The sequence below is a fragment of the Bacillus sp. FSL K6-2431 genome (assembly GCF_038005165.1).
Lineage (GTDB): Bacteria > Bacillota > Bacilli > Bacillales > Bacillaceae > Bacillus > Bacillus pumilus.
The window spans coordinates 2,648,133-2,705,803 of sequence record NZ_JBBOSQ010000001.1 but is presented as its reverse complement, the minus strand read 5'-3'; the positions used below and the strand labels follow the sequence as shown (position 1 = coordinate 2,705,803).

53 protein-coding genes and 1 other annotated feature (2 of these 54 cut by a window edge) are annotated in these 57,671 nt (G+C 41.5%); of the genes, 14 read left to right on the top strand and 39 right to left on the bottom strand.

Features of this window, described 5'->3' with window-relative positions; all coding sequences use genetic code 11:
* The 11 genes from trxB to MHH40_RS13425 form a co-directional block, all read right to left on the bottom strand.
* On the bottom strand, positions 1–157 hold the 5' portion of the coding sequence (gene trxB / locus MHH40_RS13475; protein ID WP_034620189.1) for a thioredoxin-disulfide reductase. Its footprint begins 794 nt before the window's first position; 157 of the gene's 951 nt are visible here — the first part of the coding sequence; its start codon is at positions 155–157; its stop codon lies beyond the left edge, outside the window.
* 233 nt (positions 158–390) lie between these two features.
* The gene (locus MHH40_RS13470; protein ID WP_137054366.1) at positions 391–1,776 is read right to left on the bottom strand and encodes a C40 family peptidase; all 1,386 of its coding nucleotides are present in this window, start codon (positions 1,774–1,776) and stop codon (positions 391–393) included.
* A gap of 363 nt (positions 1,777–2,139) precedes the next feature.
* Positions 2,140–3,597, bottom strand: coding sequence for a tetratricopeptide repeat protein (locus MHH40_RS13465; protein WP_340901207.1), 1,458 nt, complete (start codon positions 3,595–3,597; stop codon positions 2,140–2,142).
* 131 nt (positions 3,598–3,728) lie between these two features.
* Positions 3,729–4,358, bottom strand: a complete 630-nt coding sequence (gene hisIE, locus MHH40_RS13460; protein WP_050944265.1) for a bifunctional phosphoribosyl-AMP cyclohydrolase/phosphoribosyl-ATP diphosphatase HisIE — start codon at positions 4,356–4,358, stop codon at positions 3,729–3,731.
* Entirely contained in the window at positions 4,355–5,113 is a 759-nt protein-coding gene (hisF, locus tag MHH40_RS13455) for an imidazole glycerol phosphate synthase subunit HisF (RefSeq protein WP_050944267.1), read from the bottom strand. The genes hisIE and hisF overlap by 4 nt, the downstream gene beginning before the upstream one ends.
* Entirely contained in the window at positions 5,110–5,847 is a 738-nt protein-coding gene (gene hisA, locus MHH40_RS13450) for a 1-(5-phosphoribosyl)-5-[(5-phosphoribosylamino)methylideneamino]imidazole-4-carboxamide isomerase (protein WP_050944269.1), read from the bottom strand. The genes hisF and hisA overlap by 4 nt, the downstream gene beginning before the upstream one ends.
* Positions 5,844–6,482: an imidazole glycerol phosphate synthase subunit HisH gene (hisH, locus tag MHH40_RS13445; RefSeq protein WP_309215987.1), complete on the bottom strand. Its 639-nt coding sequence runs from the start codon at positions 6,480–6,482 to the stop codon at positions 5,844–5,846. Before hisH ends, hisA begins: the two co-directional genes overlap by 4 nt.
* Positions 6,482–7,066 (bottom strand): imidazoleglycerol-phosphate dehydratase HisB, encoded by a 585-nt coding sequence (gene hisB / locus MHH40_RS13440; protein WP_340901202.1) that lies wholly within the window; start codon positions 7,064–7,066, stop codon positions 6,482–6,484. The genes hisH and hisB overlap by 1 nt, the downstream gene beginning before the upstream one ends.
* Positions 7,063–8,352 carry a histidinol dehydrogenase gene (hisD, locus tag MHH40_RS13435; RefSeq protein WP_340901200.1) on the bottom strand — a complete coding sequence of 430 codons (1,290 nt, stop codon included), beginning with the start codon at positions 8,350–8,352 and terminating at the stop codon, positions 7,063–7,065. The genes hisB and hisD overlap by 4 nt, the downstream gene beginning before the upstream one ends.
* Entirely contained in the window at positions 8,349–8,990 is a 642-nt protein-coding gene (gene hisG, locus MHH40_RS13430) for an ATP phosphoribosyltransferase (protein WP_003213329.1), read from the bottom strand. Before hisG ends, hisD begins: the two co-directional genes overlap by 4 nt.
* Positions 8,983–10,158, bottom strand: coding sequence for an ATP phosphoribosyltransferase regulatory subunit (locus MHH40_RS13425; RefSeq protein WP_340901198.1), 1,176 nt, complete (start codon positions 10,156–10,158; stop codon positions 8,983–8,985). Before MHH40_RS13425 ends, hisG begins: the two co-directional genes overlap by 8 nt.
* 233 nt (positions 10,159–10,391) lie before the next feature.
* On the opposite strand from MHH40_RS13425, the gene MHH40_RS13420 reads away from it, so the two are divergent.
* Complete coding sequence (locus MHH40_RS13420; protein ID WP_137054360.1) at positions 10,392–11,186, top strand: C39 family peptidase; 795 nt, start codon at positions 10,392–10,394, stop codon at positions 11,184–11,186.
* A 216-nt stretch (positions 11,187–11,402) separates the two neighbouring features.
* Here the strand turns inward: MHH40_RS13420 and MHH40_RS13415 are convergent, their stop codons facing one another.
* The 7 genes from MHH40_RS13415 to hprK form a co-directional block, all read right to left on the bottom strand.
* Entirely contained in the window at positions 11,403–12,044 is a 642-nt protein-coding gene (locus tag MHH40_RS13415; RefSeq protein WP_340901195.1) for an NAD(P)-dependent oxidoreductase, read from the bottom strand.
* 86 nt (positions 12,045–12,130) lie between these two features.
* A complete protein-coding gene (locus MHH40_RS13410) occupies positions 12,131–12,559 on the bottom strand; it encodes an Rrf2 family transcriptional regulator (RefSeq protein ID WP_003213266.1) in 429 nt (142 codons plus the stop codon).
* A gap of 69 nt (positions 12,560–12,628) precedes the next feature.
* On the bottom strand, positions 12,629–13,147 hold the full coding sequence (locus tag MHH40_RS13405; RefSeq protein ID WP_137054358.1) for an acyltransferase: 519 nt from the start codon (positions 13,145–13,147) through the stop codon (positions 12,629–12,631).
* 1 nt (position 13,148) lies between these two features.
* Entirely contained in the window at positions 13,149–13,799 is a 651-nt protein-coding gene (gene ppaX, locus MHH40_RS13400; protein WP_050944282.1) for a pyrophosphatase PpaX, read from the bottom strand.
* Complete coding sequence (locus MHH40_RS13395) at positions 13,796–14,740, bottom strand: nucleoside recognition domain-containing protein (RefSeq protein WP_050944284.1); 945 nt, start codon at positions 14,738–14,740, stop codon at positions 13,796–13,798. Before MHH40_RS13395 ends, ppaX begins: the two co-directional genes overlap by 4 nt.
* A 20-nt stretch (positions 14,741–14,760) precedes the next feature.
* Positions 14,761–15,585, bottom strand: a complete 825-nt coding sequence (lgt, locus tag MHH40_RS13390) for a prolipoprotein diacylglyceryl transferase (RefSeq protein ID WP_050944287.1) — start codon at positions 15,583–15,585, stop codon at positions 14,761–14,763.
* Positions 15,586–15,596: 11 nt separating this feature from the next.
* Positions 15,597–16,529, bottom strand: coding sequence for an HPr(Ser) kinase/phosphatase (gene hprK / locus MHH40_RS13385; RefSeq protein WP_003212943.1), 933 nt, complete (start codon positions 16,527–16,529; stop codon positions 15,597–15,599).
* A gap of 177 nt (positions 16,530–16,706) precedes the next feature.
* Between hprK and nagA the strand changes: the two genes are divergently transcribed.
* From nagA to MHH40_RS13370, 3 genes are read left to right on the top strand one after another with little or no spacing between them, the layout of a single operon-like run.
* Complete coding sequence (gene nagA / locus MHH40_RS13380) at positions 16,707–17,897, top strand: N-acetylglucosamine-6-phosphate deacetylase (protein ID WP_050944289.1); 1,191 nt, start codon at positions 16,707–16,709, stop codon at positions 17,895–17,897.
* Positions 17,897–18,622, top strand: coding sequence for a glucosamine-6-phosphate deaminase (gene nagB / locus MHH40_RS13375; protein WP_050944291.1), 726 nt, complete (start codon positions 17,897–17,899; stop codon positions 18,620–18,622). The genes nagA and nagB overlap by 1 nt, the downstream gene beginning before the upstream one ends.
* 24 nt (positions 18,623–18,646) lie before the next feature.
* Complete coding sequence (locus MHH40_RS13370) at positions 18,647–19,372, top strand: GntR family transcriptional regulator (RefSeq protein ID WP_050944292.1); 726 nt, start codon at positions 18,647–18,649, stop codon at positions 19,370–19,372.
* A 29-nt stretch (positions 19,373–19,401) separates the two neighbouring features.
* Here the strand turns inward: MHH40_RS13370 and MHH40_RS13365 are convergent, their stop codons facing one another.
* The 5 genes from MHH40_RS13365 to MHH40_RS13345 form a co-directional block, all read right to left on the bottom strand.
* On the bottom strand, positions 19,402–23,259 hold the full coding sequence (locus tag MHH40_RS13365) for a metallophosphoesterase (protein WP_050944295.1): 3,858 nt from the start codon (positions 23,257–23,259) through the stop codon (positions 19,402–19,404).
* Positions 23,260–23,354: 95 nt separating this feature from the next.
* Positions 23,355–23,741, bottom strand: a complete 387-nt coding sequence (locus tag MHH40_RS13360; protein WP_003213568.1) for a phage holin family protein — start codon at positions 23,739–23,741, stop codon at positions 23,355–23,357.
* Complete coding sequence (locus tag MHH40_RS13355) at positions 23,742–23,936, bottom strand: PspC domain-containing protein (RefSeq protein WP_003213763.1); 195 nt, start codon at positions 23,934–23,936, stop codon at positions 23,742–23,744.
* A 6-nt stretch (positions 23,937–23,942) separates the two neighbouring features.
* On the bottom strand, positions 23,943–25,034 hold the full coding sequence (locus MHH40_RS13350; protein WP_340901190.1) for a DUF4097 family beta strand repeat-containing protein: 1,092 nt from the start codon (positions 25,032–25,034) through the stop codon (positions 23,943–23,945).
* Positions 25,035–25,046: 12 nt separating this feature from the next.
* Complete coding sequence (locus tag MHH40_RS13345) at positions 25,047–25,382, bottom strand: hypothetical protein (RefSeq protein WP_012011387.1); 336 nt, start codon at positions 25,380–25,382, stop codon at positions 25,047–25,049.
* 197 nt (positions 25,383–25,579) lie between these two features.
* Between MHH40_RS13345 and MHH40_RS13340 the strand changes: the two genes are divergently transcribed.
* Complete coding sequence (locus MHH40_RS13340) at positions 25,580–25,810, top strand: hypothetical protein (protein WP_003213489.1); 231 nt, start codon at positions 25,580–25,582, stop codon at positions 25,808–25,810.
* A 29-nt stretch (positions 25,811–25,839) separates the two neighbouring features.
* Here MHH40_RS13340 and uvrA read toward each other — a convergent pair whose 3' ends face one another.
* The 3 genes from uvrA to MHH40_RS13325 all read right to left on the bottom strand — a co-directional run bounded on the left by uvrA (position 25,840) and on the right by MHH40_RS13325 (position 31,249).
* On the bottom strand, positions 25,840–28,716 hold the full coding sequence (uvrA, locus tag MHH40_RS13335; RefSeq protein WP_050944298.1) for an excinuclease ABC subunit UvrA: 2,877 nt from the start codon (positions 28,714–28,716) through the stop codon (positions 25,840–25,842).
* 7 nt (positions 28,717–28,723) lie between these two features.
* Positions 28,724–30,709, bottom strand: a complete 1,986-nt coding sequence (gene uvrB / locus MHH40_RS13330) for an excinuclease ABC subunit UvrB (protein ID WP_340901188.1) — start codon at positions 30,707–30,709, stop codon at positions 28,724–28,726.
* 294 nt (positions 30,710–31,003) lie between these two features.
* The gene (locus MHH40_RS13325) at positions 31,004–31,249 is read right to left on the bottom strand and encodes a CsbA family protein (RefSeq protein WP_003212837.1); all 246 of its coding nucleotides are present in this window, start codon (positions 31,247–31,249) and stop codon (positions 31,004–31,006) included.
* Positions 31,250–31,533: 284 nt separating this feature from the next.
* Between MHH40_RS13325 and MHH40_RS13320 the strand changes: the two genes are divergently transcribed.
* The 6 genes from MHH40_RS13320 to MHH40_RS13295 all read left to right on the top strand — a co-directional run bounded on the left by MHH40_RS13320 (position 31,534) and on the right by MHH40_RS13295 (position 39,458).
* A complete protein-coding gene (locus tag MHH40_RS13320; RefSeq protein ID WP_253622122.1) occupies positions 31,534–34,065 on the top strand; it encodes a PEP/pyruvate-binding domain-containing protein in 2,532 nt (843 codons plus the stop codon).
* Between the two features lie 90 nt (positions 34,066–34,155).
* Positions 34,156–34,728 carry a TetR/AcrR family transcriptional regulator gene (locus tag MHH40_RS13315; protein ID WP_050944304.1) on the top strand — a complete coding sequence of 191 codons (573 nt, stop codon included), beginning with the start codon at positions 34,156–34,158 and terminating at the stop codon, positions 34,726–34,728.
* Positions 34,729–34,768: 40 nt separating this feature from the next.
* Positions 34,769–36,103, top strand: coding sequence for an MFS transporter (locus MHH40_RS13310; RefSeq protein WP_050944306.1), 1,335 nt, complete (start codon positions 34,769–34,771; stop codon positions 36,101–36,103).
* A 276-nt stretch (positions 36,104–36,379) separates the two neighbouring features.
* Complete coding sequence (locus MHH40_RS13305) at positions 36,380–37,363, top strand: YncE family protein (RefSeq protein WP_050944309.1); 984 nt, start codon at positions 36,380–36,382, stop codon at positions 37,361–37,363.
* The gene (locus MHH40_RS13300) at positions 37,360–38,046 is read left to right on the top strand and encodes a response regulator transcription factor (protein WP_050944310.1); all 687 of its coding nucleotides are present in this window, start codon (positions 37,360–37,362) and stop codon (positions 38,044–38,046) included. Before MHH40_RS13305 ends, MHH40_RS13300 begins: the two co-directional genes overlap by 4 nt.
* On the top strand, positions 38,043–39,458 hold the full coding sequence (locus MHH40_RS13295; protein WP_106032161.1) for a HAMP domain-containing sensor histidine kinase: 1,416 nt from the start codon (positions 38,043–38,045) through the stop codon (positions 39,456–39,458). Before MHH40_RS13300 ends, MHH40_RS13295 begins: the two co-directional genes overlap by 4 nt.
* 211 nt (positions 39,459–39,669) lie before the next feature.
* Here MHH40_RS13295 and MHH40_RS13290 read toward each other — a convergent pair whose 3' ends face one another.
* Positions 39,670–41,019 carry an amino acid permease gene (locus tag MHH40_RS13290; protein WP_050944314.1) on the bottom strand — a complete coding sequence of 450 codons (1,350 nt, stop codon included), beginning with the start codon at positions 41,017–41,019 and terminating at the stop codon, positions 39,670–39,672.
* A 75-nt stretch (positions 41,020–41,094) separates the two neighbouring features.
* Positions 41,095–41,319: a binding site (T-box leader), on the bottom strand.
* Positions 41,320–41,409: 90 nt separating this feature from the next.
* Entirely contained in the window at positions 41,410–42,084 is a 675-nt protein-coding gene (locus tag MHH40_RS13285; RefSeq protein WP_340901185.1) for an NAD(P)H-dependent oxidoreductase, read from the bottom strand.
* A gap of 229 nt (positions 42,085–42,313) precedes the next feature.
* On the opposite strand from MHH40_RS13285, the gene MHH40_RS13280 reads away from it, so the two are divergent.
* The gene (locus MHH40_RS13280) at positions 42,314–42,679 is read left to right on the top strand and encodes a winged helix-turn-helix transcriptional regulator (protein WP_050944318.1); all 366 of its coding nucleotides are present in this window, start codon (positions 42,314–42,316) and stop codon (positions 42,677–42,679) included.
* Between the two features lie 10 nt (positions 42,680–42,689).
* Here the strand turns inward: MHH40_RS13280 and MHH40_RS13275 are convergent, their stop codons facing one another.
* The 3 genes from MHH40_RS13275 to ctpB all read right to left on the bottom strand — a co-directional run bounded on the left by MHH40_RS13275 (position 42,690) and on the right by ctpB (position 46,092).
* Complete coding sequence (locus MHH40_RS13275) at positions 42,690–43,877, bottom strand: PDZ domain-containing protein (RefSeq protein WP_050944320.1); 1,188 nt, start codon at positions 43,875–43,877, stop codon at positions 42,690–42,692.
* 68 nt (positions 43,878–43,945) lie between these two features.
* Entirely contained in the window at positions 43,946–44,299 is a 354-nt protein-coding gene (locus MHH40_RS13270; protein WP_007500014.1) for a swarming motility protein SwrAA, read from the bottom strand.
* Between the two features lie 344 nt (positions 44,300–44,643).
* The gene (ctpB, locus tag MHH40_RS13265) at positions 44,644–46,092 is read right to left on the bottom strand and encodes a carboxy-terminal processing protease CtpB (protein ID WP_050944323.1); all 1,449 of its coding nucleotides are present in this window, start codon (positions 46,090–46,092) and stop codon (positions 44,644–44,646) included.
* A gap of 153 nt (positions 46,093–46,245) precedes the next feature.
* On the opposite strand from ctpB, the gene MHH40_RS13260 reads away from it, so the two are divergent.
* Positions 46,246–46,986: a sulfite exporter TauE/SafE family protein gene (locus MHH40_RS13260; RefSeq protein ID WP_003213751.1), complete on the top strand. Its 741-nt coding sequence runs from the start codon at positions 46,246–46,248 to the stop codon at positions 46,984–46,986.
* A 50-nt stretch (positions 46,987–47,036) separates the two neighbouring features.
* On the opposite strand, the gene MHH40_RS13255 is transcribed toward MHH40_RS13260, so the two are convergent.
* The 5 genes from MHH40_RS13255 to MHH40_RS13235 form a co-directional block, all read right to left on the bottom strand.
* On the bottom strand, positions 47,037–48,302 hold the full coding sequence (locus MHH40_RS13255; RefSeq protein WP_050944327.1) for a murein hydrolase activator EnvC family protein: 1,266 nt from the start codon (positions 48,300–48,302) through the stop codon (positions 47,037–47,039).
* Positions 48,303–48,413: 111 nt separating this feature from the next.
* Positions 48,414–49,304: a permease-like cell division protein FtsX gene (gene ftsX, locus MHH40_RS13250; protein WP_034620145.1), complete on the bottom strand. Its 891-nt coding sequence runs from the start codon at positions 49,302–49,304 to the stop codon at positions 48,414–48,416.
* Positions 49,297–49,983: a cell division ATP-binding protein FtsE gene (ftsE, locus tag MHH40_RS13245; RefSeq protein ID WP_003213646.1), complete on the bottom strand. Its 687-nt coding sequence runs from the start codon at positions 49,981–49,983 to the stop codon at positions 49,297–49,299. The genes ftsX and ftsE overlap by 8 nt, the downstream gene beginning before the upstream one ends.
* A gap of 380 nt (positions 49,984–50,363) precedes the next feature.
* Complete coding sequence (gene cccB / locus MHH40_RS13240; RefSeq protein ID WP_003212771.1) at positions 50,364–50,699, bottom strand: cytochrome c551; 336 nt, start codon at positions 50,697–50,699, stop codon at positions 50,364–50,366.
* A 48-nt stretch (positions 50,700–50,747) separates the two neighbouring features.
* Positions 50,748–51,596, bottom strand: coding sequence for a YitT family protein (locus MHH40_RS13235; protein WP_003212797.1), 849 nt, complete (start codon positions 51,594–51,596; stop codon positions 50,748–50,750).
* Between the two features lie 189 nt (positions 51,597–51,785).
* On the opposite strand from MHH40_RS13235, the gene MHH40_RS13230 reads away from it, so the two are divergent.
* Positions 51,786–52,541, top strand: coding sequence for an alpha/beta family hydrolase (locus tag MHH40_RS13230; RefSeq protein ID WP_050944330.1), 756 nt, complete (start codon positions 51,786–51,788; stop codon positions 52,539–52,541).
* 58 nt (positions 52,542–52,599) lie between these two features.
* On the opposite strand, the gene MHH40_RS13225 is transcribed toward MHH40_RS13230, so the two are convergent.
* The 3 genes from MHH40_RS13225 to secA all read right to left on the bottom strand — a co-directional run.
* Entirely contained in the window at positions 52,600–54,393 is a 1,794-nt protein-coding gene (locus MHH40_RS13225) for a M3 family oligoendopeptidase (protein WP_050944333.1), read from the bottom strand.
* A 124-nt stretch (positions 54,394–54,517) separates the two neighbouring features.
* Positions 54,518–55,619, bottom strand: a protein-coding gene (prfB, locus tag MHH40_RS13220; protein ID WP_106030063.1) for a peptide chain release factor 2 whose coding sequence is annotated in 2 segments (ribosomal slippage) — positions 54,518–55,546 and positions 55,548–55,619 — 1,101 coding nt in all. Because the reading frame shifts where the segments join, the coding sequence is not laid out codon by codon here.
* Between the two features lie 64 nt (positions 55,620–55,683).
* Positions 55,684–57,671 carry the 3' portion of a preprotein translocase subunit SecA gene (gene secA, locus MHH40_RS13215; RefSeq protein ID WP_012011417.1) on the bottom strand. The gene runs 538 nt beyond the window's last position, so only the last 1,988 of its 2,526 coding nucleotides appear in the window; its start codon lies beyond the right edge, outside the window — the gene reads right to left on this strand; its stop codon occupies positions 55,684–55,686.

The window sequence follows — 57,671 nt, the reverse complement described above, 5'->3', positions numbered from 1 at the left end:
AGTTCTCGACATCTTCCGTATTAGCCATTTGACCGCCTGGAATCCCTCTTTCAATCATCAATGTTGAAAGATTTCCACGAGATGTATAAACAGCGGCTGTCATTCCGGCAGGTCCCGCTCCAATGATGATCGTATCGTAGATTTTTTCTTCTGACACAACTGTCACTCCCTCTTCAATTGCTGCTAGCATTTCTTATTAGAATGCCCTTGGGTGATGCTTCCATTCATGACAGAAAGCATCCATTCCACTCTTATTTTTATTCCTTACCCATATCCTATTAAATCTGCGGATAATAAGCGAATCATTTGCTCATATGTTCAAAAAAAGAAAAAGCTTCCTTAAACTGCTGTTTAAGGAAGCCTGTTTACGGTTATATAGTAAGTAATGATTTATTCAACGACTCTTCTTACAACGCCATTGAATGCTTTTTTCCAGTAAACATTGCTCATAGAGTCAACTGAAACACCGCGAGAGCTGTTATCGTTCAAGAATGTACCGTTTCCTAAGTAAATACCAACGTGTCCATTTACTTTATACGTATCAAAGAACACAAGGTCTCCGCGTTTCATGTCAGATGCACTTACAGCTCTTCCTTTACCTACAAGCGTATCTGTTGTTGTACCGCCAACTGGTCCAAGGTTGATGCCTGCTGATGCAAATGCCCAGCGAACGAATGAAGAACAGTCAAAACGACGTGCGTCAATATCAGCTTGTGATCTGCCACCAGCCCATTTATATGGAGATTGTCCAACAATGGAAGAACCTGTGCTGATTGCACCTTCGATTCCGCCTACGTTACTGCTGACAGGTGATCCACCGCCAGTAGATGGCTTCTTGCTTGGTGAACTGCTGTTGTTATTATTGTTGTTTGAAGATCCACTGTTACTGTTATTTGAAGACGAGCTGCTGTCGTTCGTTGAGCTGTTGTCTTCTGCTTGAACACTAGCTTGACGCTGCTGTTGTCTTTGTACTTTTTCTTCTTTTGCTTTTTGAGCTGCTTCTCTTGCTTCTTTTTCAGCTTGTTTTTGAGCAGTGATTGTTGCGTCTTTTTCAGATGCAATGCTGTTAGCCTCACTGTTTAACTCGCTAATTTGAGAAGAAGCACTTCCTTTTTGCTTTTTCACTTGCTTGAATAGCTTGTCTTTTTCATCAAGCTGTTTATTCAAGTCTGTTTGAAGTGTTTCAAGCTTTGTAAGTGTCTTTTGAACATCTTCAAGCTTTGTGTTTAATTCGTTTTCAGACTTTTGGAGCTCAGCTTTGTCTTTTTCTTGCTCTTTAATGATTTCGCTGTCTGCGTTGATGAGTGTAGATACTGCACCTGCACGGCTGATGAAATCGCTAAAGCTTTTCGCTCCTAGTAATACATCTATGTATTTCGTAGAACCGCCGCTTTCTTGAAGCGCACGTACACGCTTTTTCAAGAATTTGTTTCGATCTTCAATACGTTTTTCAGTATCAGCAATGTCTTTTTTCAGTGCATTGATTTCTTTTTTCGTTTGTTCATTTTCTTTTTGTTTTTCTTCGATTTGATCACTTGTTTTTAAAGCTTTCTCGTCAATTTCTTTTAGCTTTAGTGCAAGTGCCTCTTGTTTTGCTTCAAGCTTTGAAAGCTCATCTTTTTTCTTTTGAAGGTTTTTGTTGACCTCAGATTGCTTACTGTCCAGCTCTTGTTTCTTTTGTTCAAAGTTCTGTGCGTTTGCTTCATGAGTAAATGGGATAAATAAACTGCTCGCTCCGATGACCGAAGCTAAACCGAAAGTAATAAACTTTTTCACGAATAGTTCCTCCTTTGACAATTTCCAAGCGACATGAGAAAGCAGCAAATTCTCTGCGACCAATCTGTGCTATCTATGTCTTTCTTCCTGATTGATCAGTCAGATGTTGACCAGATTGTTTCTATCACTAGGTGTTTCATTATGTATAGTAAAATATCTAAATATATGTCTTTGTTTTAATCCACGATTTTCATTATACATGAGACATCGACAAAATGAGCTAATATTTTTATTACATTTATGTTTCAAAAACATGTCGTGATTGTCATACTTCGCCAAATCCTTGCAAATCACACCTTTTTATCCAAGAAAAAAGCATGACCTTTTCGGCCATGCTGCAATCTTCTAAATCTATTTACCTATTTAATCAATTAATATACAAATGACTTGTTCATATTTAGACAGTGTTTGAACACTGATTTGAAAAGAGGCTGCAATCTCTTTTTTGCTCATAGATTCTTCTTGCTCCTGCATCCATAAATAATAAGATGCTGCTGCCCATGCAGGCGCATTTTTCTTATCTACGCCAGAAGCACGTGCCTGCTGAATAATATGGAATAACCAAAAATAAGGCATATGGCTGTCAGGCTGAACAGCTTCTTCCAAGCTGGATGCCGCCTGTTTTGCGAAAACCGCATCTTCTGAAAAAGACCGTTCTTCCATTTCATCTTCGTATAAGAGCAGTTCAATGAATTGCTGTTCAAAAGCTGTTTTCGCTGCGCGTGCATCAAGGACAGATTGAAGAACGTCACGTTCCCCTTTTTGTTTGCTTACATAGTACGCCGTCAGCCGCTCCTCAATGGAGACCATTGGCTCAGTCTCCTCAGGTTTATCCTGCCACGGCTTGATTTCATCTGCATCGATATCTTCTTCGACCATCTTATCCCAAACCGTCTGTGCAAGCGTTTTGTGACCTGTATAATAAGCTGCGCTTGCGAGCCAGTATAAAAATGTACTATCTCCTTGAAAGCCTGTTTTGTACAAAGAATAAAGCCATTTAAAGGCCCATTCAAATTCTCCAACTAGGGCAAATGTTGCGCCAAGCTTATAACGCTGTTCACTTAATATTGGATACACGTGCGTTAATTGCTTTGCTAACGTATTGACCTTCTCTTCTTCTTTTTCATAATGATAGAAGACTAGCTGGTTGCAAAGGGCATGCAGATTACCCGGATTTTCATGTAGAACCCGGTTCAGCATCTCTTTTGCCTGATGGATTTGACCAGAATAAAAATAGGCCAATGCGAGATTATTATACGCTGACCAAAATTCTGGATACTCAACAATCATCTGTTCCAGCATCTCAATGGCTTCATCAAGCCTGCCGCTTTCCAGTAAGTGATTTGCTTGATCCTGCTTCACAATCAGGTCATCCTGATCGTAAGGAAAATCTTCGTCCTCTTCGTCACTCATATCGAGCAGGTCGAGAAGGTCATCATTTTCATCTGCAAATTCCCCGTTCTCTTCTAGTGAAGCATAGGCAGTCGCTGACTTATATGCCTCTTGAAAGAGTCCTAGATTCGCATAATTATTGGCTTTAAAATAGTGACACTCAGACATATTTTCATCAATATGTTCAAGGATGAAATCAAGCAGTTCATTTGATTGTTGGAAATGACCCATTTCAGTATAAATAATAGCAAGCTGTGACAGCATTTCTACATTTTCAGGCTCAAGTACGATAGCCCGCTGTATGAGCTTACTCGCTTTAGATAGATTTCTTTCTCTATAAGCTTTTAGACCTTTATGAAAAAAGTAATGCCCATCTTGGAATAGCTGGACGACTTGTGTGTGATTATTTTGAGAAGTGTATTTACTCACTGATACCCTCCATTTCGAACAGTGTACCGTGTGTAGTATAACATACTTCAAGAGTCGTCACATAGAACAAAAGAAAAGGAAGGATTTGTTTTTCACTTGGGAAATAAAAAGCCGGAGGTGCCCCCGGCTTTTCACTCACTTTGATGACGTTTTTTTAATACTTTTAATACATCATCAAGCGGCAATTGCTGTTCACGTAATAACACAAGCAGGTGATACAGAAGATCAGCTGTTTCCCATTTCAATTCTTCTTGATCCCGGTTTTTTGCCGCAATGATGACCTCTGACGCTTCTTCCCCTACCTTTTTCAGGATTTTATCGACCCCTTTTTCAAATAGATAGGTTGTATAAGCGCCTTCTGGCATTTCTGCCTGACGTTTCGCAATCACCTGTTCAAGTTCATTTAAAATAGCAAAACGATCCTGCTCTTCCGTGTGACGCTTCACGCCTTCTTCCGAAAAGCAGCTATAGCTGCCAGTGTGGCACGCTGGTCCACTTGGTGTGACAAGAACAAGCAGAGCATCCTTGTCACAGTCATATCGAATGGATGCGACTCGCTGAGTATGTCCAGATGTGGCGCCTTTGTGCCAAAGCTCGTTTCTTGACCGGCTGTAAAACCATGTTTCTCCTGTTTCTAGTGTTTTTTCATAGGATTCTTGATTCATATACGCCAATGTCAATACTTCCTTACTTTGAGCATCCTGTACAATCGCAGGTATCAGGCCTGCCTCATTAAAGGATAATTCGTTTCCCTGTTTCATCTGACCTTCACCCCATGTTCTCTCAAGTATGTCTTTACCTCTTGAATTGAAGTCTCTTTATAATGAAAAATGGAAGCTGCTAAAGCTGCATCTGCTTCTCCTTTTGTAAATGCCTCCAGCATATGCTGAGCATTGCCAGCGCCTCCTGAAGCAATGACAGGTACGGTGACAGCTTCTGACACAAGCTTTGTTAATTGATGATCAAAGCCCTTTTTCTCACCGTCGGCATCCATACTTGTCAGCAAGATCTCTCCTGCCCCCCTCAGCACGGCTTCTTTTGCCCAATCGCTAACCTCTATATCCGTTTGACGACGCCCTCCGTGTGTATAAACCATGTACGCTTTTTTCTCTTCATCGTACTTTGCATCTATTGCGACGACGATGCACTGGGAACCAAAAAAATCGGCACCTTCTGAAATGAGTTCTGGTCTTAAAACTGCCGCTGTATTTACAGATACTTTGTCTGCACCCGCTCTTAATATGCGCTTCATGTCATCAAGGTGATTAATTCCGCCGCCTACCGTAAAAGGGATGGCAAGAGTGGACGCCACTTGCTTGACCACATCCACCATCGTTTTCCGGCCTTCATGAGAGGCAGAAATATCAAGAAAGACGAGTTCATCCGCCCCTTCCTCATCATATATCTGCGCTAATTCTACTGGATCACCAGCATCCTTTAAGCCGAGGAATTGCACCCCTTTGACCACACGACCTTCCTTCACATCGAGACATGGGATGATTCGTTTTGTCATCATACGCGGTCAAGCCCTTCAATTGCTTCAGCTAAAGTAAACCGCTCCGTATAAAGTGCCTTTCCAATGATTGCACCAGAAACGCCTGACTGTTTTTGTGATGACAGCTTTTGGAGATCGGCTACCGAACTGATACCGCCTGAGGCAATAACTTGTTTGCCAGTAGCTTCTGCTAAGCGAACTGTACTTTCCACATTGGGCCCAGCCAGCATGCCGTCCATTTGAATATCTGTGAAAATAAAGACCTCCGCGCCTTCCTTTGCCAATTCTTTGCCGAGATCCTCCGCCTTCACTTTCGACGTTTCAAGCCACCCCTCAGTCGATACAAAGCCATTTCGCGCATCGATGCCAATCGCTATTTTCTCCCCATATTGCGCAAGCATTTTTTTCACAAAGGCAGGGTTAGAAACAGCGGAACTGCCAAGGATGACCCGAGCTACACCATTGTTTATATAAAAGGCAACGTCTTCTTCTGTCCGAATGCCGCCACCAATTTGTACATTTACATCTAAGGATGAAGCAATCGCCAGCACATGCTCATGATTCACGCGATTCCCCGCTTTGGCACCATCTAGGTCAACGAGATGAATCCACTTTGCTCCTTCATTTGCAAATCGCGTCGCCATATCGAGCGGCGAATCTCCATAAATGGTTTCTTGATCATAATCTCCTTGCACGAGCCGTACACATTTGCCATTTCTCATATCAATCGCTGGATACAATGTAAATTCACTCATTTGTTCACCCTCTGTTCGTTTGCTAATTGAATAAATTGTTTGAGCAGCGCCATGCCCGTTGTACTGCTTTTTTCAGGGTGAAACTGTGCGCCTAGCACATTTCCCTTACCAACAACTGCTGGTACTTGAACGCCATAGTCTGCGCTTGCTAATTGCTCTTCTGGATTCATATCCCTCACATAGTAAGAGTGAACAAAGTACGCAAATCCTTCCGGTACCCCGTCAAACAATGGGGAGGGCTGATGAAATGTGAGCTCATTCCACCCCATATGAGGCACCTTCAGCCTTTGCCCATTCTGGTCACGATCCTTTAAAAGAACGACACGACCTTTTAGCAGCCCCAAACCTTTCGTACACCCTGCCTCTTCACTTTCTTCAAATAACAGCTGCATCCCAAGACAAATGCCAAATAGCAGCTTTCCTTCCTGCACTACTTGGTGGATAAACGCCTCGAGCCCTGTCTGTTTTAACAGCTGCATCGCATCTCGAAACGAACCGACCCCAGGCAAAATATAAGCATCTGCCTTTTTGAGCTCCTCCACATCAGAGGAGACGATATAACGGGCACCTGCTCGTTCCAGTGCTTTTGATACGCTGAACAAATTTCCCATTCCGTAATCAATGACTCCGATCATTAGAGCATCCCCTTTGTTGAAGGAATCCCTTTCACACGTGGATCAATGGTTGTTGCTTCATCTAAAGCACGTGCCATTGCTTTAAAAATAGCTTCAATTATATGGTGTGTATTGGTTCCATAGTGAACAATTACATGAAGATTTATACGAGCTTCTAACGCAAACTTCCAAAGAAACTCATGTACGAGCTCTGTATCAAAGGTACCGACCTTTTGACTTGGAAAGGCCGCTCTCATTTCTAAATGAGGACGATTGCTTAAATCGACCACGACCTGGGCAAGCGTTTCATCCATTGGAACAAAACTGGAGCCATATCGCTTGATTCCCTTTTTATCACCTAACGCTTCCTTAAACATTTGCCCAAGCACGATGCCGATATCTTCTGTTGTGTGGTGATCATCAACATCTGTATCTCCTTTCGCATCGACGGTCAAATTAAAGTGTCCATGCTTCGTAAATAGATCAAGCATGTGTGTCATAAAAGGGACATCTGTTTGAATATCCGCATTTCCTTCCCCATCAATCTCTAACGATAACGAAATATTCGTTTCATTTGTTTGTCTCGCTGTTTCCGCCTGTCTCATGACGATTCCCCCCGCTTTCTCGATTCAATCGACCTTGCATGTGCTTCGAGTCCCTCTAACCTAGCAAAAGCCGCAATGCTATCCCTGTGTGTCTCAAAGGCTTCTTGACTATATGAAATAATGCTTGTTTTCTTTTGAAAATCGGTCACACCAAGCGGGCTAGAAAATCTGGCTGTTCCGTTGGTTGGCAGCACGTGATTCGGTCCTGCAAAATAATCGCCCACCGGCTCAGGGCTATAACGTCCTAAAAAAATCGCTCCTGCATGCTTGATTTGACCAAGAAATGATTCTGGATATGCTGTCAGCACCTCTAAATGCTCTGGCGCTAACTGATTGACGACGTCTACTGCACGATCCATGGAATCTGTCACGTATATACGGCCATGATGTTGTATGGATTGTGCAGCGATTGATTTTCTTGGCAAGGTGTCCAGCTGCGCTTGCACCTCAGCTCGCACATTTTCAGCAAGTGTCTTAGACGGGGTCACCAAAATACTAGATGCTAGCGCATCATGCTCTGCCTGAGAAAGTAGATCGGCCGCCACCTCATGTGCTATGGCCGTGTCATCTGCTAGAACCGCAATTTCACTAGGGCCGGCAATCATATCAATGTCTACCTGACCAAATACTTCCCGCTTTGCCAGTGCGACATAGATGTTGCCTGGACCTGTGATTTTATCAACAGGCTGGATGCTTTCTGTTCCATAGGCAAGTGCCGCAATCGCCTGTGCACCGCCCATTTTATACATCTCTGTAATACCGAGCTCCTTCGCAGCAACGAGTACAGCGTCAGAGAGGTAGCCGTCTTTCCCTGGGGGTGTCACAAGGACAATTCGCTGAACACCAGCGACAAGCGCCGGAATCACATTCATTAAAACAGATGATGGATAAGCAGCTGTTCCGCCGGGGACATACACACCAACTGCCTCAAGTGGTGTCACCTTTTGTCCGAGCATCGAGCCATCCTGCTGGTGATAAAACCAAGAGGATGTCAGCTGACGCTCATGGTATGTGCGAATATGATGGATAGCCGTTTGGATCACATGAATCATGGCTGGGTCCAAACGTTCGGAGGCTTTTGTCATTTCCTCATCTGTGACAAGCGGATCTTCAAGCAGCACCCCATCAAATTGCTTTGTAAAAGACTGTACCGCTTGATCACCATTTAGCCTCACTTCTTGTATAATCCGCTGAACAGCCAGGCGCTGCTCTTCCGTGCCTGTATCTAAAGTCCGTTTGAGCGAGAGTGTCTCTGTCTCACCTTCTTGTATATAGGTGATGTTCATGATGTTTCCTCCCCTTCAATGATTCTTGCAAGGCGCTGCGCCATTTCATCGATCACCGCATCCTTCATCCGATAGCTCACAGGATTGACAATAAACCGTGATGTAATATCACAAATATGCTCCGTTTCAACAAGTCCGTTTTCCTTGAGTGTTTGACCTGTAGAGACAATGTCTACAATACGATCGGCGAGTCCGATGAGCGGTGCTAATTCAATGGAACCATTCAGCTTAATGATCTCCACCTGCTCCCCTTGCTCTCTAAAATAGGAAGATGCAACATTTGGGTACTTTGTTGCCACACGCGGTGCGACACCGCCCCAGCTAGCTCCCGGCAATCCGGCAACCGCTAAATGGCATTTACTGATGTTTAAATCAAGCACCTCGTACACATCACGAGCTTCTTCGAGCATGACATCCTTTCCTGCAATGCCAACATCTGCTACACCGTGCTCTACATAAGTCGTCACATCCATTGGCTTCGCTAAAATAAAGCGGAGGTTTTCTTCCGGTACATCGATGATTAACTTTCTTGAATCCTCGAATTCCTCTGGCAGTTGATATCCTGCCTGCCTTAACAGCCCTGCGGCTTCTTCAAATATTCGGCCCTTTGGCATCGCCATCGTCAACACTTTACCCATTTTGTTCTCCCTTTCTAGCGCCGATAAAATAAGTCACCTGCTCAAATGCCTTGGTCATCGCGTCAATATTTTCAATCCCTGCTAAGTCTTGCAAAACGACCTTTTTCCCTTTTGACCGCTCCTTTTCTGCAAAAGCAAAAGCCTCCAGCCGTTGTTCTTTACTAAAAATCACTGCCTCCTGCGGCTCATTGATTTCTTTTGCATCAAGCGCTTCAAGCAGACGGTCTAATCGAAGTCCGAATCCTGTAGCTGGTGCAGGTGCATCAAAATGAGCAAGCAATTGGTCATATCTGCCGCCACTTCCGATGACTGACCCAACATGATCTGCAAATACTTCAAACAAAATACCCGTGTAGTAGCTCATATGACTCACCATGCTTAAATCTAGACGGATATATTCTGTACAGCCGTAATCTTCAAGTGTCTCCCAAAGCGACTTTAACTGCGTAAGCACCTCTTTTCCTTCTTGTGAAACGACGATTTCCTCTGCCCGCTCTGTGACTTCCTGGCCGCCTCTTAATTCTAAAAGCTGTAACAGCCTCGTTTTATCGATGGAGGAGAGTGGCAATTGCTTCACATGCTGACGGTACCCTACATAATTCTTTTCATATAAAAATCGGCGAAGAACGTTTGCACGCTCTGTATTTCCCAGTACATCTACAAATAACGTCTCTGCTAAAGCGACATGCCCAATCGCGATTTTGAAGGATTTGAGCCCAGCATTTTTTAATGCGAATACGACAAGCGCGATCACTTCAGCATCTGCACTAATCGAACCGTCTCCAATTAACTCAATTCCGACCTGCTCAAATTCTGATGGCCTTCCGCCTTCTCTTTCCTGTGCCCGGAACACATTGGCCGCATACCCAACGCGAAGCGGATACGCCTGTTCATGAAGCTTTGATGCTGCCACTCTCGCAATAGGTCCCGTCATATCAGGTCTGAGTACAAGGGTTTGCCCGTTCTGATCTAAAAGCTTAAAGAGCTGTGTATCTGTAATCGCCGATTGAACACCGACTGTATCGTAAAATTCAAGCGTTGGTGTCTCCATCAACCGGTAACCCCAACCGTTCATGACCTCTGTTAAGGAATGTCTCACTTTTTTCTTCGTCTCATACAATCCTGGTAATGAATCCCGCATACCATATGGTTTCTCAAACATAAACATGTTCTTCTGCACCTCCAACACATTAAAACAAAAAATTCCGAATCCTTTAGTTCGCTAATATGATAATATGCTAACAAAATAAAGTAATTAAATCAATCATTTTTATTTTCTCTCTATTTTCATGAAAAATTTGTGGAATTATTACATTCAAGTGACACCTATCTCTTTTCTACATGTTTGATAAAAGAACGTGCTATAATACTTAAAAATATTGATTAACACAGGAGATTACAATGAAGTTCATTCAGACATTAATCTTAACTTTGTTGTGCGCATGCCTTGTTTATTTCGGCTTTATATACGTGACACAAATCGACCAAGTCAAGAAAACAGCTTCACCACACGAAGCAGCCAAAGAAAAAGAAAACGATACGGCACTCGCAGCTGAAGAAACACGATCAACGAAAAAAACAGACACCACCTACTCTTCCTTAAAAGGAAGCAAAAAAGCCATGGACGTCATCCTTTACAATCAAATGGATGCCCCAAAGCTTTATAATGGATGCGAAGTTACAAGCTTAGCGATGCTTCTTCATTACAGCGGCTACGAGCAAGTGACGAAAGACACATTGGCAAATGAAATTAAACGTGTTCCACTCAATTATGAAAATGGCTTAAAAGGAGACCCACATGACGGGTTTGTAGGCGATATGGAGAATGGACCAGGTCTTGGTGTATACCATGAACCTATTTATCAGCTTGCGAAAAAATATGCGGGCGCTCAAGTCGTCGACTTAAGCGGAAAACCTGTCAAAAAGGCCATCTATCAATCACTTGAAAAAGGGTATCCTGTTTGGGTGATTACCACATCCACCTTTGACAAAATAGATAACATCGAAACTTGGAATACACCAAATGGCAAAATAGATGTAAGCTTTAATATGCATAGCGTGGTCATCACAGGCTATGACAAGGAGCATGTCTACTTAAATAACCCATACGGAGAAAAGAATCAAAAAGTCGATCGCGATCAGTTTGAAGATTCTTGGGAACAGATGGGCAGACAGGCGATTATCATTAAAGCATAGAACAATTTCTCTTTGAAAACATGAAAACCCATCCTCTATCCGAATAGAGGATGGGTTTTTTCATGATGATAGTATTTCCTTCAGACTGTTCTCAAGCTTTTCAGCTGTCATTACTCCACCGCCTACACTGAAGCATTCAACCTTTTTTAATAAAAATGAGAGATAACTCTTGATCGTTAAACTCCTCACTCATCGTTTTTAGCGGCAACGAATCGCTTATTCTGCTTCAGATACAACCGTAAAACGTTCTCCAACATGGGCAGCCTGCTCAATTTCATCGACAAGCGCAATGGCGTAGTCGGCATAGCTCACATAGCTGTCACCTTTAGAATTGACAATCAGTTGGTCTTTCCCTTTCACATAAGAACCTGTGCGTTTGCCAGCTGGATCAAAGAATGCAGCAGGGCTGAGGAAAGTCCATTTTAATCCTACGGTTTGTTGAAGGTCTTTTAAGTTTTCACCTTGCTGTGAAGCAGTAGGCACATACTCCTTTGGAAATTCCGGTGTATCAACAAGTCTTGTTGTTTTGGCTTCATCAACAAAAAGACTGCCCGCTCCGCCCACAACGATTAAACGCGTATCGGGTACCTCTTTCAAAATATCAATCAGCTTTTTCCCTGCCTCTACGTGAAGGTGCTCTTGTCCAGCAGGTGCGCCAAATGCATTGACGATGACATCAAAGCCTTTGATGTCTTCTACTTGTAAATGAAACACATCCTTCTCAATAACAGCTACGGATGAATCTGTCACTTTTTTCGCATCTCGAACGATGGCTGTTACCTCATGTCCTCTTGATTGAGCCTCTTTTACAATTTCCTGTCCTGCTTTACCTGTAGCGCCGATAATTCCGATTTTCATATGAATTCCTCCTGTAAAATGATTTTATTTAATAAACAAAGGTGTAACCAATTTAGTTACAACAGAGGTAAAAAAAATTGAATAGATCATCCAATTTTTTTGATTAACACCTGCGTTAGTTCACTTAATTTGATCTCAGCAAGCACTTGCTCCATCGCACTTTGAGCGCGGCACAAGATTAACTCAAGCACAGCCTGGATATTTGCACCGATCGGACAGTCAGGATTTGGGCTTTCATGGATTTGAAACAATTCTCCCTCATCCACCACCTCAACCGCTTTATACACATCAAGCAGCGTGATATCGTCTTCACTGCGGTTCAGCTGAGAACCGCCTTTGCCAAGACTCGTTGAGATTAGGCCTGCTTTTTTTAATTTACTCATAATACGGCGGATGACCACTGGGTTTGTATTTACACTTCCCGCGATATCCTCCGATGTCTGTAATGATCCTTTTTCAAGTGATAGCAAGGCCAGAATATGGACAGCGACAGTAAATCTGCTGCTGATTTTCATGTTTTCTCACCTCTGTTGTAATCATTATAGTTACACCATAACATATTGTCAACAAAAAAGTCTGCCGAGCTACTCAGCAGACGTAGATTGACGTGCATTCATTTCTTCTTTCGTATAAATCATGCGCATTGGATTTCCTCCAACAAATGAGCCTGCTGGAACATCCTTATGAACAAGTGTACCAGCCGACACGATCGACCCATCCCCAATGGTCACACCAGGTAAAATGGTGGAATTGGCTCCAATTAAGACTTCATCCCCAATATAGACTTCCCCAAGTCTGTATTCTTTAATCAAATACTCATGGGTCAAAATGGTTGTGTTATAGCCAATCACCGAATTTCGACCGACCGTGATTTTCTCAGGAAACATGAGATCCACCATGACCATTAAGGCAAACGCTGTATCTTCGCCAACCTTCATACGAAGAAAGGTTCGGTATATCCAATTTTTCATTCCCATAAAAGGCGTGTACCGTGCGATTTGAATGAAAATAAAGTTTTTCACCACTTTGAAAAAGGGGACCGTCCGATAGACTTGTCGTAACGAATTGACCCCTTTTACAGGATATCGATCTGTTTTTCTCAACTCAATCAGCTCCAACAATCGCCAGAAGATCACTCATTTTCTTTAGCATAAAATCAGGGCGATGCTTTAAAAGGGCCTCTTCTCCCTTAATTGACCAAGCAACACCTGCTGTTTTTGTCCCTGCCGCTTGACCAGACAAAATATCGTGATAATTATCGCCGACCATCACCGCTTCATGTGGATCACTGCCAAGCTTGGATAATGCCAGCTGGACTGGCTCCGGATGCGGCTTCTCATTTTGGACATCATCGAGCGTCACAATCACTTCAAAGAATGGCTCTAAACCGGTCAGCTTCAATCCCATTAACACTGTGTCACGTATCTTTGTTGTGACAATTCCAAGCTTAAATCCTCGATCCTGCAAGACTTTCAATGTATCTATAACAGTCTCATATTCAGTCACGAGCAGATCATGCTGTTCATGATTAAACGTACGGTACATCTGAATCATGTCATCCGTTAGATTAGGGTCCATCGCAGAGAATGTATCAAATAATGACGGACCAATGAAATGGAGGATCTCTTCACGGCTGTACTGACCAGGGTAATAATGATCAAGCGTATGTTGAAATGAAGCAATAATTAATTCATTCGTATTGATTAATGTGCCATCTAAATCAAATAGCACGGTGTTAACAGTTGATTCGTTCATATGGCTTCCTTTCTAACAACTGCGAGCTCGCGCTTTCGCCAAATATAGCTAATGGCAGCTGTTAATAAAATAGCAGATATCAGACGGATGACAAGAAGCGGCCACACAGGAATCCCAAGTGGAATAAATATCAGCGTGTCTTCGACTACTGCATGGCAGGCAACAAGGAAAATGAAAGCAAGGGTTAAATCCTTTTTACTCACGCCGTCCTCTTCCACTGCCTTCATCATCACGCCAGCTCCGTATGCTAGACCAATGGTTAACCCAGCGACCATCGTCATCGACGTATTTTCTTTCATTCCAAGCATTCTCGTAAATGGAGACAGCCACTTAGACAGCGTATGGAGCCATCCTAAATCTCTCATGAATTGAATGATGATCATGAGAGGGATGACGATACAGGCGAGCTGGAGCACACCGAGTACGGCTTTTTGTAAAGCGACAAGGACGATCATGTACCAGCTGGAAGGCACATCAACCGTTTGGGCTGCTGTCAGCAGTCCATATTGTGCCGGCTCCTGGCCTCCCTGCCAAACGAGATGAATGACAATAGCCGAAACAACAGCAAGACTGATTCTGACCAGCAAAATGACAGACACTCTCAGTCCAACCTTTGCTGCCACAGTCGATTCGATGATCAGGTTGTGACAAAAGGACAGCATCACGGCCAAAATAAACACTTCCTTCACAGGAAGATCTAAAGTCAAAATGGCCGCTATGCCCGCATACAAGTTCAGCACATTTCCTAACACAAGCGGAATGGCTGCTTCTCCTGAAAGACCAAACAATCCCATAAATGGCCGTATGAATTGAATGATCCAATCCATAACAGGCGTATGCTGCAAGATACTGACGAGAATGGTAACCGGAAAGATGACTTTTCCAAGTGTCCAAGTTGTCGATAGCCCTGCTTTTAAGCCGTTTTTCCATGTCTCCTGCATCCTTCTGGTCCCCCCCTGCTTTAATTCGATGAGTTGTTCTCTTTATACGGGATCGATGCGTGACCTTTTATTCTTCTAAAGATCAGCAGCAGAACAGCCACTACAAAAATGGCAATCGAAATCATTTGAGCGATTCGAAGATGTTCTGTCAGCATCAAACTGTCCGTTCTCATACCTTCTATGAAGAAACGACCGATTGAATACCAAATTAAATAAGACAAGAAGATTTCGCCTCTGCGCATCGCTGTTCTACGTAATAAAATCAAGATCACAACACCGGCAAGATTCCATAATGATTCGTATAAGAACGTTGGGTGATAATACGTCCCATCAATATACATTTGATTAATGATAAACTCAGGCAAATGCAAATTCTCTAAAAAGGCTCTTGAAACAGCCTCACCATGCGCTTCCTGATTAATAAAGTTCCCCCAGCGTCCAATGGCCTGCGCTAGTAAAATACTAGGTGCTGCTACATCGGCTATTTTCCAGAAGGACACCTTTTTCACTTTTGTGAAGACGATCGCTGTCAGCACAGCACCTATCAGCCCGCCATGAATGGCAATTCCGCCATGCCAAATCTTAATGATTTCATTTGGGTGCTGCTGATAGTAATCCCATTCGAAGGATACATAATAAATTCGTGCACAAATAATCGCTATTGGAATGGCAAATAAGATTAAATCAATAAACGTATCTTTATTGATTCCTCTTTTCTCACATTCTCTCAGTGCGAGCCAGAGTCCTAGTAAGGCTCCGACCCCAATGATCACACCATACCAATGAACCGAAAGAGGTCCGAGCTGAAAAGCAATCGGATCAATTGGCTGAATCGCTTCGTTCATATAGACAACTCCTATTCATCTTGGCCATTGTCTTCAATGACATCGGCTAGTTTACTTGTAAATTGTTCCGCCGCATTATGTCCCATGCGTTTTAACCTGAAGTTCATCGCAGCCACCTCAATGATAACCGCTAAGTTTCGACCAGGGCGGACAGGAATGGTCAGCTTCGGTACATCTGTATCGATGATTCGCATCTTCTCTTCTTCAAGTCCTAAACGATCGTACTGTTTGCCTTGTTCCCAAAGCTCAAGGTTCATGACAATCGTAATTCTCTTATAGCTTCTGACAGCCCCAGCTCCAAATAAGGTCATCACATTAATGATGCCTAACCCGCGGATTTCTAAAAGATGTTCAATCAGCTCTGGTGCGCTTCCGACTAGCGTATCCTGATCCTCTTGACGGATTTCCACGCAATCATCTGCGACCAGCCTGTGTCCTCTCTTCACTAATTCTAAGGCTGTTTCACTTTTTCCTACTCCGCTTTTTCCAATTAACAATACACCTACACCATATACATCAACAAGTACGCCATGAATCGCGGTCGTAGGTGCAAGCTTGCTTTCTAAAAAGTTGGTCAAACGACTCGAAAGTCTTGTCGTTTTTAGACTTGAACGTAACACAGGTACGCCATTTTCATTTGAAGCTTCAATTAATTCCTTTGGCACTTCACGATCTCGTGACAAAATAATTGCAGGGGTAATATCAGTACAAAGAGACATCATTCTCTGCTTTCGTTCGCGTTCTGGGAGCTGTTCAAAAAAAGAAAGCTCTGTTTTCCCTAAAAGTTGAACTCTTTCTTTTGGGTAATATGTAAAATAACCAGCCATTTCAATACCTGGTCTGGAAAGATCACTGATTGTAATGGGACGATTAATCCCTTCTTCCCCACTTACCAGTTCAAGATGAAATTGTTCCATTATGTCCTTCGTACGAACTTTCGGCACGCTTCTTCCTCCTTTTATCACAGGCGATTCAGAAATACAGCTCTATTTTATCACTTTCAATGATGATCCCAAAACAGTATTTTATCCTGATCCTGTTTCAGTTCATTTACTGGTATAGACAACTATACTTAAAAAGGGTAAACTAAATTCAAAGACAACGAATAAGGGGGCACAACCATGAGCAGCTCTTTATTGCTCTCCAATATTCATATTGTGACAAAGACTGAAATGATTGCAAACGGTTTTGTCGGTTTACGCGACGGCAAGATTGACTATATTTCAACAACACCACCGACAGGAAATTATGAAAAAGTATATATTTCCCGGGAAAACTTTTATCTACTTCCCGGAATGATTGATATTCACATCCATGGCGGATATGGAGCAGATATGATGGATGCGACATCAGAAGCCATGAATACACTCGCTGACAACTTACCGTCAGAAGGAACGACAAGTTTTTTAGCCACAACCATCACTCAAAACCATCATGAGATAGAGCAAGCACTTAAAAATGTCGCCAAGTGGAAACAATACAATGAAGAACAAGCAGGCGTTCAGGCACAATGTTTAGGTATCCATCTTGAAGGTCCTTTTATTTCTAAAGATAAAGCAGGGGCACAGCCTGTTCAATGGATACAGCAGCCCGATCGCCCTCTTTTTGAAAAATGGTTGGATGCTTCTGAACGGCTTATTCGAATTGTCACGTTCGCACCTGAGGAAGACCCTGATTTTGCTTTTCTTTCCTTGTTGCAAGAAAAAAACATTATTCCTTCTATTGGACATACGAATGCCCATCATGACATGATTGAATTAGCAGCAAAGCATGGTGCACGCCATGTCACGCATCTTTATAATGCACTGAGTTCGTTTCAGCATCGTGAACCAAACGCTGTAGGAGCTGCTCTTACAAACGACGATCTCCATACTGAGCTGATTACGGATGGGATACACTCCCACCCACTTTCCATCAAGCTTGCGTATTTGGCAAAAGGAAGTGATCGTTTAATGATGATCACAGACTCGATGCGCGCAAAAGGACTTGGAAATGGCACGTATGAATTTGGGGGTCAAACAGTCACAGTGAGCGGCGAACAAGCTTTACTGGCAGATGGTACACTTGCAGGATCGATTCTGCGAATGAAAGATGGCGTCAAACGGATGAAACAGATCACACATTGCGAATGGACAGAGATCGCAAAGATGACCTCAACTAATGCAGCCATTCAGCTAGGACTTGATCAGCAGCTTGGTTCGATTGAAGTTGGAAAACAAGCAGACCTTGTGATCTGGGATGAGTCTGGTGAACTAATGATGACGATCTGCCATGGACAAATCGTCTTTGAGAAAAAGGAGGCCAACCACTAATGAACATCATTGAATTTGAAGATAAAGAACAATTAGGAAAAGAAGCAGCAGCCCTGATCGCGCGCACAATCGCCTCTAAACCAGATGCCGTACTCGGCCTGGCAACGGGCGGTACACCTCTTGATACGTATCAAGAGTTAATTCACCTTCATCAATCACAACAATTGTCTTTCAAACAAACAAAAACAGTCAATTTAGATGAATATGCAGGCCTTGATCCAGATCATGAAAATAGTTATATGACCTATATGAAATGTCATTTATTTGATCATATTGATCTTCCACAGGATCAGTATTTCCTTCCAAATGGCGCTACACCTGATTTAGAAAAGGAATGCTTAAGATATGATCAGCTCATTCAAGACATAGGCGGCATCGACCTTCAGCTTCTTGGAATCGGTCAAAATGGACATATTGGTTTTAACGAGCCCGGTACCCCGTTTAACTCAAAGACTCATGTCGTGCAACTAGATGAAAATACCCGGCAGGCCAATGCAAGATACTTTTCTTCTATTGATGAAGTGCCTACACATGCCATCACCATGGGCATTGCGAGCATTCTTTCTAGTAAAAAGATTCTCCTTCTTGCATCAGGAAAATCAAAAGCGAAAGTGATACAATATTTAGAACAGACTGAGATACATCCAGACTTCCCAGCATCTTCTCTGAAACTTCATGAAGATGTGACGATTTTGATTGATCGAGAAGCTGGGTCACTACGCTAAAGCTAAACACGAGAGGATTTTCACATGTTTATTGATAAGCAGTCACCTATTCCGATGTACCATCAGATTATGGAGAACTTGAAAAAACAGATTGAGGATGGAACATTAGCACCTGATACACTCATTCCTTCTGAAAGAGAATATGCCGAACGCTTTGGTATAAGTCGAATGACTGTCAGACAAGCCTTATCGAACCTTGTGAATGAAGGATATTTGTATCGACAAAAAGGAAAAGGCACCTTTGTGAGCCGAAAAAAATTTGAACAGCCGCTTCAAGGCTTAACAAGCTTTACAGAGGATATGCGTCAGCGTGGTCTTAAAGCTTCAAGCCAGCTGATTGATTTCACAAAAACCGTCTGTCCAGATCACTTGCTGCCTGTCTTACAACTGTCAAATGGCGATGCTATATTTGAACTCAAACGGATACGCCTCGCAAATGATGAACCGATGGCGATTGAAACGAGCTATATCCCTGAAGCATTTGCAGGAGATTTAACAAGGGAACATTTAACTGGCTCTATATATGAATATATAGAGACTCAAACAGGCCTTACAATTGCTCATGCAAAACAAGAGCTTGAAGCGAATGTGGCTTCAAATGAAGAAGCACACGTGCTGTCTATTTCAACAGGCGATCCCGTGCTCTCAATCGCAAGAACGACTTATTTTCAGAATGATATTCCCTTTGAATATGTTCTTTCCGTTTATAGAGGAGATCGTTACAAGCTCATTCATACAATGGAAAGATAAACAGTGCCCTTATAAAAGGAGCACTGTTTTTATTTCCTAAGAAATGTTTCTTCACGATCATTTTTTGTATGAATTTTCCATATCGGTGAAATCGCTTTTCCTTGAAAACGATCTTTTGCTACGGTGTACCAATAATAGTCTTCGTTTGGCTTTAAGCCTTTCCACTCAAAGCTTGCTTTTTTGCCGCTTTTTACGCCGCGCGCCTCTCCTAACAAAACATTTGTGTACACATTGAGTTCAAAATAGTTGGTTTTGACAGATTTCATTTTCGGCGTCAAATCCACATCGATTGAAAATTCATCCTGATCTCCATACGTTTTAGGATCGTAGAAATGCTCTTGATTCATGTAAGGTGAGTATGTCGTAAAATGAAGCTGGTTTTTTTCTTGATCGGCTGTTATCAATCGCATAAACCCTTGTCCACCTTCAGGCCCTGACTGATAATCGGCGAGTATTTGATATACTTTCCGGTCTACTTTACCATCCTTGTCATCGTCAAGCTCATCTACTTTCCTGCTCGCTCCGTGATAGTGACCGCTAAATACCGCCACTATATTGGGATGGCGTTTCACTACCTGGTGGAAGATGAGGTCGCCAATCGGACTGCGGTTGCCACTGACCAACAAATACTCATGGAAATTTAAAATGACGATACGGTCTGGATGCTCAGAAATCACACGGTTCAACCAATCAATTTCATCTTGCTTAATCCCCCAGCCCATGTATACCATCATATAATCATTGCCACCGGCAGAGATGAGATCATAATGACCTCGATTGTTTTGATAGGATTCACCATAGTACGGTTTATTTGCAAAGCGTTTCTCACCGAAATATTTCCCATATTCCGCATAAAAACCGTCCTTATGTCGAACATCATGATTTCCTGCTAAAACACCATAAGGAATCTGATGCTCATCTAACACGCGCATAAACGTATCGGCTCGTTGCCATTGTTTATCTTTTGAATCATCCACAATGTCACCTGTATGGAACACATATTGAATGTTTAACTTTCCTCTCTGGTCTCTGATCCACTCGACCATTTGTTTAAAGATATGAGGATAGCTCTTTGCATAATATTGTGTGTCAGACATCCAAACCATCTTATATGGCTTTTGCGCTTTACTGATTTCATCCTGTACAAGCAAATCAAACGTATGATTCTTCATGTACTGTCTGACGGACAGCAGTCCTTTCAGGTAAAATTCCTTTTGATCCTTAGCAAAATGATGAGTAATTTTATCCCACTTTTCTTGCTGATGATTCCATGCATACATGGTCACCTTTCTCCCTGTCAATGAACTCCCTTTCCATATCGCTTCGACGACATCCTTTTCACGTACATCTTGATGAACCTTGATTTGAAAACGATGATAGGGAAAACGATGTAAATCCTTCGTTTCAACTGACTTACCATCAGCAAATGCAATGCGATTCCTTTCTTCATGAGAAAAGATCATTTCTCCTTTTTCGTTAAAGCTCTTTGGCGGTTCTGTCTCCGCTGCATATTTCAAAATGTTCATTGATGGATGCAACGATGTATATTGATACGCACGGTAAAAGGAATAATCCAGCTTATCATTCGTTGGATCCTTGGTGAGCACAGTTTGCTTTGACGATTTCATTTTCGTCTTATCTGCTACACGCTCTGGTGGCTCAGGGTGTTCATGTACCGTCTTGAATTCCTTTTTCAACGTTGACATGTTTCCCGCTGCATCCTTTGCTTTAATTGTCAACGTGTGCTCCCCCGGGTTTAATTCGCTAGAGGACGTCTGGTATGGCAAGGAAATTGGCTTGCCATCTACATATGCTTTCATCTCTTCTATGTCACTCCAACGATCCGTTACCTTTGCTTTTAACGTAAAGGCTCCTTTATATGCATCCTTTGTTTGGACGTTGGTTTTAATTTTTGGACCCGTATTATCGACCATCACATGTACAGATGCATGCTCGTCTGAGGTTTTGGCCTCAATCAGGTGCGGCCCCTCTTTCAACCTTCTTGTATCCCACTTCATAAACGTTGAAACATAAGCTTCTTTTGGTATTTCAAATTGAAATGTTCTGACCTTTTTGGCGTTACCGCTGTCTCCCATTCTCCATTCTTTTTCCGGCTTTGCATTGATTGGAGGAATTTGAGTTCCATTCGATAAAATCATCCGGACGTTTTTTAGTTCAAAATCATCGTGATTCTCACCAGGCAACCGATCAACTGGAGAAGATTTTGTTCCTGCATGGAAGGAGATCGATTGGAGACCTGCTTTTTTCATCTCTGCTTCTGGTATTGGCATTGTATAGGTACGATACACTTTTGTCGAATCATCAAAAATTGAAAGTAAGTGCTTACCTATGGACACACCATTTTTAAAATATAAATTTGTCCCTTTGACATCAAATGCAATATATGGATCTGCTTCAAGGGCAGAAAACACTTGCTGATTCCGCTTTCCATCTATCAATAATTCAATGCTTTTTTTCTGATCAGACGTTGCTTTTAATGGATATAATCCTGAAACCGTATCTCCTTCTTCTACATTGAATCGAAGGCCATGAGCTTTGCTAACTTGCTCCACATCAATCATTTTTTTCATCGTCATTGCTGTATTTTCACCGTCTGACGCTTCAAGCTGATATTCCAATTGTTCTTTACCAATCAACTCAGGTGAGTAAATAATATGATGAAATAATCGGTCATTATGATCTTTTTGAAGCAGTATTTCCTTAAAATCATCTTTTCGATTTGTTCGATAGCGAAGCTTGACGGTTTTGACGACCTGATCATCCTGTACATCTGCTTTAATCTCTATGCTTTCAGTTGGTTTCACTGGTTTCCTCACTGTCATATCTTCAATCACAGGTTTATGGATATCTTGAGAAATTTCTTTTTTCTCAGATGGAATTTGTGCTTTTAGCACTTTGCCAGGCGTAGGCTCTTCTTCAATTTTCGAGATCAGCTTCATTTGCGAAGTACCGTCCATTGGATATTTGAACAGCAAAGATTTATGCTCACTAAACCATGATGGCTTTAAGCGAAATGCTGCTGAAGAAATCTCCTCCCCTATATTCGTTGTAATGGAAACAAGACGAGATTTAGAGTTGGACAGCCCTTTGCTTTCGATGACAGATACATGCTCTCCCTCTTTTAATTGACTTTTGTACATGGCATTGAAGTCCGCTACAGTTAAATGCTCCTGTCCTTTTTTCCTCAGCCAGAAAACATACGGTTTTCCAGGTGAAAGAGTGACTGGATTTGTGTGAAAGGAATACACATCATCCATTTCGGTTCCTTGTGCAGGATTGCGGTAGCGAAGCTGATAATGTTTAAGAGAGATAGGCTCATGTGTTGTGTTATATACCTCAATAAATTCAAATGCATCTTTGCCTTTGCGATTTTTTGAATTGACAACAATTTCTGTGATGACTAAGTCCGGAATGCGCGAAAGATCCTCTTCAAATCCATTTAAGTGGACAGATTGTTCTGCCGTTTTGATCACGGACTTTTGCGTAAGAAACTCTGTATAGTAACGAACGGTTGAATTCCATAATTGATCTGGCGGAATTTTCGCTGTAAATTCTGGCTTCATACCTGGCAGCCGTTCCATTGGGATCAAACGGTACCCTAGCTCATCACTTTGTTTATAATACAAGTTCGCAGACAAAATTTGTTCCGGATCCGTAATCGACGCACGAAACTGGAGATCACGGCTTTTTTCCCCTAGAACTGGACGGACATCCACATGAAAGGGATCAAAGATAAAAGGAGAAAAAGGCTTGTCCGGTATATTGACTTGTGTTTGAATAAAAGGCCCTGCTGAAGCAGGCTGATTGAAACAAAAAAGAATGATAAAAAAACATAAAAGCATGATTTGTCTGCTCACGTTCACCATCGTGCACCGCCTCCCTTCGGATATTGTGTCTCCTGAAGGAAGTTTTTATGTCAGATGAAACGGAGAAACGATACAAAATGGGTCAAAAAAAACCGTTAGCTTTTTTTCGCTAACGGCTCCACAATTCCTTTTTGTATCAACAGATGGAAAATGGATAAGATGACAGCCATCCAAATGGCCGTTCCAAACCCATCAATATTAAAACTATCGCCCATAAAACTTGATGTCATCATAAGTGTGATGGCATTAATCACAAATAAGAACAATCCTAGTGTAAGAACGGTTACTGGAAGCGTTAAAATGATCAAAAACGGCTTCACTAAAATATTGAGCAAGGATAAAATGATACTTGCCACAATGGCTGCGCCAAACCCTTCAATATATACGCTCCCAAGCCCTGGCAGAATGCCTGAATCAAAATATCCAGCAATGACGATTAAAAGTAATGCATTGACTAAAATACTGACGATCCATCTAAGCATTTAGTTAGTGCCTTCTTCCGGAACAACAAAATACCAGATGAAGTAGACCAAGAAAATCGGCATAAATGCTGTCATAAATCCGATGATGACCGTTAATATGCGAAGCAGAGATGCATCGACCCTTAAGTATTCGGCAAGTCCACCAACAACACCCGCTATTTTTTTATCTGTTGCTGAACGATAAAGCTTCTTCATGTAGAATCACTCCTTGTCTGATTGGTGCTTTACTTGTATTGAACCTGTTTTTGTTTCTGCAAAAATGGATATACTGTTCACTGCCTGTTGGTTGGCTTTGATCATTTTCTCTTTTTGTAATGTCTCATTTTTCTCTTTAATCATCTCTGCATCAAGCAAATCGTGAGAAATAGACCCAAGATTGCTTTTCAGCTCAGCGGTCACTGCACAAGCACGCGGGATCTGGACGTCCACACTGCCTGTTGTCGTTTTCGCATAAATGGAACGGCACTTCTCATCCGACAGCTGAACAGCAATGTTTCCGTTAAAGCTTTGGGCATCAATTGACTCACTTTTCCCGCGCAGGTCAATAAGCCCATTAATGGTTTCTACTTCAATCATACCACACTCGTGATCCGCCAGTTTAATTTGTCCGTTTGCTGTTTCAATTCCAACCTTTTCCGCCTGTAAAGAGGCAAAAGAGACAACACCATTGGTGGTTTTCGCAGTAAGTTCTTTTGTCTTTAGCTTTTCCCCGCGGATCGGACCATTAAACAGCTTAACCTTGATTTTATCGTATTGGATACGTGGCACATATAAAGTGACATTGACTTTCATTGTCTTCTTTTCGGTCCGGATAAAAAATTTATCCCCTTCGAGGCCGCAGTCCAATTGATTGAGAAATTGCTGTCTTGCCTGCTCTCCGTCTTCTGCACGGTAGATTTTCGCATGGCATTCTGCTCGAATATCGCCATCGTCCCAAGGCATCACATTGAGACTGCCGTTCGCCAATTGAATATCTAAATGAGAGAGCGAGGCGTCTTTGAACTGAAAAATGTGATCAACGTCGACCGACTGTCCAAAGTTCAAATCAAGATCTACGTCTTTCACCTTTTTCACCGCAGAATCTAACCAGCCAAACAGCTTTGCACCAAGATTTTCTGTACCAGTTCCTTTGCTCTCCGTGCCTGCTTTTTCTTCATGAAAGGTGTGATCAACCGTTGATTTTTCTAATGAAACAGACGGATTTTCCTCCAATTTTTCAAGCAGCGTAATCGCTTCTTTTGCAGATAATGTCCCGTCTTCTACTAATTTTAAAATGCGTTCTTTTTCATTCATACAAAGCCCCTCCTACGATTTGATGGATTGAAGTACTTTAATACCTTGAATGATATTCCAAATGACAGAGATCAAAAAGCCAATAGCGACTAAAAAGGACAAGATGAGCATCGTGATCACTGGCATAAGTGAGTCACTTGCCTGTGTCGACAATAAAAATGGGATAGACCCAAAAACCAGCAACACGCACGCTGCGACTGGCAAAACATGTGACCATAATGCCCGCAACGCGTGCCGTTTCGGTTCCTTTTGGTCGACTACAAAATATGCCACGATCGGTACAATAAACGGCATAAAAAATACACTGAAATAACAAATTGATGCAATGATCGACTGATCTCTATTCATATATATTCGCTCCTTCATGATGAAAATTCCTTTCTAACTCATACGTTTATTGCGTATCAAAAGTTTCAAAATCATTCAATTTACATATGACCTTAGACACAAATTACATCTTTTTGCACCTAAGTGTAGATTCTTCACGGATTACCCTTTAAAATATGTTGAAAAGATGGTGATTATCATTATAGGGGGTAATTATTTTGACAGATCATCATAATACTAACCACACGGCTCAAACGCTTTTAGACCTTATACAGAAACAAAAAAGCATGAACAGCGATATGATCAGGGAGCTTGAGACCATTCATCCGTCTCATCCACAGTATGGTGATATCCGTTATTTAAAAGTACTGCTCGACAGCAGCAGCACGCATATTTTAAAGGATTTAACGCAGCTCAGTCATTTAATGCCAAAGGAAGATGCGCAATAAAAGAAAACCCCTCTTAACGAGGGGTTTTTTTATGATGAAGTCACACTTTCTGTTTCTTTGACCAACTGTTTCATTCGTTTACGGTCACGCTCTAAAATAGGCTTTAAGTATCGACCAGTGTAAGAAGCTTTTTCTTTTGCAATTTGCTCAGGAGTCCCAGAGGCAATGATCGTTCCGCCGCCAGCACCGCCCTCTGGTCCGAGATCAACGAGGTAATCAGCAGCCTTGATAATATCAAGGTTATGCTCAATCACTAGCACCGTATCTCCGTTTTCGACCAAACGCTGAAGCACTTTTAATAAACGGGCAATATCATCCACATGCAGACCTGTTGTCGGCTCGTCTAAAATATAAAGAGACCTTCCGTTTGAACGGCGGTGAAGCTCAGATGCCAATTTCACACGCTGGGCCTCTCCCCCGGACAATGTCGTCGCAGGCTGTCCAAGTGTAATGTACCCTAGTCCAACATCAAAAATCGTTTGAAGCTTCCGCTTAATTTTCGGGATGTTCTCGAAAAATTGGAGTGCGTCCTCCACGGTCATTTCAAGCACATCAGCAATGTTCTTCCCTTTATATGTGACTTCAAGTGTCTCGCGGTTATACCGTTTCCCGTGGCACACCTCACAAGGCACATACACATCAGGTAAAAAGTGCATTTCGATTTTAATGATGCCATCTCCGCGACATGCCTCACAGCGTCCACCTTTGACGTTAAAGCTGAATCTCCCTTTTTTATACCCTCGTACCTTTGCTTCATTGGTTTGTGCAAACACATCCCGCACATCGTCAAATACACCTGTATACGTGGCAGGGTTGGATCTTGGCGTACGGCCGATTGGAGATTGATCAATATCAATCACCTTATCTAAATGATCCATTCCTTTGATTTCTTTGTGCTGTCCTGGCTTCGCCTTCGCTCTGTGCAGTTTTTGCGCAAGTGATTTTAATAGAATTTCATTCACAAGCGTACTTTTCCCTGAACCAGACACCCCAGTCACAGCTGTAAAGACGCCTAGAGGGAACTTCGCATTGACGTTTTTCAGGTTGTTTTCTTTTGCACCTTTGATCTCAATATAGCGGCCGTCAGGCTTTCTTCTTTCGATCGGCAGCGGGATAAATTTCTCTCCAGATAAATATTGTCCTGTTAAAGATTTCTTGTCCTTCATGACTTCTTCCGGCGTTCCAGCTGAAATCACTTCTCCTCCATGAACTCCTGCTCCAGGTCCAATATCAATCAAATAATCAGCGGCTAGCATCGTATCTTCATCATGCTCTACGACAATGAGGGTATTCCCGATGTCGCGCATGTTTTTCAATGTCCCGATCAATCGGTCATTATCACGCTGATGCAGACCAATAGATGGTTCATCTAATATATAAAGAACACCTGTCAGCCTTGACCCGATTTGAGTCGCCAGACGAATCCGCTGCGCCTCTCCTCCGGATAGTGTGCCAGCCGAGCGGCTCAATGTGAGGTAATCTAATCCCACATTATTTAAGAAGGACAAGCGCTCTTTGATTTCACGTAAAATGAGCTGAGCAATCTGCAAATCTTTCTCAGACAACTCGATTTCACCATATAAATCAAGGGCATCAGAGACAGACAAATCAGTGATTTCTCCAATATGTTTGCCATTGATCAGAACCGCAAGCGTCTCTTTTTTCAGACGATATCCTTTACATGTCGGACATGGCTGGTTCGCCATATATTTCTCCATTTGCTCACGAATATAATCAGAGCTGGTTTCTTTATAGCGTCGTTCAATGTTACGAAGAACACCTTCAAATTCAATTTCATTTTCACGTACCTGACCAAAATCATTTTCATATTTGAAATAAATCCGTTCAGAGCCGCTACCATATAAAATTTTATCGAATAAATGCGACGGTATATCTTTCACTGGAATGTCCATGTCGATGCCGTAATGTGTACATACTGCCTCAAGAAGCTGAGGATAGTATTGTGAGCTCTGCGGCTCCCAAGGGGCAATGGCATGCTGTCGTAACGTCAAATCCTTATTAGGAATGACAAGCTCAGGGTCAACTTCTAGTTTAGAGCCAAGCCCATCACAGCTCGGACATGCACCAAAAGGACTATTAAATGAAAACATTCTCGGCTCAAGCTCACCAATAGAAAATCCGCAGTGCGGACAGGCATGATGTTCACTGAATAACAGCTCTTCTTGTCCAATCACGTCAATCATCACACGGCCTTCACCTAGTCGCAGCGCCGTTTCAAGGGAGTCAGACAGCCGAGCCGCAACGCCCTCCTTCACCACGATTCGGTCAATCACGACTTCAATGGAATGCTTCTTGTTCTTTTCAAGCTCGATCTCTTCTGATAGATCTTCCATCTCTCCATCGACTCTTACTCGCACATAGCCTTGCTTTCGAATTTGATCAAGTACTTTAACATGTGTTCCCTTGCGGCCAGATACGACCGGCGCAAGCACTTGCAATTTCGTTCTTTCTGGATATTCTAAAATACGATCTGTCATCTGCTCAATCGTTTGGGACGTAATTTCAATCCCATGTATCGGACAAATAGGTTTCCCAACTCGAGCATACAAGAGTCGTAAATAATCGTAGATTTCAGTAACGGTTCCAACTGTTGATCTAGGGTTCCGGCTCGTCGTCTTCTGATCAATACTAATCGCCGGAGAAAGACCTTCAATGGCATCTACATCCGGTTTATCCATTTGACCGAGAAATTGGCGCGCATACGCTGAAAGAGATTCAACGTACCTGCGCTGACCCTCTGCATAAATGGTATCAAAGGCAAGAGACGATTTTCCTGAACCAGATAAACCCGTGATGACCACTAGCTGGTCACGCGGGATATTCACATCAATATTTTTAAGGTTGTGGGCTCTAGCACCTTTCACCTCTATTCGTTCCATAGCCATCAGGCAATCATCCTTCCGCTTTTAGCTCTAGCAATAGATCTCTTAATTCTGCTGCTTTTTCAAAATCAAGCGCTTTTGCTGCATCTTTCATTTCCATCTCGACCTTTTCGATCACTTTTTCTCGTTCTTTTTTGCTCATTTTTGACAGCTTTGGTGCTGCATTTGTTTCATATTCTTCCGATTTTTCATGTATCTTTGTTGCTTTAATGGCATCTCTAATTTTCTTATGGATGGTTTGCGGAGTAATTCCATATTTCTCATTATACGCCTCTTGCTGCTCTCGTCTTCGCTTCGTTTCTTGAATCGCAATATCCATTGATTTGGTCATTTTATCTGCATACATAATGACCCGGCCTTCCGAATTTCTCGCGGCACGGCCTATCGTCTGGATGAGGGATCTTTCAGAGCGTAAGAAGCCTTCTTTATCTGCATCTAAAATCGTCACGAGCGAGACCTCTGGAATATCCAGTCCTTCACGAAGAAGGTTGATTCCCACAAGCACATCATATTTTCCAAGACGCAAATCGCGAATAATCTCAATCCGCTCAAGGGTCTTAATTTCTGAATGCAGATAATTAACTTTGATTCCGATCTCTTTTAAGTAATCTGTAAGATCCTCAGACATTTTCTTCGTCAGCGTCGTCACAAGCACACGTTCATTTTTCTCAACCCGCGCATGAATTTCTCCAATTAAGTCATCAATTTGCCCTTCAATCGGACGCACTTCAATGATTGGATCAAGTAAACCTGTTGGACGAATAATTTGTTCCACAACCTCAGGTGTTTTCTCAAGCTCATAAGGACCAGGAGTGGCAGATACATGCACAATATGATTAATATGCTTTTCAAACTCATCAAAGGTGAGCGGTCTGTTATCAAGTGCTGAAGGCAGACGGAATCCGTGATCAACCAACACTTGCTTTCTTGCTTGGTCCCCGTTGTACATCGCGCGGATTTGCGGGATCGTCACATGTGACTCATCAACAACAATCATAAAATCATCCGGGAAATAATCAAGCAATGTGTAAGGTGTTGAACCAGAAGGACGCAAGGTCAGGTGCCTTGAGTAGTTCTCGATTCCTGAACAAAAGCCCATTTCTCTCATCATCTCAAGGTCATATCTTGTCCGCTGCTCAAGGCGCTGCGCTTCTAGCAATTTTCCATTATCTCGAAGTTTTTCGAGCTGCTCTTCAAGCTCTTGTTCAATATTAATAATCGCTTTTTCCATTTTTTCTTCTCTTGTGACGAAGTGAGATGCTGGGAAAATAGCCACATGCTCACGATCACCGAGTATTTCTCCAGTGAGTGCATCCACTTCACGAATACGTTCAATTTCATCACCGAAAAACTCCACTCTGATACAATGTTCATCACGTGAAGCAGGAAAAATTTCAACGACGTCTCCTCGTACTCGGAAGGTTCCGCGCTGAAAATCTATATCATTACGAGAATACTGAATGTCCACCAGCTTACGAAGAAGCTGATTGCGTTCAATCTCCATTTCAGTACGTAAAGACAGCACAAGCTCTCGGTATTCCTCTGGCGAACCTAAGCCATAAATACAGGAGACACTGGCAATGATGATGACATCTCTCCGCTCAAATAACGAGGACGTAGCGGAGTGTCTCAGCTTATCAATCTCATCATTGATGCTAGCATCCTTTTCAATAAATGTATCAGTCTGAGGCACATACGCCTCTGGTTGGTAATAATCATAGTAACTCACAAAATATTCGACAGCATTATTCGGAAAAAATTCCTTGAACTCGCTGTATAGCTGACCGGCAAGTGTCTTGTTATGCGCAATGACAAGTGTCGGTTTGTTCACTTCTTTGATCAGGTTGGATACAGTAAAGGTCTTTCCCGTACCTGTAGCACCTAACAGCGTTTGATGCTGTTTCCCCTGATGGATCCCCTCAACAAGCTTTTCAATTGCCTTCGGCTGATCTCCTTGGGGCTGATAGTTAGAAACTAATTCAAAGCGGTCACTCACATCAAAGCCTCCGTTTCGTTACGAAATCTATCTAATGAATATATTATCATAAAAGAACACAAAAATACGAACTAAAGTTCGGCTCTTACTTGATTTTTATTTCCAATACAGTCATACCCTCTCTTCAATACCAAATAACCCTCTTGCGAAAACCTTCCTTTCAGTATGGAACATTTTGGTGAGAGATATTCGATGAGCAGAAAAAGAGAACAAAAGAAAGCTGCACTCACTAGAATTCGTAAGCACAGCTTATAAAACGTCATCTTTCTGCCTAACACGCTCTTGATGATGATATCAATGATTTTTTTCAGCCTTTTCTCTCTTTTCAATTTCTTTTTTAGCCATATATAATGCCCCAGCTACTAAAGAAATGATATCTAATCCCACAATAAAGTAGGTTTCTGTATAGCCCTTCATGTACGAGGCAAATAAAAGCGCTGCTGTTAATGCAATGCCCACATAATGATTATAAGTAACCTTTGAAAATAAAATAACGAGCAGGAAAGGAAAAACAAGTGCAAATATGGCTTTTGTAATCACAAAAACCCTCCCTCTTCTTGGTCTACTCCCTTGATTATAGTAAAGATTGGCATATTGAACAATTCACAGTTTTCAATTTCACCTATTTTTCTTTCTGTTCGGAGACTTTTGTTATAGATATAGAAGGAAATTAGTGAGAATGTCCCCTTTGTAAAGATAGGTCTTTCCGTCTTTGACAGTAACATCCAATAAATCCTATGATTAAAATGATAGTGCGCACTATCATTTTAGAAACGATAGAGAGACAGACAAACCATTGGCTATTTGGATAAGGGGGCATTCCCATGTATTCAGTTTTATTTCATGCGGCTGAAGAATCCGCAGCACTCGCAGGGGCAAAAGGCCTGAATTTAATCAAATTAAACAATCACGGCCTGCCAGTCCCAGATGGATTTATTATCAAAACCAACAGCTTTTCAAGCTTTCTTTCATATCACAACCTGCATCCAACTGAACAAAACCTTGCTGACAAAATCAAAAAAGCATCGTTTCCTTCTCAAATGGAAGCAGAACTCCTTTCGTCCTTTCAATCATTGCGGAAGACTTATCCCTCAGTTGCAGTTCGATCCTCTTCTGTTGCTGAAGATCTCGAAGGCGCCTCATTTGCAGGACAGTACGAGACCTATTTAAATATCAAAACAAATGAAGAATTCTTACAGGCTGTCAAAGAATGCTGGTCTTCTTATTTTGGAGCGAGAGTGACAGAATATAAGGAAGAGATGGATGAAAACGAGGAAGAGATGCCGCTCATGGCTGTTGTCGTTCAAGGATTGATCCATTCTGACGTCTCCGGTGTCATCTTTAGTGAGAATCCCGTAACAGGAAAAACAAATGAAATGATGCTCACAGCAAGCTACGGACTAGGAGAAGCAATCGTCTCCGGGCTTGTGACGCCTGACACATTTGTTATAGACAAAGAGACACTTTTTATTGAAAAATCACTTGGAACGAAAGAGCTGCAAATTATCCCTTATCAAGAAGGTGTCATTGAACAAGCAGTAACGGAAGAAATGGCTGGTCAGTTTTGCCTGAATGATGACCAATTAGAAGAAATCACGCAAATCACCAAACAAGTAGAAGCACTTTATGGTCATAGCGTCGATATCGAATTTGGAATAGCAAATGGCACATTTTATTTACTTCAAGCCAGGCCGATTACCGCAGCCCTCTCAAAAGCAGCAGATGAGACAGCGGGCGCTTCTTTTCAAATGCAGCCAGACGAGCTGCAGGATTTCTGGATCTCAATGGACGATCATCTGCCGGGCCCAACAAGTCCTCTCTTTTCAAGCCTGATCATCCCAGCATTAAAAAGCGGTATGAAGAAAAATGGTGAAAAATATCAAGTGCCTGATCTGAATATTAAAGATATCAAGCTTTATAGAGGTCACCTGTATTCATCACCGTCACTGCCTGAAGCAAGTGCAGAAGCTGCACCAGTTTTTGATGAGAGCATATTTGAGTTATTTCCGCATTTAAGTGAACGTATGTATGAGATTTTAGAGAAAAATTTCTTTCCCTTTTACGAAAAACTCGATCATAAAATGAAGGAACCGATGACCATTGAAGACGCCATCGTCGGCTTCGAAGAATTAAAGACTTTTTATATACAAGCATACGATGATCATTTTGATATTGTCATACCTCAAGTCATTTTATCGGCTATGATTGAAGACATGCTTGTGACGTATACTGGTGATCAATCACAAGTGATCCTGCTGCATGAGATGATGATAGGCGTGATGAACAAATCTCTTGAAACAGACAAGAAGCTATCTGATTTTGCAAAGAGTGTCCTTCAAGATACTGAACTTCATCAAGCATTTATGAACCATGAAAAGAATCCAGCACTGCTTGATGCACTCACTCAATCGGAAAAAGGCAGACACTTCATTTCGACATTAGAAGAATTTCTTCAAGTCTATGGCTGGCGATCTGTTAAAAGTCATGACCTTACGGAAGAGACATGGGTGGAAAACCCTGAGTTTATACTAGATATCATCAGAAACAATATTCAACACCAAAGTGATTTTGATGAAGAATTTGCACAAGCCGTCATCAAAAGACAAGAGACATATGAACATTTTATGAGCCAAGTGAAGGATGAAGCGTTTAAAACGAAATTTGAGACTCTTTACCAATTCGCCCTACAGGCCGCTAATATCCGTGACGATCACCACTTCTATATTGATGCCATGTTAGATGCTAAAGCCAGGGTATATCTATTAAAGATTGGTGAACTTCTTGTACAAAAAGGAGCGATCCCTCATCCAGAAGATCTATGGTACCTCTACGATGAGGAGGTACACACAGCGCTCACAACCTCTACATCATTTGATACGGTCATCGCACAAAGAAAAATTGACATGAAAGATAATGAAGCCATCCAACCACCAGCTTATATGGGTACCCCAACTGAAGCTGAATTGCAGCAAGTAGAAAGAATGCTCGGTTCATTAAGAGAAAATGAAAACAATACAAGTGATATGATCTATGGAATTGGCGCATCTAGCGGTATTGTTTCTGGAAGAGTAAAAGTCATTACATGTGCTGAGGAATTCTCTCAATTTCAAAAGGATGATATTTTAGTTTGCAAAACAACCACACCTTTATGGACGAGCTTATTTAGAGATGCAAAAGCAGTCATCACCGATGCTGGAGGCATTTTGTCTCATTCAGCTATTATCGCTAGAGAGTATATGATGCCAGCTGTCCTAGGAACCCGAATAGCGACTGAAACACTTCAATCCGGTGACCTTGTGACAGTAGATGGAAGCAATGGACGCATTCAGATATTAAAACAGCATGCACGTGTCTAACTTTATCGTTTTGGATCATATTGGCGGTCATAGATTTTATCGGTATACTTACTTTGTTGCAAACACATTCATAACCTGAGGTGAGTATGCTTGTTAAAATCTACAAATCAACGAATCATTCGCGCAACAATGGATTTATTGACTGAAAAGGGCTATCAAAAAACCACAACCAAAGAAATAGCCACAAAAGCGAATGTCAGTGAAGCAACAATTTTCCGCAACTTTAAAAACAAACGCGGCGTTATTGCTGCCATTATGAAAATGAAATCAACGCCGACGAAAACCTTAGAAGCAGAATTTAAAGGGGATTTATACACCGATTTAAAGTTTCTCGGTTCCTATATCCTTGAACATTTAACTTCAAAAAAAGAATTCATTTATATCAGCATGCGAGAACCGGCTATGTTTAAAGATCTGACCAGTCATGAAAAAATTTATCCTCAAGAACTAAGGGAAATGCTGATACAATACTTCAAAAAGATGAGTGCTTTGCATCATGTCTTAAAAGGAAAAGAAGACATTTATGCAGACATTTTCATTAGTACGTATTTCGGTTTTTTTATTCAGCAGCTTGAGCAAGACTTCCAGCTCGTATTAACACAAAAAGATGATTTTATTGAGACATACACACACATTTTCATGAGAGGAATTTCTCCCGCTTAAAGGGTGGAATTCTTCTTTTTTACAAAAGGTGGTATACACATTGAAATTGCAAAAAGAGAATTTGATCATCTATTCTTTGTTACTTGGAGCTATACTAGTTCCGGTCAACTCAACGATGATCGCAGTCGCTTTATCATCCATATCAACTTATTATGATCAATCCATTTCAAACATTACTTGGGTTGTCACGATTTATCTTATTGTCATGGCGGTCACACAGCCTATCGCTGGTAAGTTAGGAGATATATATGGACACCGCCGCATGTATTTAACCGGAGTGACACTCTTTTTAATCGGCTCGATTGGCTGTGCTTTAGCACCTAATCTAGCATTTCTCATCATCTTTCGCTCCATTCAAGCAGCTGGCGGGGCTATTTTAACACCGAATAGCATTGCTTTGATTCGTGCAACAGTGTCACCCGAAAAGCTATCTAAAACAATGGGTTACTTTGGATTTGGTGCTGGTATTGGTGCCGCACTTGGGCCATTTATTGGATCGATTCTCATTCAGAGTTTTGATTGGCATTCCATATTCTTAGTAAATATTCCATTTCTGTTTCTTACACTAGTCACCGGCGTCTTGCTCATTCCAAACATAAAGCATACACGCATACATGCAAGGGTAGATATGATCGGTTCATTGTATTTAACCATCGGAATTGCCACAATCATTTTATGCTCAAAAAGCCAGCTACTAAATGAATATTTAATTTATGGCATTCTAGCATTGATTGTCATTCCTTTATTCTTTAAACATGTACGGAAAGTAAAGAATCCAATTATCGATTTATCCCTATTTAAAAACAGTTCATTTACAAATGCGAATCTGTCGATCATGCTAAGTAATTTTGTGATGTATGCTATCCTTCTCATTATGCCGCTGTTTATGGAACAACAACTTGCGCTTTCTCATACACAAAGCGGTATGATTCTATCGATATTTTCTCTTTGTATGTCTCTTAGCGGTTTATTAGGCGCAAGACTCCATCCAAAAAAAGGCGCGAAAAAAATGATTCGCTTTTCATTTCTCTGCCTTACTTTATCAGGCATCATGTTAATTACACTGAGTCAGTACCCAACCTTACCACTGCTTATCGTGACACTAGTCGCAGGTGGAATTTCATCAGGGATTGGTATGACCAGTATGCAGATGGCTTCTTTAACAGCTGTTGATCAAAGCTTATCTGGTTCGGCATCTGGTATTTTCTCAACCTTTCGATATTTTGGCAGTATCATTTCGTCGACATTGATAGGTATCATGAGTGGTTTCCAATCTTTATTTATTGTATTAATGGGCGCAGGAATCCTTGGCTTCCTTTTATCCCAACGCGTCAAAACGAAATCTACCTCTCCATCATCTGGGCATTCTGCCTAATCACTCCCTGCGCTCTATGGCGATTTAGAGCGGGGGAGTTTTCATTATTTTTATCACTGTAAGCTATAGCTGGCACAGGAATCAAATATTGAAAATCCTTTTTTAAAGATGAAAAAATGCCACATGACTAGACAAAAAAGGAACTTTAAATCGAATTGTCCTCATTCATCTACCTAAAATCTGTTTTTCATCTCTTTCAGCATTGATAACTTCGATTTTTTTTCACAATTTTTGTGGTATGCTTTTTGAAAATAGAGGACGCAAAGGAGCGGAAGAATGGAACGTGTAAAATATGTTGTGATCTATTTATCAGCTCTATTGTTATTCCTGTCAGGCTGTGGAAAAGACCAGCAATTTACTCCACCTGGCAGCTCTCAATCGATCGCGGTCATCTCTCAATTAAAAAAAGCCTCCTTTTCAATAGTTGATTTACAAAAGAATAAAATGATCTCTTCCGTTGATTTAAAACATCCGCTCACTGATCTTATCCAAATCAACAAAGACGTCATCATCGCAACTAGTAAAGAAGGAGAATCGCTTATCGAAATTAATTTAAAAAAAGGTACAGCAACAGATTATATGGATGTGAATAAAGGGCTGACTTCCCTTACATATGATGCAGCTTCTCACACCTTAATTGCAGCAGATTCGCAGAAAAACGTCGTTTATTTTATTGATACGCAGCGTAAAAAAATAAAAGCAACTGTGAAGACCGGAAAGTTACCTTCTTCTATGACACTTTCTCCGTCAGGTACTTTATTTGTTTTAAATGCAGAAAGTCATACTGTCTCTGTTATAGATATTGAGAAGGAAAAACATATACGTACGTTCTCTGTACTTGAACGACCATCTGGTATTCATTTTGATGGACAGTCCATTTGGATCGGTGGTCACGGAAAACCAGGCACCTTAAATAAGAGCATTTTTGCTTACGACCCTCAAACAGGTAAAAAGCAGCGAGAAATAAAACTAGGCGTTATGCCTGTTGCATTCTTTTCAGAGAAAAATTCTTCTACTTTATATGTACTTTGTCATGGAGATCATACGCTATACAAAGTAGATACAGAGAAGAATAAGCAGCTTGCTTCTGTTGAAACTGGTCAAAATCCGAATTATATCACCGCTGATACCACATCAATATATGTGAGTAACTTAGATGACAATTCAGTATCAATTATCGATAAACATACATTCATGATGAAAAATCGACTGAATGTCCCATCAGGACCTTATGCTATCGTGTTGGAGGAAAAGAAATGAAAGAACAAATGCATATTTTAATTGTAGACGATGAGTTCGATATGCTTGAGTTAATCGGATCCTTCTTAAAAAGACAAGGCTTTCACATCATCACAGCTAGTAATGGAATGGATGCCTTACGTCAGCTTGAAAAGGAACCCGTTGACCTTGTAGTACTAGATATCATGATGCCTGATATGGATGGATTTGAAGTCTGCCAGCGTATCAGGCAAACATCTCAAATCCCCATCTTATTCTTAACAGCTAGAAGTTATGAGGAGGATCGAATTAGAGGCCTAGAAATTGGTGCGGATGACTACATCATGAAGCCTTTCAGTCTACGTGAGCTTGCAGCAAGAATTGAAACAACTTTGAGACGAATTAGAGGTCTTTCGCTAAAGCGCAGCCGCATACAGTTTGGTGACATGGAGATTGATCAGGATGGTAGACAAGTCTATATCCATCAGGAGCCCATTAATTTAACTAGAAGAGAATTCGATTTGCTCATGTTTCTTTTACTCAATCAAGGCCAAGTGTTTTCACGAGAACAGCTCTATCAAAAATTGTGGGAATCACATTCTACAAGCGGCTCTTTACGAACAGTCGATACACATATCAAAACGCTGAGACTGAAATTAAAGGGAGCGGAACGGCATATAAAAACCGTTTGGGGTGTCGGCTATAAGTTTGAGGAGGAAGAATGAAGCCTTTATCGATTAAAAAGAAAGTGCTCTTCTTAATCCTTGTAGTGACCGGAATCGTTGCTGCCTCAGCTCTTGCCCTCACCTATTACTTATACCAGCACTTGTATGTTGATAAGCAGATTGATTCCTTAAGTTTACAAGGTAAAAAGCTGGCACAAATTTATCATCAACACGGGAAAGATACGTATTTTACCGATAGAGTAAAATGGGCTAACGACTCGAGTCAGGCGAACATTATTTTTACAGATGACCCAATGGAGCTTTCAAGTGGTCTTCCTTTTGATACGAACACAAATGATAACCTCATCACGTTCAAGGAACGCCAAAAACTCCTTCAGGGGGAAACCGTCGTGTTGATTAGAGAACACTCACAGTTTCATCAAGATATTCTTGGCATCGCCATCCCTGTTTTCTCAAGCAAAGATGAGCTATCAGGGACAATTTTTCTATCCATGCCCTTATCGGATGTATATGAACCCTTTGTCCAAATCAGATTGACACTTGGCATATCCATTTTGTTAATTCTGCTCCTGATTTTCTTTATCGGATATAAGAGCTCCAATAAAGTCGTTCGGACAATTAATCAAATGAAAGAAATTGCGATGGAAATGGAATCTGGCGATTTTTCAAAACGGATGGCTGTGACCAAAAACGGAGATGAATTAAACCAGCTGAGCCGCTCTTTTAACAAACTGTCTTCTACCCTTGAAAAAGTTGAGCAGCACCGCAGGGAATTTCTTGCGAATGTCTCCCACGAACTTCGGACTCCGCTAAGTTATATGAAAGGATATGCTGAAGGTATTGAAGAAGGGATCATTGATCAAAAAAAAGGAATGCACATCATCCAGGATGAGGCCGCACGTTTAAGCCGACTTGTGCATGATCTTTTAGACCTTGCGCAGCTAGAAGGAGATTCTTATCCACTAACGATGGAGCCAATCGTCTTTGCTCAGCTGATTCATGACGTTCTTGATCAAATGGCATTTATCGCTAATCAAAAGGGCATTTATCTGAAACGGACACTTGATGAGGATTGTATTGTGTATGGCGATAGCGATCGGCTGCAACAAGTGGTTCGTAATTTACTGGACAATGCCATTCATTACACTCCCTCTGGAAAATCGGTCTCGATTGAATTACTAGTTCACCAACATAAAGCTGAATTGAGAGTGACAGATGAGGGCAACGGCATTCCAAAAGAAGACCTTCCACATGTTTCTGAGCGATTTTACCGAGTAAATAAGGCACGTACGAGAAAAGATGGCGGCTCAGGTCTTGGACTAGCTATTGTCTATCAAATCATGAAAAAACATCATGGCACGTTCGATATTCAATCTGAGCCAGGATGCGGTACGACAGCCATCATCCAGCTGCCAAATACTCCAGTCGTTGAAAACCTGCCTACGATATAACCAATTAGATTTTTTAGGTAAGGTTATTCGTTTAATCCAAATATACGCATCAGTCGCCTAAATTTGAACAGCTATTTTCGGCATCTGTTTGATCATCTACTTTTATGCATCAATTCCTTTCAAAAGGATAGTCGATTGCTTTCGTTCAAACAATAAAACTACATTAAAAAAGCGTGCGAGACCTTCTTCAAGAGTCCTGCACGCTTTTAAATTAAACAGCTGTTTCAAACCGCTTTCTATTGATGAAGAAAGAAAGCGTAATGATGAGATAGATACCCATTGTGACCAAGGTTTGGACAATCGGAGTTGTTGATACAACACCGATAAAAATGGCAATGATCGCAATGACAGAAAACCATGTTGTGAAAGGATACAGCTTGACGCGATATCCTCCTGGTGCTGCTACGCTTCGAGACTTTAGATGCCCGACAGCAATAATAAACCAGATGAATAAGACCGTGTAGCTTAAAGATCCCATTAAATAATTAAAGGTTTGACTTCCTACAAAAAGAGAGATTAATACGGCTACATACAAAGTAGATGTACATACTAGAATCGCTCTGACTGGCACCTGCTGTTTCGACAGCTTCGAAAAGCCCTTCCATATACGGCCATCCATTGCCTGTGTAAATAGTACCCTTGAAGAAGCATACAGACCAGAGTTCATAGAAGACAAGATTGCTAATAGAATAATCCCGTTCATGATATCACTTGCATATGGCACACCAATCGTTGCAAACACCGTGACGAATGGGCTCACTTGTTCATTGTTTACTTGATTCCAAGGAATTAAGCTGACGATGATGAAGAACGGAAGTACATAAAAACCGATGATTCGTACAAATGTACTTTGAATGGCTTTTGGGATGACTTTTTCAGGGTTTTTCGTTTCTGCTAATGTAACCCCAATCATCTCAGTTCCGCCATATGAATACACGACCACCAGCATTGCCGCAATTAAGCCGCCTGTTCCATTCGGAAAAAATCCTCCGTGTTCGGTTAAGTTGGATAATCCCGGTGCTGCATGCTGTCCGAATGAGACAAACAGCATCGTTAACCCAATGATAATAAATAAAAGAATGACAGCAATTTTAATAGAAGCTAACCAGTACTCTGTTTCAGCAAACATTTTGACTGAACAAACATTGATCAATGTCACAACAAGTGAAATGATTAACACAAGTGTCCAAATCGGTACTTGTGGGAACCAGTACTGAATAAAGATTGCAGACACGATCGCTTCTGCTGCAATGTTCAACACCCACATTTTCCAATAGATCCAGTCTAAGAAATAGGCGGGGTATTTGCCTAACACAGGTTCAATTAAATCACGGAATGTTCTAGCGCCAGGTCGCGCAACTGTCATTTCGGCAAGTCCTTGCATAATAAATAATAAAATAAGACCACCAATCATATATGCCAAAATGACAGCAGGACCCGCGATATCAATGGCAGAACTGCTTCCTTTAAACAGACCAGCACCGATGGCACCGCCAAGTGCGAGCATCATGATATGCCTTGACGTCATTGTTCGTTTTAATTGCACATGTTCCTTTTCCATTTTCTATAGCTCCTTTAAATTTGAATCTTCAGACAAATATAAGATAAAAGCATATAAAAAGGCCAGTCATCTCCTTGAAGAGACGACTGACCTTGCAACCGCGTTACCACTCTTATTGACTCAGACATAGCTGAATCCAACTTGAAACCCGATAACGGAGGTCACACGTAAAGACTTACTATTCATTCAGTCTTGCCGCTCCTTGAGCGAGTTCAATGATTCGTTTTACTGCGTTGCACCAACCCGCAGCTCTCTTAGAAAACGGATATTCATTTACTATTCTCAAGTCAAAGCGTTTTATAGTCAATTTGTCTATTTATCAAAGATTTTATTTTTTAAATATACTGACTAACCACACAATTGTCAACAGCCTTTTTCAGACATTTTCTTTTAACGAATCCAAATGGCTACTTCATCCATTGGACGACGCGTTTTGCCGCGCTTTGGCTCAATGACTCGATACCCAAAGGCAGCCATGACAGAGATGTCGTACTGACCATCTTCAAGTAATCCTTCTTCCTCAAGCATACGATGAATTTCATCGTAGCTGAATCCCTCAACAGGGCATGAATCGATGCCGATTTGTGCTGCGGCTGTCATCATATTTCCAAGGGCAATATACGTTTGTTTGGAAGCCCAATCGAAGAGCGTGCGGTTAGTTTCCATCAAATGAAGATCATTCTCTTGGAATTGTTTGTAGCGTTCTTTTACCATCTCAAACGTTTCGTCTGTCATTCCTTTGATTTCCTTGTTGATGTATTCTGCATATGCTGAATCGTACCGGGCGTCTGTTCTTGCCAAAATGATCACAAAATGGCTGGCAGTTGGAAGCTGCTTTTGCGCACCCCATGTATATTCTTTTAATTTCTCTCTAAATGCTTCATTTTGAACGACGAGGAACTTCCAAGGCTCAAATCCGACAGAGCTTGGCGAAAGTCTTCCTGTCTCTAAAATGAACGCAAAGTCATCTTCTGGAATCTTTTTCGCCGGGTCAAACTCTTTTGTCGCATGACGGAATTCATACGCCTCAATGATTTCTTTTTTTAATTGCTTTTTGTCTCGCATGGTATTCATCCTTTCTAGTGAACGATTAGGGTGTGAAGTTTCACCAATCCAATTTCTTTCCATTCCCATATAGAAATTGTTATGATAAGAAAACAAACAACCCGAATGTGTGATGTGATACCTCTATGGTAAAAGAAAAACTTCCTTTGATTCAAGTACGCACATTTTTGTTCGTTAGGTACAATCATGTTCGTTTATCACCCATTTCGCCTTAGAAAGGAGTGTAAAGATGAGTGCACCATCCAATCCAGTCAGTATTGTCAATCATGGCTGTCCCGTTTCCACCACAACGAGTGTAATAGGAGGAAAATGGAAAGGAGTGATCCTTTATCATTTGACTTGCGGTCCAAAACGATACAACGAATTACGCCGGCTTCTGCCAAGGATTTCTCAGCGTGTTCTTACGCTGCAATTGCGCGAGCTAGAACAAGACGGCGTTGTTCACAGAGAAGTCTATGAGGAGGTCCCTCCTCGTGTCGAATATTCACTCACTTCTTTAGGAGATACGTTAAAGCCTATCATCTTCGCTATGCGTGAATGGGGCGAATCCTATGGAAAAGAAGCGCGTCCAAAAGAAAAAAGCTGCCATCTCTAGCAGCTTTTTTTTATGATGAAATCGCCGTTGATTCTTGCTGAGGATCATCCTTCACAAACAGGATGCCAAGCTGATGATGCTCCCCTTCGTAAGAAGCGCGTTTCTCAAACCTTGTCTGACCATTCAAGCCAATGATCTCAAGCTTTGTCAGAGCACGATTGGTTTGAAGGGCTTCGTAAAATTCAGAAACGGTTTTGACTTCAATTCCATTCACCTTTGTAATGACTTCTCCGATCTCAAGCTTTAAATCAGCTGCAGGTGTATTCGGAATGATTCCCAGCACCATTAGCCCTTGATTACGCTTAGAGAAGTAGAATGGAGCTGCATTGTCGTTGACTCTCTGTTTCCATGAGAGGAATGCTCTTCCGGCAATCGCTATCAATACAGCTCCCCATGCAATCGGCTCAAACCAAATACTTGCAGCACCTAGTAAAGCAACAGCGAGTCCAAGCATGAGAATACGCCGTGCCGTAATTTGAATGCTGACAATTGGCAGCGATCCTTGAATCCGCTGCCCGAAACCGATGATGTATGGAATCAAAATAAATGAAAAGCTTTGATCGTGTACTTGAAGCACCGGCCACCATGGCAGAGAAGAAGTAAATTCACCTGCCGGCATCAGCAAAACAAGCGGTAAAAGCCACAGACGATTTGCCCGCTGCTGGCCAATCAAAAGTCCTCTCGCACTCATCACCATTGCAGGCGATGTTCGTAAATGCGCCGTTCGATAGGCTAGAATCCCCTCGGTCATTAATAAAAGTCCTAGCAGAATAACAACGGCTGATGTATTCATCATTGAGAGCTGCGGCAACCATGAATGGCTCACTTGGAAATACATCAGTCCAAGTGCCGCAATAAAGCTGAAACCGAGTGTGTATGCAGACGAAAGCGCACTCGCCTTAAAGAATAAAGAGCAAACAATGGTCATCGCTGCAATCAGCACGATGAATCCAGGCGGGAGGGCAATCCCTAAGCCTACTGAAATGACGGATAGGCAAATCCCTAGAATCCATCCCTTTGAATATGTAAATTTAAGTTCATCGTATACATCTTCTATTCTTGTTTGAAACGCTTTTCTCTCCCGCTTTACGCGGATGTAGCCATGTAACAGGCTGATTAATATCATGAAATAAAAAAGAGGGTGGATTAAAAACAGACCGACCGCTTTTAATCCAGCTCCCATCCACTCCGAGCTCATTATCGTTCACCGCCCAAGTCAAGCATTTTCTCTTATTCTATCAAATAAATCGATGCTTGACACCAGGTTTATTTCTCCTGATTCATCCAAAGTGTGACATTCGACAGTGAAAAATCTTTTAAGTAGTGATTGACATCTACATCTAGTATGCCGCCGAGCAGCTGCATCGACCTCTTGATGTCGGTTAAGTTTATACCAAGTCTCTTATGATTATCCATTAAATAATTGAAGTATATCTCAGCACAGTCTTCATCGATTTCGTCGACTGATTCTACCGTTGTGTAATTGACCAAGTACCTGCTTAACAGCATGAGCAGACTTAATGCCTTTGTAGCGGAAAACGTCACATCTTTCGTACGACTCTTAAGCTCCTCTACCAACTCGTAATATTTTTTCTCTCTCACAATACTTGCCCTTTTCAATTGTGTACCCCCATTTACTAGTTCTTTTAAGAAAAGCGCAAACCTCGGTACAGCTTAATGCTCAAGCTGAATATCCGCAAAAAATAAAATATTTAAAATGAGTGCTACTTTATATTGTAAGAATTATTTATGTAACATACAACTTTCAAAAGTTTCATTTTCATGACATGTTTAAATCAACAGAAAGTCTCTTATATAAATATGTTATCGGGTAAAATCGAAGGAATGTTATGTTTTTTGTAAAATAAATGAATATATTTCTCGATATAATTTATTTTTAAGAATAAACTATTACATGTTTGTGACACTTATGAACCAAAAAAAAGAGGCATTTATTCGCCTCTTTATTTTTTAAGATATAGTGCTTTTAGTGCAGTCTGCAGTTGAAGATCATTTTTTTCATAGGATTTCACTTCATCCACCATTTTGTTCATCATTTTCGCTGTCTTCAGATCAATTACACCTGATTTGTTGAGATTGTATGTGCTTTGGAAGGCTAATACCGCTTTTTTCGTTTCTTCATCAAAGTAGCCGTCTACTCTGCCGGGGTCGAATGACAAGCCCTTTAATAGCGTCTGTGCTTGTCTCACTTCTTCATTGTTCATATCAAGCTGAAGTGGTTCTTTCAGCTGAAGCGGTCCTACAGTAAAGTAATCTGGCTGATGAATCGCAATCGTCGGTACGACACCTTTTTTGTGAATCCAATTTCCTTTTGGCGTGAGCCATTTATACAGCGTTAATTTAATGTTACTGCCGTCACCCATTGGAACCGCCTGCTGCACAGTGCCTTTCCCAAAGGAGACATCACCGACGACTTCATATTTTCCGGCTTCTTTCATAGCACCAGCGAGTATTTCAGAAGCGGATGCACTGCCTTTATCAATTAAGACATTAACTGGGTAAGGCTTCTGTTCTTTCCGCTTTGAAAAATAGCGTTTCCTGTCGCCGTTCCGTTCTGCAATTTGAATATAAGGCTGATCTTTTGTAATAAAATGCTTCAAAATGTCTTCTACACTTTGCAGATAGCCGCCAGGGTTTCCTCTCACATCAAGCACAAGACCTTCTATGCCCTTTTTCTCGAGCTGTTTCAGGCTTGATGTGAAATCCTTCGCAGTATCTTCTGAAAAGCTTGAGATCGCGATATAGCCTGTTTTATGACCATTTACCTCTTTCACAGAGGAAGTCACGGTTTCAAGTGGGATTTCTTCTCGTTTGATATGGAATGTTAACTCTTTTTCAATCCCATTTCGTCTGATTTTCAGAGCGACGGATGTTCCTTTTTTCCCTCTTATTTTCAGTACAGCATCGTTTAAGCTTTTTTCTTTCATCGACTCACCATCAATGCTGATGATTTCATCTTTCGGCTTTAGACCTGCTTTTGCTGCAGGGGATTTTTTAAAGGCAGAGACGATAATGATTTTTCCTTCATCCATCCCCACCTCTGCCCCAATTCCCTCAAAAGAAGAATCAAGCGAATCAGAAAATTGCTTGGCGGTTTGCTTGTCCATGTATACTGAATACGGATCATTTAAAGTTGAAAGCATTCCTTGAATGGCGCCTTCAAGCAGCTTTTGGCGATCCACTTCCTCTACATATTCATTCGAAATAAGGTCATAGGCTTTCTCAATTTTCTCCATCCCATTCTCTTTCGCCTTATCACTTGATTGAGCTTGTCCAGCCATTGCAGCAGCTGCTTGCGGTGACTCCACATGAGTTCCCTCTTTATGCGTCATCACCCCTGCACTGATTAATAGAACGACACTTGCCATAATAGATGCGATTTGTTTTTTCATATTTGGCCTCCTTCTTCAACTCTTCCTGATGACCTGAGTTATTATATGCCAGAAGAAGGGATTTCATGTAATGACATTCTGCCGCGAAGGCTTGACTAATTATTTTATTAGGTGTAATTTTTATTTTGTTATGATCGAGAAGGAGTCTTCGCTATGTATATTATATTGACGATGCTATTATTAGGAATTTTATTAGGATTTGTAGGAGCAGGCGGTGCTGGTTTTGTCATCGCATTGCTTACGTTAATTTTTGATATCCCTATCCATACCGCACTTGGGACATCTTTAGCCGCAATGGCATTTACGACGTTATCAGGTGCATACAGCCACTACAGGGAAGGGAATATTCAGCTGAAATCTGGTTTGATCGTCGGAGCTTTGGCTTGTGTGGCTTCCTTTGCAGGAGCTAAGATTGCTCCTTTTATTCCAGAAGGAAATCTGCACTATTTAACAGCTGGCATGCTCTTTTTATCCGCTGTGTTTATGATGATCAAATTATTTGTTCTGAAGGAAGAAGCTGAGCAGCAGCCGCTTTCTTCACGTCAGTTGCTCATAAGGGGTATTATTTTAGGACTTGTATCCGGATTGCTATCAGGTATGTTTGGTATCGGGTCCGCACCATTTATCCAAGTAGGACTTTTGATTTTACTGAGACTTTCCATTCGACAGGCAGTTGGTACGACGATGCTTGTCATTATTCCAATTTCCATCGGTGGTGGAATTGGATATATTACAGAGGGCTATGTTGATTTTATCTTGCTCATTCAAATTTTAATCGGAACAGTATTAGGTGCATATATTGGCGCAAAATTTACACGCCTTGCACCGAAGCTTTTATTGAAATCGGCTGTACTGTTAACACCTATTATTGCCGGTTTACTGCTGTTATTTTAATTTTATTTAGAATAAGAAAAGCCGATAACATGATGTTATCGGCTTTTTGATTAGCGAATATATTGCGCTGGATTGACTGCATTTGATTTTGCGCCATTCCATAATCCTTTATGAATTTCAAAATGGAGATGCTGACCATGTGACTGGCCTGTATTACCCATATATCCAAGGAATTGTCCTTGCTCGACTCTCTGCCCTGTGGACACACTTCTTGTAGATAGGTGGGCATATACCGTTTGATAGGTCTGTCCATTGATATTATGCGTAATGAATATCACATTCCCGTAGCTCGATGAGTAGCTTGAGTTCGTGACTGTTCCAGATGCAGCTGCGACGACAGATACTGTGCCTTTTGCTGCAATATCTAATCCGAAGTGGTTTCCGCCAGAACGTCCGCCAAAGCCAGATGAGAATCGGCCAGCAGCTGGTTTAATAAAGCCTGAGCTGCTTGCTGGTGTATCAGATATTTGATCTGAACCGCCACTTTGAGGTGTAGGTGCACTTTTTTCAGCAGCTGCTTGTTCTGCTTTCTTTGCTTCTTCCTTTTGGCGGCGTGCTTCCTCAGACTTCACAGCCGCTTTTTGGTTCGCTAAAATTTCTTGTTCATTTTCAAGTTTGCCTAATTCATCATGGGCATGGTTCTTTTTATCTGTTACATTCCCTAAGATTTTTTCTTTTTCTTTTTGCTGTTTAGACAAATCCTTTTTCAACTCTTCTAGCTCTTTCAGAGATGTTTCAAGTCCACTTAGCTGATTATTTAGCTCTGCTTCTTTTTGCTCCACCAGCTTTAAATCATTTTCATGTTCTGTAATCATGTCTTTGTCTGCTTCGACAATGGTTGTAACAGCTCCAACACGACCGACAAAATCACTAAAGCTGCGAGCACCCAGCAGCACATCTAAATAGTTGATCGTACCGCCGCTTTTTTGCATCGAACGAATTCGATCTTTGAAAATAGCTTTTCTTTTTTCAATTCGATCATTGATGACTTGAATGTCTTTTTTTAGTTTCTTGATCTCTTGCTTCGTTTGTTTGACTTCTTTTTCTTTTTCTGCGACTTTTTCAGTTGCAGCACTTACCTTGTGGTCAATCTTTTCAATTTCTTTTTTGAGCTTGGATTCTTTCTTTTCAAGCTTAGCCAGCTCTGATTTCTTTTTCTTCAAAGTTGATTCAGTCTTTGATGTTTTCTCTTCGATTTGTTGACGTTTTTGATCTAGGTCTTCGTATGCGAATGCACGATTCTCGTTCCCTGGAATATATAGCCACGTTGTTCCAATAAACGCTGCCATTCCAGCCATCATCAGCTTTCTTTTCAAAACGATATTCCCCTCCTATGACAACTGCCTGCATGAAGAGTCGACCGGATGAATCGGTTCAACCGGTCACACCTTCTATCAAACTCTCGAGTGCTGCCATCAAAAATAGATTTATACTTTTAAGAATTTACGGATGGACGTCAAGCTTCCCCATACACCAATGATTGCACCGATCAAAAGAAGGACCAGTGAAACTTGATAGACAAACGGGTTATATGGAAGCATGGAAATAAATGAGCCTTGTACTCTCGGTGCCACCCAGCCCACTGCATATTGATATGTGCCAAGCAGTAGAGCAATCGGTATAATGGAACCAAATACACCAAGCAGTAATCCTTCAATGAAGAATGGCCAGCGGATAAACCAGTTCGTTGCACCTACGAGCTTCATAATCTCGATTTCTTTACGTCTAGCAAAAATCGTAATTTTGATCGTATTAGAGATCAAGAACATGGCTGTAAATAAAAGCCCAATAATGAGCGCAATCCCTACATTCCGCGCCACTCCAACCACATTAAAGAGTCGGCTGACTTCTTCTTTTCCGTAGGTTACTTTATACGTACCTTTTAGGTTTTCTAATTTCTTCGCTACTTTTGGTGTATCGTGTGGATCTGATGTTTTCACAATAAACGCATCGTTTAATGGGTTTTCTTGATCAACAAGTCCCATGGATTGTCCATTTTCACCAAAGCTTTTAATCAGCGCTTTTAGTTCGTCATCTTTAGATGAGTACTTGACATCACTGATTTCAGGAATCTTATCAATTTCTGCTTTTAATTCATCCTGCTGCTTTTGATTCGCCGTTAATTCGATTAACACTTTTACTTCTACTTCTTTTTCAGCGTTCGATGCCATGTTGTTCAAGTTGAGCATAATCACAAGAAAAACCCCAACTAAAATCAATGTGACAGTGACCGCACTAATTGATGCAAATGTCATCCACGTGTTTCTTCCAAGTGAACGGAAGCTCTCACGTAAATGCCGCGAGAGAGTTTTAATCATAAATGCCGTACTCCCCTCTTGCTTCGTCACGCACAATCATTCCATCTTCGATTGCGATGACGCGTTTCTTCATGCTGTTTACAATCTCTTTGTTATGTGTCGCCATGACGACTGTTGTTCCTCGGTTATTAATCTCTTCGAGTGTCTTCATGATTTCCCAAGATGTGTCTGGGTCAAGGTTTCCTGTCGGCTCGTCTGCAATGACTACCTCAGGACTATTCACGATCGAACGAGCGATAGATACACGCTGCTGCTCACCGCCAGACAGCTGGTCAGGAAATTGTCGTGCTTTGTGCTTGAGCTGTACCAAATCAAGTACATCCAGCACTTTTTTCTTAATGATATGAGGCTGTTCCCCAATGACTTCAAGAGCAAATGCCACGTTCTCAAACACTGTGAGGGTTGGAAGCAGTTTGAAATCTTGGAATACTACGCCAATTTCTCTTCTTAAGTAAGGGATTTCTTTTTCCTTAATCGAGCCTAAATCTTTGCTATTAATTAAGATTTTCCCTTTGGTTGGCTTCTCTTCACGATACATCATTTTGATGAAAGTGGATTTACCAGCACCACTGGGACCAACAACATACACAAACTCTCCTGGGTGGATAGAGACATTGATTCCATTGATCGCCTTTACACCGTTAGAATAGATCTTGTAGACTTCCTTCATTTCAATCATGTAATCACCTAATCTTTTCTTATTGCTGACTAACAGCTTATCATGATGTTTTGACACTTATCGTCAAAAAACGTTATGTATGGTCACGCACATACCCTTCGATACGTACAAGCAATTTATGTCCTTTTCATCCAAAAAGATGAAAAAATTGAATCGTCTAAATTTCAACAACTCCAATTATACGTCATGAATCGACGCAATGGTATTACATTTATATTTCAAAACTTATCGTTAAAAGGTAAAAACAACATTTAAAACCGAAAAACATGTCTTTTTACCCTTATTTTTTAAATAAAACTTAATATAATACGTTTTCATACTATCCAAAAGTCTTTTTCTACATATAAAAACAAAAAAACCTTGTCGATTAGACAAAGGTTTTATTTTTTCTCTGCAAGCCATTTTGCTACTTCTTTTGCTTGCTTCTCATCTACCATTCCGCTTGGCATAGAGCCTTTACCATTCTGTGCAATATCTGCAATTTGGCTTTCATTATATTTCTTCCCTACTTCTTTCAGGCTTGGTCCGCCTCCGCCAGATAGGTCTTTCCCATGACAGCCAATACAGTTTTGCTGATAAATTTCCTCACCACTGCTCACAGTTGAAGCACTTTTGCTGCCTTCTTTGTCACTGTCACTGCTGCTTGAATTTCCTCCACAAGCCGCAAGAACAAGAATCATCGCTGCAAACAGCATCATTAATCCGCTCTTTTGCATCAATTTCCCTCCCTTACAATCATTTGGTCAACGCTATTATATCCTTGTTTACGCCCTTTTAAAACCCTCACCAAGCACCTCTTTTGCATCCATTACGATGACAAATGCTGATGCATCGATTGCTTTCACCACTTGTTTCAACTTTGTGAATTGTGACTGTCCAACGACACACATTAGAATTGGACGGTCATGATCGGTATATCCTCCAACTGCTGAGATTTTTGTGACACCACGGTCAATTTGATCAAAAACTGCCTGTCTGACTTCATCCTCATGCCCTGTAATGATCATCGCCATTTTCGAATGACTGAAGCCGGCCTGTACGACATCAATCGTTTTACTTGAAATAAACACACCAATGACAGCGTACAGTCCCTCTTCAATCCCAAAAACAGTCATCGCAGCCAGAACGATTAGGCCATCCATCATTGCTAAACAGGTACCAAGCGTGAGGCCTGTATATTTATTGATGATTTTGGCAGCGAGCGCCGTTCCACCTGTTGACCCATTTCCAAGGAACACGAGCCCTATGCCGATCCCAATCACCACTCCGCCAAAAATAGCTGCTAAGAGTGCTTCATGTGTCACAGGTGCAATATGCCTTGTGACAAACACCATCAAAGGTAAGAAAATAGAGCCAACGAGCGTTTTCACGCCAAATGTACCGCCTAATAAATAAAAGCCAGCGATAAACAGCGGAATGTTGAGCCCCCACTGTACATATGCCGCCTCAAAGCCGAATGACTGCATAATCGTACTAATCCCGCTCACACCACCTGCGGCAATCTGATTCGGTAATAATAACGTATTAAATCCAATCGCCACAATGGCTGATCCAATTAAAATGAACAAGTAATTCTTTGCTTCAATCCATAATTGTGAATGTCCCTGCTTCATGTCTGTCTTCCTCCGTTACTTCTGAATGCACACCTATTTTAAGCCCTCCAATTATGAATGTAAATAACAGCCAAATGCAGTGCTAATGGATTAACACTTTATCACACAAACGGATCAGCGTGCTTGCCGTTTGGCATAGGAGCAAATGATGGTATATTTAATATGTACATGAGAAAGAAGGGACATGCGATGAAGAAAATACTGAAGATCACAGGCATTACATTACTTGCACTGATCATTTTGGCTTTTGGTGCTTTCTATACATGGAGCCGGTTTACATACGGACCATCTGCCGCTTTAAAAAAGCAAGTGAACATCGAGCAAGTGGAACATAAAAACGACGTATATACATTTGCATCAACTAAAAGCGATACGGGCATCATTCTCTATCCAGGAGCAAAGGTAGAACCACTTTCGTACGCCTATATTGGGAATGAATTGATGAAAAAAGGCTATTCTGTCTTTATCCCTGACATGCCATTTTCGTTTGCGATTTTTAATACAAATAAAGCACAAGATATCATAAAAGATCATCAAACGATCAAACACTGGTATATTGGCGGTCATTCACTAGGCGGAACAGCCGCCGCTATGTTTGCAGAAAAAAACCAGCGCCAGCTCGACGGTCTTTTTTTCCTTGCGTCTTATCCAGCATCAGATGAGCTGAAATCATCCTCCTTGAACGTCCTCTCTATATCAGGTGAAAAGGATGGACTTGCGACACAAGAGAAAATCAAGCAATCGAAAACAAATTTGCCGTCTCAAACCGTTTATCATGAAATAAAAGGCGGGAACCATGCTCAGTTTGGCATGTATGGTAAACAAAAAGGTGATCAGCCAGCGGACATTCAAGCCCTCACACAGCAAAAGGATATCGTTCAGACGATGCTTGGATGGCTAAAACCAGCAAAAAAGCTCCATAAAGAAGACAAAGGGCTAAAATAAAGATCATTTTAACCCTTTGTCAACAATCTAAAGCTTCCGTAATGGGGGCTTTTCATTTTCACTTTTTCGTCGCTTCTAAAAACTCTTCAGCGTCTTCTACAGCGAGGCTAATGGCTTCCTCCCAAAAGTCTTTTTGGGTAAGATCGACACCTAAGTGCTTAAAGGCCAAATCTTCTACTGTCATTGAAGCTGTGTCCTTTAATAATGCAATGTACTTTTCTTCAAACGAAGTACCAGCCTGCAAGGCCTTTGCATAAATTCCTAGGGAGAACATGTAGCCGAATGTGTACGGGAAATTATAAAACGGTACACCTGTGATATGGAAATGCAACTTAGACGCCCAGAAATGCGGATGGTATTCATCTAAAGAGTCACCAAAGGCTTCTTTCTGCGCTTCTACCATCAGCTCATTCAACCGATCCGCCGGCACTTCTCCTTGTTTACGCTCTTCATAAAAACGCTGTTCAAATAAGAACCGAGATTGAATGTTCATGAAAAATGCTACACTCCGCTGCAGCTTATCCTCTAACAAGCTGAGGCGCTCCTCTTCATTTGCCGCTTCTTTCAATGAAGCATCAGCCACAATCATTTCTGCGAATGTCGACGCCGTTTCAGCTACATTCATCGCATATTTGCGATTAAGAATGCGAACATCCTGCATCACTTCCTGATGGAACGAATGACCAAGCTCATGCGCAAGTGTCGCCACATTGGATGGACTGCCTGAGAAGGTCATAAAAATGCGGGACTCTCCGCTGTCAGGGAAATTTGTACAAAAACCGCCTACTCGTTTGTTCGGGCGATCCTCAGCTTCTACCCAACGCTCATTAAAGGCCTTTTCTGTAAAAGCAGCAAGCTCTTCTCCAAATCCAGCGAAATGCTTCACAATAAAAGCAGCTGCTTCCTGATACGGATAAATCTTGGTCTCACTGCCAATAGGAGCCCCAACATCAAACCAGCTTAGCTTATCCACTCCAAGCATGTCAGCCTTTCGATGTAAATAATCAATGAATGGCTGCTTATTTTCATCAATCACAGACCACATGGCATCAAGGGTTTCTTGTTTCATCCGGCAAATTTCAAGCGGCTCTTTTAAGATATGATCCCAGCCTCTTGCTTCATATACTTGCAAACGAAAACCTGCCAAATGATTGAGCGTGCTTGCAAATAGATGTTCGTCCTGCGTCCATGCATGCTCTAGGTTATGATAAACAGCCTTTCTGACTTCACGGTCTGAATCATCCATCGCATTTTCCGCTTGGCCGACAGAGATCATCTGCGTTTCACCATGTTGTTCAAACGGAATCGTAATCTTATTCACTAAGCTAGAATAAAGCTCATCCCACGCATGGTAGCCATCTACGGCTAGCTTTTGAATCAATGTTTCTTGTTCAACAGGCAATTGATCCTTCACGCGTTCTCTGCGTTCATTTAATATGTAGCGAACATCTGAAAAGGCCTCTGAATTCATGAGATCCTCCCATTTTCCAGGAGAGATGGCAGCAAGCGCCTGATCAAACAGCGCAAGAATGGTACCTAAATCAGCTTCCAGCTTAGCAATCGTACCTCGAAGACTGCCAGCCTTCATATCCTTTGTATTTTGAGATTGAAGACAGGAAACAAATGAACCTGCTTGAGACAGTTTTTTATATGTGGTTTCATACGTGTCAAGGACAGACGTTAATTTGCTTTCAATGTGTGTATCTTCTTTTGAAAAGGCATCGACCTTTTGTCGTAATTCATCTAATAGCTGCTGAATGTGTTGCAAGTATGTTTTAAATTCTGGTGAAGCGCTGCCTCCTTTAAAAAAGGCATCTAAATCCCACGTCTCTTGTAATGTTGTTAATCCCAAAATATTTCCCCCTTTATTTGCTAATTTCATCATACAAAGGATATAGAGTCAGTATGGCGTATGTATTCCTTTATATTCATTATATTTTCTCACAATAAAAAAAACCCGGCAAGAAGCCGAGTTTTTATGATAATTTCGAACGTAAGTAAGCATCGATAAATGAATCTAAATCTCCATCCATGACCGCTTGAACATTTCCCATCTCCGTATTGGTTCGATGGTCTTTTACAAGAGAATACGGATGGAATACGTAAGAGCGAATTTGGCTTCCCCAGCCAATTTCTTTCTGCTCTCCTCTAATTTCATCCAATTCAGCCTGCTGTTCTTCGATCCGTCTTTGATAAAGTTTCGATTTCAGCATTTTCATCGCACGTTCTCTGTTTTTGATTTGTGATCTTTCTGTTTGGCATGTCACCACGACATTGGTTGGAATGTGTGTGATACGAACGGCAGAGTCAGTCGTATTGACGTGCTGTCCACCTGCACCGCTTGCTCGATACGTATCCACTTTGATATCTTCTGTTCGAATATCAATATCGATTTCTTCATTGAACTCAGGCATGACATCACAGGAAACGAAAGAAGTATGTCTACGACCAGATGAATCAAAAGGAGAAATACGAACCAAACGATGGACCCCTTTTTCTGCCTTTAAGTATCCATATGCGTTATGCCCTTTGATGAGCAATGTCACAGACTTAATTCCTGCTTCATCACCAGGAAGGTAATCAAGCGTTTCAACCTTAAAGCCTCTGCGCTCTGCCCAGCGAGTATACATTCTCAGAAGCATAGAACCCCAGTCCTGTGATTCAGTACCGCCTGCGCCTGGGTGAAGCTCAAGGATGGCATTGTTTTTATCATATGGTTCACTTAAGAGAAGCTGCAGTTCAAAGTCGTTAAATTGCTTAGTTAAGTTCTTCAGCTCTTTCTCAAGCTCTACATGAAGCTCCTCGTCATAATCTTCCTTTAACAGGTCATGTGTCATTTGCAGCTCTTCATGAGATTCACTGAGCTCATGGTATGAATTCACATTATCCTTTAGTGCATTGGCTTCATTGATGACGCCTTGTGCCTTTTGCTGATCATTCCAAAAATCAGCCTCTGACATGGTCGCTTCGAGTTCTGCAATTTTGGCTTCTTTTGTTTCGAGGTCAAAGAGACCCCCTAAAATCAGCTAGCCTGCTAGCCATATTTTCAAGCTCTTGTCTAATTTCTACTAATTCCATATCCTTCACCTCATAGATGTAGGGCTGACATGAATAGAAAGAGGTTTTCACCTCTTTCCATTACTTACTCTGTCTTCCCATGACAATTTTTATATTTCTTGCCGCTTCCGCAGTGACATGGTGAGTTTCGACCAATGTCTACGACTTTACGTACCGGCTTCTTTTTCACTGTCTTCTCCTCATCACCCTCTTGAGGCTGATGAGCTGTTGTTTGACCTTGAACGACTTCTTCACGTTCTAAGTTGTTTTGAATTTCTGATTTCAAAACATATTTGGCCACATCATCTTCGATTGAAGCGACCATGTGCTCAAACATCGCAAATCCTTCCATTTGATACTCACGAAGCGGATTTGTTTGTGCATACGCACGTAAATGAATCCCTTGACGCAGTTGATCCATTGCATCGATATGATCCATCCACTTTGAATCCACCGCACGAAGAACGATGACTTTTTCAAATTCTCGCATTTGTTCGTCGCCATATGTTTCTTCTTTTGCATCGTATTTTTCTTTAATACGATCCATAATGAAGGAGGTGATTTCATCTGCTTCTTTACCGTAAATATCCTTGACCGAAATGGCTCCTTCATCTAAATAGTTCGTGTTGATTAATTCAACAAGACCATCTAGTTTCCACTCTTCTGGAAGCTCTTCTTTCGGCGTATAAGAACCAACAGCGCGCTCAATTGAAGACTGAATCATATTGATCACAATCGATTTTAAGTTATCAGAATCAATGACTTCAAAGCGCTGCTTGTAAATCACTTCACGCTGCTGACGAAGCACATCGTCATATTGCAGAAGCTGTTTACGGGAATCAAAGTTGTTCCCCTCAACGCGTTTTTGAGATGATTCAACGGCTTTAGACACCATTTTACTTTGGATAGGCGTAGTGTCATCCATGCCAAAGCGGTCAAGCATGGCCATCGTACGCTCTGCACCAAATCGGCGCATCAATTCATCTTCCATGGAGAGATAGAATTGAGTAATCCCTGGGTCTCCTTGACGACCAGAACGTCCACGCAGCTGGTTATCAATACGTCGTGATTCATGACGCTCTGTCCCAATTACAGCTAGACCGCCAAGCTCTTTGACGCCTTCGCCAAGCTTGATGTCCGTTCCACGTCCTGCCATGTTGGTCGCAATGGTGACAGCACCCTTTTGACCAGCCTCTTCAATAATCTGTGCCTCACGCTCATGGTTTTTCGCATTTAACACTTGATGAGGAATCCCTTTATTTTTAAGCAGCTTAGAAATAAGCTCAGACGTCTCAACAGCTACTGTTCCGACAAGCACTGGCTGCCCTGTCATATAGCGCTGCGCAACATCTTCAGCCACTGCTTTAAACTTACCTTCCATTGTGCGGTAAATTAAATCAGGTCTGTCATCACGAACGACTGGTTGATTGGTCGGGATTGTCACAACCTGCATGTTGTAAATGTTACGGAATTCTTCTTCTTCCGTTTTCGCTGTACCGGTCATACCAGAGAGCTTTTCATACATGCGGAAGTAGTTCTGGAACGTAATCGTTGCAAGGGTCATACTTTCGTTCTGCACTTCGAGACCTTCTTTTGCCTCAATGGCTTGATGCAGACCTTCACTATAACGGCGTCCTTTCATGAGACGTCCTGTGAAAGAGTCAACAATAACGACTTGACCTTCTTCAACGACATAATCCACATCTTTTTGCATCGCAACATGTGCCTTTAGCGCCTGGGCGATGTGATGGTTCAGTGCGACATGTTTAACATCGAATAAGTTTTCGATGCCGAATGCTTTTTCTGCTTTCGTCATTCCGCTTTCTGTCAGCTGAACACTTTTTGTTTTAATATCGTATGTGAAATCATCTTCTATTTTTAGTGTACGAACAAATGCATTCGCTTGTACGTAAAGCTTTGTAGATTTCGCAGCTTGTCCAGAAATAATAAGAGGCGTTCTCGCTTCATCAATTAAGATGGAGTCAACCTCATCAATCACGGCATAATGAAGCGGTCTTTGAACCATTTGCTCTTTGTAAAGAACCATGTTATCCCGTAAATAGTCAAAGCCAA

Bases quoted from the DNA above. Each gene is read 5' to 3' on its own strand.
- MHH40_RS13360 (WP_003213568.1), bottom strand. From the start codon at position 23,741: ATGCTTAGATGGATCGTCAGTATTTTAGTCAATGCATTACTTTTAATC.
- ctpB (WP_050944323.1), bottom strand. From the start codon at position 46,092: ATGAAAAAACAAATCGCATCTATTATGGCAAGTGTCGTTCTATTAATC.
- MHH40_RS13295 (WP_106032161.1), top strand. From the start codon at position 38,043: ATGAAGCCTTTATCGATTAAAAAGAAAGTGCTCTTCTTAATCCTTGTA.
- hisA (WP_050944269.1), bottom strand. From the start codon at position 5,847: ATGAGTGAATTTACATTGTATCCAGCGATTGATATGAGAAATGGCAAA.
- hisB (WP_340901202.1), bottom strand. From the start codon at position 7,066: ATGAGACAGGCGGAAACAGCGAGACAAACAAATGAAACGAATATTTCG.
- hisH (WP_309215987.1), bottom strand. From the start codon at position 6,482: ATGATCGGAGTCATTGATTACGGAATGGGAAATTTGTTCAGCGTATCA.
- MHH40_RS13420 (WP_137054360.1), top strand. From the start codon at position 10,392: ATGAAGTTCATTCAGACATTAATCTTAACTTTGTTGTGCGCATGCCTT.
- MHH40_RS13370 (WP_050944292.1), top strand. From the start codon at position 18,647: ATGTTTATTGATAAGCAGTCACCTATTCCGATGTACCATCAGATTATG.
- MHH40_RS13350 (WP_340901190.1), bottom strand. From the start codon at position 25,034: ATGAATGAAAAAGAACGCATTTTAAAATTAGTAGAAGACGGGACATTA.
- lgt (WP_050944287.1), bottom strand. From the start codon at position 15,585: ATGAACGAAGCGATTCAGCCAATTGATCCGATTGCTTTTCAGCTCGGA.
- MHH40_RS13355 (WP_003213763.1), bottom strand. From the start codon at position 23,936: ATGAAGAAGCTTTATCGTTCAGCAACAGATAAAAAAATAGCGGGTGTT.
- MHH40_RS13235 (WP_003212797.1), bottom strand. From the start codon at position 51,596: ATGAAGCAGGGACATTCACAATTATGGATTGAAGCAAAGAATTACTTG.
- MHH40_RS13275 (WP_050944320.1), bottom strand. From the start codon at position 43,877: ATGAGCTCGGAGTGGATGGGAGCTGGATTAAAAGCGGTCGGTCTGTTT.
- nagA (WP_050944289.1), top strand. From the start codon at position 16,707: ATGAGCAGCTCTTTATTGCTCTCCAATATTCATATTGTGACAAAGACT.
- MHH40_RS13415 (WP_340901195.1), bottom strand. From the start codon at position 12,044: ATGAAAATCGGAATTATCGGCGCTACAGGTAAAGCAGGACAGGAAATT.
- MHH40_RS13395 (WP_050944284.1), bottom strand. From the start codon at position 14,740: ATGCAGGAGACATGGAAAAACGGCTTAAAAGCAGGGCTATCGACAACT.
- MHH40_RS13230 (WP_050944330.1), top strand. From the start codon at position 51,786: ATGAAGAAAATACTGAAGATCACAGGCATTACATTACTTGCACTGATC.
- hisF (WP_050944267.1), bottom strand. From the start codon at position 5,113: ATGATGACAAAACGAATCATCCCATGTCTCGATGTGAAGGAAGGTCGT.
- hisD (WP_340901200.1), bottom strand. From the start codon at position 8,352: ATGAACATCACCTATATACAAGAAGGTGAGACAGAGACACTCTCGCTC.
- MHH40_RS13260 (WP_003213751.1), top strand. From the start codon at position 46,246: ATGTATATTATATTGACGATGCTATTATTAGGAATTTTATTAGGATTT.
- MHH40_RS13290 (WP_050944314.1), bottom strand. From the start codon at position 41,019: ATGGAAAAGGAACATGTGCAATTAAAACGAACAATGACGTCAAGGCAT.
- MHH40_RS13425 (WP_340901198.1), bottom strand. From the start codon at position 10,158: ATGTTTATGTTTGAGAAACCATATGGTATGCGGGATTCATTACCAGGA.
- hisIE (WP_050944265.1), bottom strand. From the start codon at position 4,358: ATGAAACAGGGAAACGAATTATCCTTTAATGAGGCAGGCCTGATACCT.
- uvrA (WP_050944298.1), bottom strand. From the start codon at position 28,716: ATGGCTATGGAACGAATAGAGGTGAAAGGTGCTAGAGCCCACAACCTT.
- hisG (WP_003213329.1), bottom strand. From the start codon at position 8,990: ATGGGTAAAGTGTTGACGATGGCGATGCCAAAGGGCCGAATATTTGAA.
- MHH40_RS13410 (WP_003213266.1), bottom strand. From the start codon at position 12,559: ATGAAAATCAGCAGCAGATTTACTGTCGCTGTCCATATTCTGGCCTTG.
- cccB (WP_003212771.1), bottom strand. From the start codon at position 50,699: ATGCAAAAGAGCGGATTAATGATGCTGTTTGCAGCGATGATTCTTGTT.
- MHH40_RS13365 (WP_050944295.1), bottom strand. From the start codon at position 23,259: ATGGTGAACGTGAGCAGACAAATCATGCTTTTATGTTTTTTTATCATT.
- MHH40_RS13300 (WP_050944310.1), top strand. From the start codon at position 37,360: ATGAAAGAACAAATGCATATTTTAATTGTAGACGATGAGTTCGATATG.
- MHH40_RS13280 (WP_050944318.1), top strand. From the start codon at position 42,314: ATGAGTGCACCATCCAATCCAGTCAGTATTGTCAATCATGGCTGTCCC.
- MHH40_RS13305 (WP_050944309.1), top strand. From the start codon at position 36,380: ATGGAACGTGTAAAATATGTTGTGATCTATTTATCAGCTCTATTGTTA.
- MHH40_RS13345 (WP_012011387.1), bottom strand. From the start codon at position 25,382: ATGAATAGAGATCAGTCGATCATTGCATCAATTTGTTATTTCAGTGTA.
- MHH40_RS13320 (WP_253622122.1), top strand. From the start codon at position 31,534: ATGTATTCAGTTTTATTTCATGCGGCTGAAGAATCCGCAGCACTCGCA.
- MHH40_RS13285 (WP_340901185.1), bottom strand. From the start codon at position 42,084: ATGCGAGACAAAAAGCAATTAAAAAAAGAAATCATTGAGGCGTATGAA.
- nagB (WP_050944291.1), top strand. From the start codon at position 17,897: ATGAACATCATTGAATTTGAAGATAAAGAACAATTAGGAAAAGAAGCA.
- ftsX (WP_034620145.1), bottom strand. From the start codon at position 49,304: ATGATTAAAACTCTCTCGCGGCATTTACGTGAGAGCTTCCGTTCACTT.
- ftsE (WP_003213646.1), bottom strand. From the start codon at position 49,983: ATGATTGAAATGAAGGAAGTCTACAAGATCTATTCTAACGGTGTAAAG.
- ppaX (WP_050944282.1), bottom strand. From the start codon at position 13,799: ATGAACGAATCAACTGTTAACACCGTGCTATTTGATTTAGATGGCACA.